The 57,671-nt window shown below is 35.9% G+C and carries 57 protein-coding genes (2 of these 57 only partly in view); 41 read left to right on the top strand and 16 right to left on the bottom strand.

Annotated elements, in window-relative coordinates:
* Positions 1–1,342, top strand: the 3' portion of a protein-coding gene (locus CQ022_RS04785; RefSeq protein WP_105682109.1) for a glycogen synthase. 65 nt of this gene lie to the left of the window's left edge; the window shows 1,342 of its 1,407 coding nt (coding positions 66–1,407); its start codon lies beyond the left edge, outside the window; its stop codon occupies positions 1,340–1,342.
* A 97-nt stretch (positions 1,343–1,439) separates the two neighbouring features.
* Positions 1,440–2,708, top strand: coding sequence for a glucose-1-phosphate adenylyltransferase (locus tag CQ022_RS04780; protein WP_105682110.1), 1,269 nt, complete (start codon positions 1,440–1,442; stop codon positions 2,706–2,708).
* Between the two features lie 106 nt (positions 2,709–2,814).
* On the opposite strand, the gene CQ022_RS04775 is transcribed toward CQ022_RS04780, so the two are convergent.
* The gene (locus CQ022_RS04775; protein ID WP_105682111.1) at positions 2,815–4,275 is read right to left on the bottom strand and encodes a S41 family peptidase; all 1,461 of its coding nucleotides are present in this window, start codon (positions 4,273–4,275) and stop codon (positions 2,815–2,817) included.
* Positions 4,276–4,432: 157 nt separating this feature from the next.
* On the opposite strand from CQ022_RS04775, the gene CQ022_RS04770 reads away from it, so the two are divergent.
* From CQ022_RS04770 to apaG, 4 genes are all read left to right on the top strand, one after another.
* The gene (locus CQ022_RS04770; RefSeq protein WP_105682112.1) at positions 4,433–5,473 is read left to right on the top strand and encodes an SRPBCC domain-containing protein; all 1,041 of its coding nucleotides are present in this window, start codon (positions 4,433–4,435) and stop codon (positions 5,471–5,473) included.
* A gap of 125 nt (positions 5,474–5,598) precedes the next feature.
* Positions 5,599–8,415 carry a 2-oxoglutarate dehydrogenase E1 component gene (locus CQ022_RS04765; RefSeq protein ID WP_105682113.1) on the top strand — a complete coding sequence of 939 codons (2,817 nt, stop codon included), beginning with the start codon at positions 5,599–5,601 and terminating at the stop codon, positions 8,413–8,415.
* Between the two features lie 40 nt (positions 8,416–8,455).
* On the top strand, positions 8,456–9,709 hold the full coding sequence (odhB, locus tag CQ022_RS04760; protein ID WP_105682114.1) for a 2-oxoglutarate dehydrogenase complex dihydrolipoyllysine-residue succinyltransferase: 1,254 nt from the start codon (positions 8,456–8,458) through the stop codon (positions 9,707–9,709).
* 80 nt (positions 9,710–9,789) lie between these two features.
* Positions 9,790–10,179, top strand: a complete 390-nt coding sequence (gene apaG / locus CQ022_RS04755; protein ID WP_034695467.1) for a Co2+/Mg2+ efflux protein ApaG — start codon at positions 9,790–9,792, stop codon at positions 10,177–10,179.
* 50 nt (positions 10,180–10,229) lie between these two features.
* Here apaG and CQ022_RS04750 read toward each other — a convergent pair whose 3' ends face one another.
* The 3 genes from CQ022_RS04750 to CQ022_RS04740 all read right to left on the bottom strand — a co-directional run bounded on the left by CQ022_RS04750 (position 10,230) and on the right by CQ022_RS04740 (position 12,873).
* Complete coding sequence (locus CQ022_RS04750) at positions 10,230–10,784, bottom strand: 3'-5' exonuclease (protein ID WP_105682115.1); 555 nt, start codon at positions 10,782–10,784, stop codon at positions 10,230–10,232.
* A gap of 220 nt (positions 10,785–11,004) precedes the next feature.
* Complete coding sequence (locus tag CQ022_RS04745; RefSeq protein ID WP_105682116.1) at positions 11,005–11,982, bottom strand: glycosyltransferase family 2 protein; 978 nt, start codon at positions 11,980–11,982, stop codon at positions 11,005–11,007.
* Between the two features lie 6 nt (positions 11,983–11,988).
* Complete coding sequence (locus tag CQ022_RS04740) at positions 11,989–12,873, bottom strand: lysophospholipid acyltransferase family protein (RefSeq protein ID WP_105682117.1); 885 nt, start codon at positions 12,871–12,873, stop codon at positions 11,989–11,991.
* Between the two features lie 81 nt (positions 12,874–12,954).
* On the opposite strand from CQ022_RS04740, the gene CQ022_RS04735 reads away from it, so the two are divergent.
* Positions 12,955–13,521 carry a thioredoxin family protein gene (locus CQ022_RS04735; RefSeq protein WP_105682118.1) on the top strand — a complete coding sequence of 189 codons (567 nt, stop codon included), beginning with the start codon at positions 12,955–12,957 and terminating at the stop codon, positions 13,519–13,521.
* A gap of 313 nt (positions 13,522–13,834) precedes the next feature.
* Here CQ022_RS04735 and CQ022_RS04730 read toward each other — a convergent pair whose 3' ends face one another.
* The 4 genes from CQ022_RS04730 to CQ022_RS04715 form a co-directional block, all read right to left on the bottom strand.
* Positions 13,835–15,196, bottom strand: coding sequence for an aldehyde dehydrogenase (locus CQ022_RS04730; RefSeq protein ID WP_105682119.1), 1,362 nt, complete (start codon positions 15,194–15,196; stop codon positions 13,835–13,837).
* 236 nt (positions 15,197–15,432) lie between these two features.
* The gene (locus tag CQ022_RS04725) at positions 15,433–16,995 is read right to left on the bottom strand and encodes a hypothetical protein (protein ID WP_105682120.1); all 1,563 of its coding nucleotides are present in this window, start codon (positions 16,993–16,995) and stop codon (positions 15,433–15,435) included.
* Between the two features lie 285 nt (positions 16,996–17,280).
* A complete protein-coding gene (locus CQ022_RS04720) occupies positions 17,281–18,327 on the bottom strand; it encodes an HlyD family secretion protein (RefSeq protein ID WP_105682121.1) in 1,047 nt (348 codons plus the stop codon).
* Positions 18,328–18,332: 5 nt separating this feature from the next.
* On the bottom strand, positions 18,333–19,589 hold the full coding sequence (locus CQ022_RS04715; RefSeq protein WP_105682122.1) for a TolC family protein: 1,257 nt from the start codon (positions 19,587–19,589) through the stop codon (positions 18,333–18,335).
* Between the two features lie 214 nt (positions 19,590–19,803).
* Here CQ022_RS04715 and CQ022_RS04710 point away from each other — a divergent pair, with 214 nt between their 5' ends.
* Positions 19,804–20,607: a helix-turn-helix domain-containing protein gene (locus tag CQ022_RS04710; protein WP_105682123.1), complete on the top strand. Its 804-nt coding sequence runs from the start codon at positions 19,804–19,806 to the stop codon at positions 20,605–20,607.
* A gap of 285 nt (positions 20,608–20,892) precedes the next feature.
* On the opposite strand, the gene rplI is transcribed toward CQ022_RS04710, so the two are convergent.
* The 7 genes from rplI to CQ022_RS04675 form a co-directional block, all read right to left on the bottom strand.
* Complete coding sequence (gene rplI, locus CQ022_RS04705; RefSeq protein ID WP_105682124.1) at positions 20,893–21,396, bottom strand: 50S ribosomal protein L9; 504 nt, start codon at positions 21,394–21,396, stop codon at positions 20,893–20,895.
* Positions 21,397–21,506: 110 nt separating this feature from the next.
* Complete coding sequence (gene rpsR / locus CQ022_RS04700) at positions 21,507–21,809, bottom strand: 30S ribosomal protein S18 (RefSeq protein ID WP_034706728.1); 303 nt, start codon at positions 21,807–21,809, stop codon at positions 21,507–21,509.
* 32 nt (positions 21,810–21,841) lie between these two features.
* Entirely contained in the window at positions 21,842–22,183 is a 342-nt protein-coding gene (rpsF, locus tag CQ022_RS04695; protein WP_105682125.1) for a 30S ribosomal protein S6, read from the bottom strand.
* A gap of 143 nt (positions 22,184–22,326) precedes the next feature.
* Positions 22,327–23,682: a chloride channel protein gene (locus CQ022_RS04690; protein WP_105682126.1), complete on the bottom strand. Its 1,356-nt coding sequence runs from the start codon at positions 23,680–23,682 to the stop codon at positions 22,327–22,329.
* 42 nt (positions 23,683–23,724) lie between these two features.
* Complete coding sequence (locus CQ022_RS04685; RefSeq protein WP_105682127.1) at positions 23,725–24,348, bottom strand: hypothetical protein; 624 nt, start codon at positions 24,346–24,348, stop codon at positions 23,725–23,727.
* A 258-nt stretch (positions 24,349–24,606) separates the two neighbouring features.
* Positions 24,607–25,914 carry a dihydrolipoamide acetyltransferase family protein gene (locus tag CQ022_RS04680; protein ID WP_105682128.1) on the bottom strand — a complete coding sequence of 436 codons (1,308 nt, stop codon included), beginning with the start codon at positions 25,912–25,914 and terminating at the stop codon, positions 24,607–24,609.
* Positions 25,915–25,977: 63 nt separating this feature from the next.
* Complete coding sequence (locus CQ022_RS04675; protein ID WP_105682129.1) at positions 25,978–26,805, bottom strand: S-adenosyl-l-methionine hydroxide adenosyltransferase family protein; 828 nt, start codon at positions 26,803–26,805, stop codon at positions 25,978–25,980.
* A 133-nt stretch (positions 26,806–26,938) separates the two neighbouring features.
* On the opposite strand from CQ022_RS04675, the gene CQ022_RS04670 reads away from it, so the two are divergent.
* The 6 genes from CQ022_RS04670 (at position 26,939) to CQ022_RS04645 (ending at position 31,920) form a co-directional block, all read left to right on the top strand.
* Entirely contained in the window at positions 26,939–27,898 is a 960-nt protein-coding gene (locus CQ022_RS04670) for a PhoH family protein (protein WP_105682130.1), read from the top strand.
* Positions 27,899–28,017: 119 nt separating this feature from the next.
* A complete protein-coding gene (locus CQ022_RS04665; protein ID WP_105682131.1) occupies positions 28,018–28,680 on the top strand; it encodes a porin family protein in 663 nt (220 codons plus the stop codon).
* Positions 28,681–28,826: 146 nt separating this feature from the next.
* Positions 28,827–29,327, top strand: a complete 501-nt coding sequence (locus CQ022_RS04660; protein WP_079241869.1) for a hypothetical protein — start codon at positions 28,827–28,829, stop codon at positions 29,325–29,327.
* A 461-nt stretch (positions 29,328–29,788) separates the two neighbouring features.
* Positions 29,789–30,445 carry an outer membrane beta-barrel protein gene (locus CQ022_RS04655; protein ID WP_105682132.1) on the top strand — a complete coding sequence of 219 codons (657 nt, stop codon included), beginning with the start codon at positions 29,789–29,791 and terminating at the stop codon, positions 30,443–30,445.
* A 71-nt stretch (positions 30,446–30,516) separates the two neighbouring features.
* Entirely contained in the window at positions 30,517–31,179 is a 663-nt protein-coding gene (locus CQ022_RS04650; RefSeq protein ID WP_105682133.1) for an outer membrane beta-barrel protein, read from the top strand.
* A 72-nt stretch (positions 31,180–31,251) separates the two neighbouring features.
* The gene (locus CQ022_RS04645) at positions 31,252–31,920 is read left to right on the top strand and encodes a porin family protein (RefSeq protein WP_105682134.1); all 669 of its coding nucleotides are present in this window, start codon (positions 31,252–31,254) and stop codon (positions 31,918–31,920) included.
* 71 nt (positions 31,921–31,991) lie between these two features.
* Here CQ022_RS04645 and ffh read toward each other — a convergent pair whose 3' ends face one another.
* Positions 31,992–33,353 (bottom strand): signal recognition particle protein, encoded by a 1,362-nt coding sequence (gene ffh / locus CQ022_RS04640; protein WP_105682135.1) that lies wholly within the window; start codon positions 33,351–33,353, stop codon positions 31,992–31,994.
* 176 nt (positions 33,354–33,529) lie between these two features.
* Between ffh and CQ022_RS04635 the strand changes: the two genes are divergently transcribed.
* The 27 genes from CQ022_RS04635 to CQ022_RS04505 form a co-directional block, all read left to right on the top strand.
* Positions 33,530–33,901, top strand: a complete 372-nt coding sequence (locus CQ022_RS04635; protein ID WP_034695426.1) for a hypothetical protein — start codon at positions 33,530–33,532, stop codon at positions 33,899–33,901.
* 59 nt (positions 33,902–33,960) lie between these two features.
* A complete protein-coding gene (atpB, locus tag CQ022_RS04630) occupies positions 33,961–35,058 on the top strand; it encodes a F0F1 ATP synthase subunit A (RefSeq protein WP_105682136.1) in 1,098 nt (365 codons plus the stop codon).
* Between the two features lie 47 nt (positions 35,059–35,105).
* Positions 35,106–35,300, top strand: a complete 195-nt coding sequence (atpE, locus tag CQ022_RS04625) for an ATP synthase F0 subunit C (RefSeq protein WP_002979108.1) — start codon at positions 35,106–35,108, stop codon at positions 35,298–35,300.
* 82 nt (positions 35,301–35,382) lie between these two features.
* Positions 35,383–35,880 carry a F0F1 ATP synthase subunit B gene (locus CQ022_RS04620; RefSeq protein ID WP_002979110.1) on the top strand — a complete coding sequence of 166 codons (498 nt, stop codon included), beginning with the start codon at positions 35,383–35,385 and terminating at the stop codon, positions 35,878–35,880.
* 2 nt (positions 35,881–35,882) lie between these two features.
* A complete protein-coding gene (gene atpH, locus CQ022_RS04615; protein ID WP_105682137.1) occupies positions 35,883–36,422 on the top strand; it encodes an ATP synthase F1 subunit delta in 540 nt (179 codons plus the stop codon).
* A 16-nt stretch (positions 36,423–36,438) separates the two neighbouring features.
* A complete protein-coding gene (gene atpA / locus CQ022_RS04610) occupies positions 36,439–38,016 on the top strand; it encodes a F0F1 ATP synthase subunit alpha (protein WP_105682138.1) in 1,578 nt (525 codons plus the stop codon).
* Between the two features lie 76 nt (positions 38,017–38,092).
* Complete coding sequence (gene atpG, locus CQ022_RS04605; RefSeq protein ID WP_105682139.1) at positions 38,093–38,956, top strand: ATP synthase F1 subunit gamma; 864 nt, start codon at positions 38,093–38,095, stop codon at positions 38,954–38,956.
* Between the two features lie 265 nt (positions 38,957–39,221).
* A complete protein-coding gene (locus CQ022_RS04600) occupies positions 39,222–40,580 on the top strand; it encodes a hemolysin family protein (protein ID WP_105682140.1) in 1,359 nt (452 codons plus the stop codon).
* Positions 40,581–40,590: 10 nt separating this feature from the next.
* Positions 40,591–40,896 (top strand): ATP-dependent Clp protease adaptor ClpS, encoded by a 306-nt coding sequence (locus CQ022_RS04595; protein ID WP_105682141.1) that lies wholly within the window; start codon positions 40,591–40,593, stop codon positions 40,894–40,896.
* Positions 40,897–41,104: 208 nt separating this feature from the next.
* A complete protein-coding gene (gene udk, locus CQ022_RS04590; RefSeq protein ID WP_034697618.1) occupies positions 41,105–41,719 on the top strand; it encodes a uridine kinase in 615 nt (204 codons plus the stop codon).
* A 3-nt stretch (positions 41,720–41,722) separates the two neighbouring features.
* The gene (locus tag CQ022_RS04585; protein ID WP_034697620.1) at positions 41,723–42,079 is read left to right on the top strand and encodes an FtsB family cell division protein; all 357 of its coding nucleotides are present in this window, start codon (positions 41,723–41,725) and stop codon (positions 42,077–42,079) included.
* Positions 42,080–42,164: 85 nt separating this feature from the next.
* Positions 42,165–43,328: a methylmalonyl-CoA mutase family protein gene (locus CQ022_RS04580; protein ID WP_105682142.1), complete on the top strand. Its 1,164-nt coding sequence runs from the start codon at positions 42,165–42,167 to the stop codon at positions 43,326–43,328.
* Between the two features lie 75 nt (positions 43,329–43,403).
* Positions 43,404–43,784 carry a GxxExxY protein gene (locus CQ022_RS04575; protein ID WP_105682143.1) on the top strand — a complete coding sequence of 127 codons (381 nt, stop codon included), beginning with the start codon at positions 43,404–43,406 and terminating at the stop codon, positions 43,782–43,784.
* 33 nt (positions 43,785–43,817) lie between these two features.
* Positions 43,818–44,966 carry a class I SAM-dependent methyltransferase gene (locus CQ022_RS04570; protein WP_228421610.1) on the top strand — a complete coding sequence of 383 codons (1,149 nt, stop codon included), beginning with the start codon at positions 43,818–43,820 and terminating at the stop codon, positions 44,964–44,966.
* A gap of 140 nt (positions 44,967–45,106) precedes the next feature.
* The gene (locus tag CQ022_RS04565) at positions 45,107–45,379 is read left to right on the top strand and encodes a hypothetical protein (RefSeq protein ID WP_105682145.1); all 273 of its coding nucleotides are present in this window, start codon (positions 45,107–45,109) and stop codon (positions 45,377–45,379) included.
* A gap of 157 nt (positions 45,380–45,536) precedes the next feature.
* Positions 45,537–46,916: a dipeptidase gene (locus tag CQ022_RS04560; RefSeq protein ID WP_105682146.1), complete on the top strand. Its 1,380-nt coding sequence runs from the start codon at positions 45,537–45,539 to the stop codon at positions 46,914–46,916.
* A 209-nt stretch (positions 46,917–47,125) separates the two neighbouring features.
* Entirely contained in the window at positions 47,126–48,046 is a 921-nt protein-coding gene (locus CQ022_RS04555; RefSeq protein WP_105682147.1) for a T9SS type A sorting domain-containing protein, read from the top strand.
* A 211-nt stretch (positions 48,047–48,257) separates the two neighbouring features.
* Complete coding sequence (locus tag CQ022_RS04550) at positions 48,258–49,181, top strand: T9SS type A sorting domain-containing protein (protein ID WP_105682148.1); 924 nt, start codon at positions 48,258–48,260, stop codon at positions 49,179–49,181.
* 79 nt (positions 49,182–49,260) lie between these two features.
* Positions 49,261–49,968 carry an SDR family oxidoreductase gene (locus tag CQ022_RS04545; protein WP_105682149.1) on the top strand — a complete coding sequence of 236 codons (708 nt, stop codon included), beginning with the start codon at positions 49,261–49,263 and terminating at the stop codon, positions 49,966–49,968.
* A 150-nt stretch (positions 49,969–50,118) separates the two neighbouring features.
* Positions 50,119–50,865, top strand: coding sequence for an electron transfer flavoprotein subunit beta/FixA family protein (locus CQ022_RS04540; protein ID WP_105682150.1), 747 nt, complete (start codon positions 50,119–50,121; stop codon positions 50,863–50,865).
* Positions 50,866–50,906: 41 nt separating this feature from the next.
* Positions 50,907–51,854, top strand: coding sequence for an electron transfer flavoprotein subunit alpha/FixB family protein (locus tag CQ022_RS04535; RefSeq protein ID WP_105682151.1), 948 nt, complete (start codon positions 50,907–50,909; stop codon positions 51,852–51,854).
* Between the two features lie 189 nt (positions 51,855–52,043).
* Positions 52,044–52,643 carry a bifunctional nuclease family protein gene (locus CQ022_RS04530; RefSeq protein ID WP_105682152.1) on the top strand — a complete coding sequence of 200 codons (600 nt, stop codon included), beginning with the start codon at positions 52,044–52,046 and terminating at the stop codon, positions 52,641–52,643.
* Positions 52,644–52,665: 22 nt separating this feature from the next.
* A complete protein-coding gene (locus tag CQ022_RS04525) occupies positions 52,666–54,048 on the top strand; it encodes a nucleoside permease (RefSeq protein ID WP_105682153.1) in 1,383 nt (460 codons plus the stop codon).
* Positions 54,049–54,346: 298 nt separating this feature from the next.
* Positions 54,347–54,751, top strand: coding sequence for a hypothetical protein (locus CQ022_RS04520; RefSeq protein WP_105682154.1), 405 nt, complete (start codon positions 54,347–54,349; stop codon positions 54,749–54,751).
* Positions 54,752–54,753: 2 nt separating this feature from the next.
* Positions 54,754–55,164, top strand: coding sequence for a hypothetical protein (locus CQ022_RS04515; RefSeq protein ID WP_123864380.1), 411 nt, complete (start codon positions 54,754–54,756; stop codon positions 55,162–55,164).
* Between the two features lie 59 nt (positions 55,165–55,223).
* The gene (locus CQ022_RS04510) at positions 55,224–56,402 is read left to right on the top strand and encodes an acetyl-CoA C-acyltransferase (protein ID WP_105682156.1); all 1,179 of its coding nucleotides are present in this window, start codon (positions 55,224–55,226) and stop codon (positions 56,400–56,402) included.
* A 378-nt stretch (positions 56,403–56,780) separates the two neighbouring features.
* Positions 56,781–57,671: the 5' portion of an MFS transporter gene (locus CQ022_RS04505; RefSeq protein WP_105682157.1), read on the top strand. The gene runs 600 nt beyond the window's last position; 891 of the gene's 1,491 nt are visible here — the first part of the coding sequence; it begins with the start codon at positions 56,781–56,783; its stop codon lies beyond the right edge, outside the window.

Genomic DNA, 57,671 nt, shown 5'->3' with positions numbered 1-57,671 from the left:
AGTCGGAGCATTACCAAAGTATCAGAATAAAATAAAAGGAATAGAGGCAAAAGTAGTGATGCCTTATTACAATAAACCCTTTGTTCATGATCACGAATTCGATGTGATTTTTGATGGGTTTATTCATCAGGGTACGAATATGCTGCAGGTTCAGGTGTTGAAAGAAAAGACCAATGTTTTGGGATTTGAACTGTATATGGTAAGAGTTCCCGGGTTATTAGACCGGGATAATCCTTACGGTTATCAGGATGAAAGCTTCCAGTTTATGGCTTTTCAGCATGGAGTGCTCCATTGGTTGTGTGCGATGGAGATTCGTCCGGATGTACTGCACTGTCATGATTATCATACAGGATTAGTGCCTTTTATGGTAGAAAACTGTTCAGAATTCAGATTCTTAAAAGGCGTAAAAACAATAGGAACCATTCATAACGGAGAATATCAGGGAATGATGAGCTGGGGAATGGCCAATTATATGCCTTCTTTTGATCATTACAAATGGGGACTGATGGATTGGAATGGATTCATGAATCCTCTGGCAAGTATGATTAAATGTGCCGATGCTTTTACCACCGTTTCCGAAGGCTATCTTGAAGAACTTTTCATCAGCTTCCGCGGACTGGAAAGTCTGGTTCGTCAGGAATTCGGAAAAGCATATGGAATTATCAACGGTATTGATACTGAAGTCTGGAATCCGGAAACCGATCCGATGTTGGATTTTAATTTTAACCGTAAAAACGCTGTTGCTCAGAAGAAAAAAAATAAAGAAAAACTTTGTAAGGAATATGGATTGAAACCCGAACTTCCTTTATTTGCTTTTATCGGAAGATTTGCCACAGAAAAAGGAGCAGACCTGCTGCCGGATGTCGTATGGCGAAGTATAAAACAGAGCTATGGAGCTTTAAATATAATGATCCTCGGCTCAGGAAATACGTATATTGAAAATAAACTGAAAGAATACGACTATACGTATACCAATTTTGCCCTGGATCTGGGATATAAAGAACATCTCTCCCATAAGATATATGCCTCGGCAGACTTTCTTCTGATACCTTCCAGAGTGGAACCTTGCGGGCTGAATCAAATGTATTCCATGAGATATGGAACCGTTCCTGTGGTAAGATATACAGGAGGACTCAGAGATACTGTGGAAGATATTTCAACGGGAGGAGCGGGACTTAATTTTACATATCCTGGTGTAGATGATGTTGTACATGCGATGAACAGGGCAATGGCGATTTATAATCAAAAAGGAGTCATGGAAGATCTTATTCATGCCAACATGAATTTTGATTTTGCATGGGAGAAATCTGCAGAAAAATACATAGCTTTATATAATAGCTGATGAGAATTCAAATATGAAAATACAGAATGCTTTAAAACAGTAATAAACACTAAGAACCGAACCGTAAACTTAATAAAATAAAAAACGCAAGATATTTATGAATCGAAATGTAATCTCCATTGTTTTAGGAGGAGGCAGAGGGACAAGACTATTCCCGTTAACGTATTCCAGATCAAAACCAGCTGTTCCCATCGCAGGAAAATACAGACTGGTTGATATTCCTATTTCAAACTGCCTGAATTCAGGACTGAATAAAATTCTGGTTTTAACGCAGTTTAATTCTGCTTCTCTCAATTCACATATCAAGAACTCTTATCATTTTGATATCTTCAGCAAAGGTTTCGTGGATATTCTCGCAGCCGAGCAGAACGTGGAAAATGAGAGCTGGTACCAGGGAACTGCAGATGCTGTACGCCAATCGATGAAACATCTTGAAAAATATGATTATGACTATATTCTTATTCTTTCAGGAGATCAGCTGTATCAGATGGATTTCAGGGAAATGCTTGACTTCCATATTGAAAATGGAGGCGATCTTACCATTGCGACCATTCCGGTGAATGCAAAAGATGCTACAGGTTTTGGAATCTTAAAATCCGACGATGAAGGAAATATTACCTCTTTCTATGAAAAACCGGATTATGATTTGCTGGCAGGCCTGAAATCTGAAGTTTCAGAAGAAAATAAACATACAGGAAAAGAGTTTCTGGCTTCCATGGGAATCTATATTTTCACCAAAAATATCCTTAAAAAGATGTTTGATGAAGGAGCTGGTGATGATTTTGGAAAAGATATCATCCCAAGTTCTATTGGAAAATATAAGACATTAAGCTATCAGTATGAAGGCTACTGGACGGATATCGGAACCATAGAGTCATTCTACGAGGCGAATCTTGATCTTTGTCTGGATCTGCCACAGTTTAACCTTTTTTCTTCTTCTCCTATTTATACCAGAGCAAGGATGCTTCCACCATCAAAAATCAACGGTTCCTATGTAAGTAAGGCTGTTTTTGGAGACGGTTGTATTATCATGGCAGATAAAATTGAAAATTCCGTGATCGGAAACAGAACAAGAATTGATAAAGGAAGTACTATTGTGAATTCCTATGTCATGGGAGCTGATTTCTACCAAAACACAACGGAAATTGTCCTGAATGACAGAGGCGGCCGCCCCAATATGGGAATTGGAAAATACTGTTACATAGAAAAAGCAATCCTTGATAAAAACTGTTACATTGGCGATAATGTCAAAATCATAGGCGGAAAACATATTCCGGACGGAGATTATGGTACTTATTCCGTACAGGATGGGATTGTCGTTGTAAAGAAAGGAGCTGTGATTGCTCCGGGAACACATATTGGATAAGAAAAGCAAAGAATCAGAGAGAGATTTTTTGATTAAGAGAATTTTTAACCAAAAAGAACAAAAAAAGAAACCAATTTAGGTTTCTTTTTTTTGTTTCTAAGTATTTCTATTTGGAAAACAAAGTCAATGAATATTCTAATTCAGGATCTTTTTGCTCTTTTAATGATTGTAAGAAAAAGCTGGTACTAACGGTGTGATCAGGAATTACACCTGTACACTTGGCAACATTCTCTTTATCATTACTGTTAAAGAAGATTTCCGTTCTTGGAATAGAAATCACAGATTTGGTATTAGGTAGTCTGTAGGTAAGAAACCATGCGGCTGTAGTGAAATTGCTGCAAGAGCCGGTTTCCTTTCCTATAATTTCCCCTCTTTTTTCACTTTTAAATAACGATGCAAAATAAGTAGCTGCAGAGAAAGTACGGTTATTGATCAGTAAAATAATTTTCCCGTCAAAAAATATTCCGTCTCTCGGATAACTTTTTATATAAGTATTATCAAGCCTTGAGTTTCCAAAATAATAATCTCCTTTTTCTGCTTTGTCAAATCGCTGCCTCATGAAATTATTCTGATCCGCAATATCTTTATCCGAATAATAACGGCTGGTCTGAGGATCTACCAGATAATCTTTATAATTGATGTCAACAACCTTAGTTCCGTACTGATATTCATTATTGAATGTTTTATCTTTAGCAATGAACGAATACAGCAACGGGACATTGCTGATCGCTCCACCCGAATTATTACGGATGTCTATGATGAGTTTTTTAGCTTTCAGATCCTTCATTTCCTGGAAAAATTTCTTTAGCCTTTCATATAAAAAGCTTTCATCATAAGAAAAAGATTTTACAGACAAATAGTACGTTTCAGAATCAATGGAATAACCATAAATTCCATAGCTTTCTGAAATCAGATCAACAGGCAATACAGAATGCCTGCTTTCATAATAGTATCTGGGATACTTAATACCTTTCACTTTTGCAGTTTTCTGTTCTCCTTTAAGTGTTTTGTATTTCAGGGTAAAATCATTGGTCTGGTTTTTTAAGACAAAAGGAATGTAAAAAGACATATCTACATCTTCCACTTTAATATTTCCGTCCGCAGCTTTAGGAACAGCCTTTAAAAGCGCTGAAGAACTTGTATTATTAATCTCAATAATCTCGCTTCCCACTTCAATAGCATAAGGATTGGATCCATTCACAAATAGTTGGCCATTCTGTACGTAAGTCTGCAGAGGAAAAAAATAAAGAGAACTTAGAATGTTTTCAAAATAATTGGAATCTGCACTGAAGGAACTGTGTCCGTCCCCAATGATTTTTGTAGGATTGTTCATAAGCAGGCTGATATAGCCTGGATCTTTTTTAACAATATTACGGAGAGAATCTATTTTTTTTGCAATAATTTCCTTGCTGTGGAATCTGTAAGGATTTGGATGCTGTTTCTGAATGATGTCAACTGTAATATCAAAGTCTTTCAGGTATCCATCCTGTGGGATTTCAGAAATTGAGTATTGGGAAAATACAACTGATGATAACACAACCAATGGAAATGTACATAACTTCTTCATAAAAATAAAATTAAGGCGTTCCAAAAAACAATATGCATACCATACATACCACAGATTATTTGATATTAATCATTAAATCAATATTTTTTAATGCATTATTTTTTTTCAAAACAATCTGCATATTGTTCACTCTTTTTATTTGTATTATTTTTGTGCGATGCGTATTTTTAAAATCTTAGCGGTAATTATTATTCTTTTGGGAGGAGCTTATGCTGCTTCCATGTATTATTTTGTGGATGAAAGTAAAAACTTTACCATTGAAAAAGAGATCGATTATCCGGTGGAGAAGGTTTTTGTTCAGTTTAATAACCTTCAGAATTTTACGAGATGGAATAATTTTTTTACCAGCTCTCCTTCTATAGATATCGATTATTATACGCCTTATGAAGGGCAGGGAAGTGCCATCAGTTATGTAGATCCTAAAAATAATACCGATGGAGAAATGTTCATCAGGTATGAAAACCTCAATAAAACATTGAAATATCAGCTGTTTGAGGATGAAAATGAAAATCCAACATTAGTTGATGTTAAATTTAAGCCTGTTTCTGCAGAAAAAACAAAAATCATCTGGTACGTACATACCCCGAAACTTTCTGTCTGGAAAAGAGTGGAAAATTTCTGGACTGAAGACCGTTTTGCTGAGAATATCAACAAAAGTATGGCGAATCTTAAAAACTCTTTAGGAAATAAAGTAGAAAAAGATAACCAGATGGCGGCCATTAAGTACGACAGTCTCATGGTAGAAAATGAAGAAGACAAACTGTTGCTGGGGATCAATGTAAGTACTTCGAATAAAAAAGATGCGCTTTACAAAAATATTGTGATGAATTATAACAAAGTATATAATTTCGTAACAATGGATCTTGGAAAAAGAGATGATGAATTCGGATATCCTATTCTGATTACAGACGCAGATAATTACAAAGACAAAGAGGTTTCTTATTTCCTCGGAATTCCACTTTCTAAGAAAATTGGAGTGTCTGACAATAATTTTAATTTTAGGTCTGTAAATCCGTCTCAAAATTACGTAATGTACTACAAAGGGAACTATGAGGGACGAATTCGGGCAATTCAGCAACTGATTCAGAAAGCCAAAAAAGATGAGATGCGCTTCGGAGATATCCGTCAGACCTTTATTGAACGTCCTATGGAAGGACAGGAGGTGAATGTTAAACTCTCATTATCAGTGTATAAGTAATTTTTTCTTAAGTTTTTTTTTCTTAAGTTTTTTTAACGGTTTCAGACTGTTCTAACTCGGTTTTTTTTATTAAATTTGAAGATTAATTCTACAAATAAATTTTAATAAATAGATAAACTGTAATAATGGACAGATTTTCATTCCTAAACGCAGCTCATTCTCAGTTAATTGAGGATTTATACCAACAGTACTTAAAATTCCCGGACTCTCTAGAACCATCATGGAAAGCTTTCTTTCAAGGCTTCGATTTTGCTTTGGAGAACTACGGAGATGACGATAACATCCAGTTTATTCAGGCTCCGGCCAACGCTGCTCCGGCAGTACAACAACAGATTTCTCAGGCAGTATCAAACGGAGAAGTTCCTGAACATATCAAGAAAGAATTTAAAGTAGTAAACCTTATTGAGGCTTACAGAACAAGAGGGCACCTTTTTACAAAGACTAACCCAGTTAGAGAAAGAAGACACTATACACCTACTTTAGATATCGAAAACTTCGGTCTTTCTAAAGAAGATTTAAATACAAAATTCAACTGTGCTGTAGAAACAGGAATGAAAGAACCTGCTACTTTAGCAGATTTGATCAAACATCTTGAAAGTATCTACTGTGATTCTATCGGAGTAGAATATATGCACATCAACAATGTTGAAGAAAAAGATTTCATTAAAAGATGGCTTCAGGTAAATGAAAACCACCCAAGCCTTTCTGCAAACGAAAAAACAGAAATCTTATTAAAATTAAACCAGGCGGTTGCATTTGAAAACTACCTTCACACAAAATTTGTAGGACAAAAAAGATTCTCATTAGAAGGTGGTGAAACCTTAATCCCGGCTTTAGATCAGCTGATCTCAAGATCTTCTCAGTTAGGAGTAGATGAAGTGGTATTAGGAATGGCTCACAGAGGTAGACTAAACGTACTGACGAATATCTTCGGAAAATCTTACAAGCAGATCTTCTCAGAATTTGAAGGAAAAGAATTTGAAGAAGATGTATTCTCAGGGGATGTTAAATATCACTTAGGATCATCTAAAAAAATCAAAACGGCTTCAGGAGAAGAAGTTTGCATCAACCTTACGCCAAACCCGTCTCACCTTGAAACAGTAGCTGCCCTTGTAGAAGGTATCTGCCGTGCAAAAGTAGATGACAAATACAAAGATTACTCTAAAGTATTGCCAATCATCATCCACGGTGATGGTGCTATTGCTGGACAAGGTATCGCTTATGAAGTGGCTCAGATGATGACATTGGAAGGATACAGAACAGGAGGTACTGTTCATATCGTTGTAAACAACCAGGTTTCATTTACTACGAACTACATGGATGCAAGATCTTCAACGTACTGTACAGACATTGCAAAAGTTACAGAATCTCCTGTAATGCACGTAAATGCTGACGATGCTGAAGCGGTTGTTCATGCCATCCACTTTGCTGCTGATTTCAGAGCAAAATTCGGAAAAGATGTGTATATCGATCTTTTAGGATATAGAAAATATGGTCACAACGAAGGTGATGAACCAAGATTCACTCAGCCTAATCTATATAAGAGTATTTCAAAACACCCGAATCCAAGAGAAATCTATAAAGATAAATTGCTTAAAGACAGCATTACTTCAAACGATGTAATTGCTAAAATGGAAACGGAATTCAAAGCACTCTTAGATAAAGATTTTGATGCTTCTAAAGAGATTGAGAAAAACGTAATGGATGTGTTCATGGCTGAAGATTGGGTAAATTATCCAATTGGTAAGAGAGGAGCAGTTCAGTTACCGGTAGATACAAAATATGACATAGCGAAGCTGAAAGAATTGGCGCTTAAAATGTCAACACTTCCAGCGGATAAAAAGTTCATCAATAAAATTACAAGACTTTTCGATAACCGTATCAAAGCTATTGATGGAAACTCATTAGACTGGGCGCTAGGAGAGTGGTTAGCTTATGCAACACTTCTTGTAGAAGGTCACAATGTAAGAATCTCAGGGGAAGATGTAGAAAGAGGGACATTCTCTCACAGACATGCTGTGGTAAAAACTGAAGATACAGAAGAAGAATATATCCCATTAAGACACGTTTCTGAAAGCAGATTTGATGTGTTCAACTCTCACCTTTCAGAATATGGTGTTCTAGGTTTTGATTACGGATATGCAATGGCTTCTCCAAATACATTGACCATCTGGGAAGCTCAGTTCGGAGATTTCGTGAACGGTGCTCAGATTATCGTTGACCAGTACTTAGCTGCGGCAGAAGAAAAATGGAAAATCCAGGACGGATTGGTAATGTTATTGCCTCACGGTTCAGAAGGACAGGGTGCAGAGCACTCTTCAGCAAGATTGGAGAGATTCCTTACCCTTTGTGCTAACGAAAACATGGTGGTAGCGAATATTACTTCACCTGCCAACTACTTCCATTTATTGAGAAGACAGTTGAAATGGGCATTTAGAAAACCATTGATCGTAATGAGTCCTAAATCTCTATTGAGACATCCTAAAGTAGTTTCTCCACTTGAAGATTTTGCAAACGGTGCATTCCAGCCAGTATTGGACGATCCAACAGCAGATCCTAAAAAAGTAGAAAAAGTAGTTCTTTGTTCAGGTAAACTGTATTTCGAATTATTAGCGAAGAAAGAAGAACTGAACTGTGAAAACATTGCATTAGTAAGATTTGAGCAGTTATATCCGCTACAGGCAGATGCTATTGAAGCGATCTTCAACAAATACGAAAACAGAAAACAATTAGTATGGGCTCAGGAAGAACCTGAAAACATGGGGGCTTGGTCTTATATCCTGAGAAACTTCAGAGATACAGGAATCCAGGTAGTTGCTCCGGTACCAAGCGGTGCTCCGGCTCCAGGTAGCCACAAAATGTTTGAGAAAAACCAAAATGCAGTGATCAACAGAGTTTTCGATAGAGATGATGCTCCTGTAAAAAGACCTGTAACAGCTTAATTTAAATAATAATTCAATTAAAAAATAAAAAATACTCGATATGTCAGTTTTAGAAATGAAAGTTCCTTCACCGGGCGAATCAATTACAGAAGTTGAAATTGCAACTTGGCTTGTAAAAGATGGTGATTATGTAGAAAAAGATCAACCTATCGCCGAAGTGGATTCAGATAAAGCAACTCTTGAATTGCCTGCAGAACAAAGTGGTATTATCACTTTAAAAGCAGAAGAAGGTGATGTAGTACAAGTAGGTCAGGTAGTTTGTTTAATTGATATGGATGCTGCAAGACCAGAAGGTGCTGCACCTGCTGCTGAAGCTCCAAAACAGGAAGAAGCTCCAAAAGCTGCTGAACCTGCTAAACAAGAAGCTCCGAAAGCTGCTGCTCCGGTAGCGGCACCACAAACTTATGCAACAGGAGCTCCATCTCCGGCTGCTAAGAAAATCCTTGACGAAAAAGGAATGGATGCTGCTCAGGTTTCAGGAACAGGAAGAGACGGAAGAATCACTAAAACTGATGCTGAATTAGCAGCGGTTCCTGCATTAGGAGGAAGCCCTATGACAGCTACAGGTGCAAGAACTACCACTACTACTAAACTTTCAGTTTTAAGAAGAAAAATCGCTCAAAGACTGGTTTCTGTAAAAAATGAAACGGCAATGTTGACGACTTTCAACGAAGTGGATATGTCTGAAATCTTCAGATTAAGAAAACAATATAAAGAAGAATTTGCTCAAAAACACGGAGTAGGACTTGGTTTCATGTCTTTCTTTACAAAAGCAGTGACAAGAGCATTACAAATGTATCCGGATGTAAACGCATCTATCGACGGAGACTTCAAAGTAAACTACGACTTCTGCGATATCTCAATTGCAGTTTCAGGTCCTAAAGGATTAATGGTTCCGGTATTGAGAAATGCTGAAAATATGTCTTTTGCAGGTGTTGAAGCAAACATCAAAGATCTTGCTGTAAAAGTAAGAGACGGTAAAATTACTGTTGATGAAATGACTGGTGGTACTTTCACAATTACCAATGGTGGTACTTTCGGATCTATGATGTCTACTCCAATCATCAACCCTCCACAATCTGCAATCTTAGGAATGCACAACATCATCCAGAGACCAGTAGCTGTTGATGGACAGGTAGTAATCAGACCAATGATGTATGTAGCAATGTCTTATGACCACAGAATTATCGATGGTAAAGAATCTGTAGGATTCCTTGTAGCGGTAAAAGAAGGTATCGACAATCCTGTTGAAATACTAATGGGAGGTGACGAAAGAAAAGGCCTTGGATTATAGTTTTTAATGAAATTATAACATAATATATAATCTCGCCTCAAAAAAGGCGAGATTTTTGTATTTATTAAGAAAATGCTACAATGATGTTTTCAAAAATGACTTCCAATATCAAAGTTTCAGTTATACCTGAATATGATAGTAAAAACAGTTATCCATCCGAAAACCGTTACGTTTTTAAATACAATATTACGATAGAAAATGACGGAAGCTTTCCTATCAAAGTATTAAAAAGAAAATGGCTGATCTTCGATGTCGGATTCGGATACACAGAAATTATAGGCGATGGGGTAATCGGATTGACCCCTGAGATAGGAACAGGCGAAAATTTCGCTTACTTCTCTAATGTAATGCTTCGTTCCGGAGTAGGAAATATGAGCGGAAAATACCTGGTTAAAAACATGGAAACACAGGAGACTTTTGAGATTGATATTCCAAAATTCAATCTACTGTCTGAAGTGTTGAGTAATTAATGATTGATATAGATTGCAGACCAAGAACCCGGGTTCAATAGTCTGCGCTATTAAAGCTTTTTAATTTTTGCTTTCATATAATCGTTAACTTCATCATTACTGGTGAGGAAGAGTTTCTCAAATGCCAGTAAAGAAATCTTGGCACATACTTCAGCATCAGCCCCCGCTCTGTGGTGGGTGAAATTAATTTTATGATATTCAGCTAATGGTTTCAGTCCGTATTTCGGAAGATAATTCCATGATTTCTTAGCAAGCTGAATACTGCACAAATAATTTAATTTGGGGGTGAACATCCCGTAATGCTCCAGACATCCTCTTAAAACAGAAGCATCAAAACCTGCATTATGAGCGATCATAAGGCTACCATACATCATTTCCTGAGCTTCATACCATATTTCATCAAAAGTAGGGGCATCTTTCACATCTTCAGGATGAATCCCATGCACTGCAATATTGAATTTACTGAAATAAGGAAAACTCGGAGGTTTTATCAGCCAGGTTTTTGTTTCAACAATTTTAGAATCCTGTACCATACAAATTCCCATCTCACAAGCTGAACTTTTCTCGTGAGTGGCCGTTTCAAAATCTATTGCACAGAAATCCATTGTTTTAAATTATAAGTTGTTTTTTGTTGCTGGTTACTGGTTCTCTTGTTTAGAGTTGGATGTTCAAGGTTTTGGGTTTAAAGTTTAAGGTGAATTGAAGTTATGAAATTTTACTCTAATGCGTCTTAGTTCAAAATAGGTATAGAAAGTGGCAATTTTCCCTAATCCCTAATCCCTAATCCCTAATCCCTACAACCTATTACCCATCATCTGCCACCGATCATCTTCCACCCAAAAAGTGTTTAAAAATCAACCATTTTGATTGGTAGAAGTCATTCTTCTGGTGTTTCTGACGAAGTTTCAAAGTTCCTGGAAGCTGAGCATAAAATCCAAAATGAGCTCTTACAACAGCCCAAAGATGTGGGAAACCATGCTTTAATCCAAAATAAATTCCGGCAACACCATCCAGGCATAACCTGAAAAAGATGAGCCAGATCAGTTGAGGAAAAGGAAGGTTTTTAAGCATCATAGAAAGATTATTTCTGATGTTTAGATAAGTCTTTTGGGCACTCTGTTTATTGAGTGTTCCACCACCTACATGATAAACACTTGATTTTCCGGTATAATAAATCTTCTTCCCAGCGTTGATAAGCCTCCAGCACAGATCAATTTCTTCCTGATGGGCAAAAAATCTCGCATCAAAACCATTCTGGTCCCAAAAATCTTTTGAACGGATAAAAAAACAGCATCCTGAAGCCCAGAAAATCTCTGTTTCATCATTATACTGACCTTTATCTTCTTCCAGATCATCAAAAACTCTTCCTCTGCAATACGGATATCCAAGGTTGTCTATCAATCCGCCGGCAGCTCCCGCAAATTCGAAATAGTTTCTGTTATGATAAGATAAAACTTTAGGCTGTACGGCTGAAATGGAAGAGTTGTTTTCCAATAATTCCAATACAGGTGCCGTCCAGTTCTCTGTAACTTCTACATCAGAGTTGAGAAGACAGTAATATTCATTTTTGATGGATTTTAATCCTTCATTATAGCCGCCTGCAAACCCATGGTTTTCATCATTTTTAATAATATTTACCGTTGGGAAATTCTTTTCTAGAAACTCAATGGAATCATCTGTAGAAAGATTGTCTATCACATAGATATCGGCATTCTGAGAAAATTGAACCACACCAGGAAGAAATTTCTCAAGCCAGTTTCTGCCGTTCCAGTTTAAGATGGCAACTGCCAGTTTTTTCTGCATGTCAATCTATTTTTTTTCAGAATCAAAATTTTTGATAGAGTTCTGATATTTCCATTTTCTGTGTGACCAAAGGTAGTTGTCAGGATGTTTGTGCAGCGTATTTTCCAATAATTTATGAAATTTTCTCACGACCTCATTTTCTGTGAATTTTTCATTATCCGGATATATTCTATGATAATTAACCTGATAATAACCGCGTTTCACCTTTTTCATCTCACAATAGATAAAAACAAGATCCATTCTTGTTGCCAGTTTATCATATCCTATAAAAGCAGGAGTTCGCTGATTCAAAAATTCTAATCCGTAGGTAACATGGGCGTGGTGAGGAGTTTGGTCTGCTACAAACATATAAGCAGAATCTCCGTTATTTTTAGATCTGAAAATATTCAGAATAACTTCATTGGCTTCCAATGCTTCATTTCCGAATTTGTTTCGGACCTGCTTCATCTGATTTTCCCAAAAATCGTTATTTACCTTTCTGTATACGGGATGGCAGTGAGCCTGGGGAACAATCTTTGCCAATGCATTGATCCATTCCCAATTAAACACATGCCCTGCCAGTAAGATAATATTTTTACCTTCCTTTTTGGCGTCATGAAACAGATCCTGGTTGATATGCTGCATTCTCACCCGGGCCTCTGTCTCCGAAATGCTGAAAGATTTTATAGTCTCTACCAGATAATCTGAAAAATTAAGGTAGAACTTTTTTCTTATTTCTTTAATCTCTTCTTCAGATTTCTCTGGAAATGAGTTTCTCAGGTTCTGGGTAATGACCTCTTTTCTATATCCTACGAGATAATAGTTTAGGAAAAAGATAACGTCCGAAAAAACATAGAGTATTTTCAGCGGAAGCTTGGAGATCAGATATAATATTTTGATTAGAAAATTCATAAAACACGCAAATTTAGTGATAATAAAATTATGGTTCTATTTTTGCAGAAGGATATGTGTTATTTTTTTTACTTTTATATTATGAAAAGATTGATAATATTCGCTTTCCTGGGATTAAGTACTTTCGCTTTTTCGCAAGATGTAAAGAATTCCCCTGATAAAGGAAAACAAAAAACAGCTCTTATAGTTCCTGCAGAGAAGGCTAAATTAGAGGCTCAGAAAAAGGCAGCTGAAGAAAAGGCGAAGCTTCCAAAGCCATATGATCCAAAAGCGGATGCTCAGGCTGATATTAATAAACTAGTCGCTCAGGCTAAGAAAGAAGGTAAAAATATTATGATCCAGGCTGGTGGTAACTGGTGTATCTGGTGTCTTCGTTTTAATAATTTTGTACAGACGACCCCTGAACTGAAGGAAATTGTTGACAAAAATTATTTGTATTATCACCTGAATTATTCTCCGGACAATAAGAATGAGAAAGTTTTTGCTCAATATATCAATGTTAAGGAGCAGCAATTTTATCCTTTCTTCATCATTTTAGATAAAGATGGTAAAAAGATCCATGTTCAGCAGAGTGAAGTCTTAGAATCAGGAAAAGGCTATAGCAAAGAAAAAGTAAAAGAATTTTTGGAAAAAGGAAAGGTTCTTTAAAAATAAACCCCGCTCATTAAGAACGGGGTTTTGTTTTTTAATATTTTAAGAACCAGCACAGAACTCCATGCGTATTGCGCCTTTTCCATTAGCGTCATAGCAAGCTGCGGCGCCTGAATACTCAATACACGAAGTACAAGAACTGATATATACCATACTTCCATCCGAGCAAGATGTAGCGCATGATACTCCTCCTTTTAACTTACTTAATTTTTCTCGTGATAATTTTTTCAAATTTTTCATGGGTATTGATTTTAGTTTTAGGGCATAAATATATTATTTTTTTCAATTAAAATCCCTTATCAGGGAGAAATTATAATAATTTTTTTATCCAGCTTAATTTTTTTTCCGAATAAGGAGGGTATTTGATATCAGGTTCACCCCATGTTGCTTTTTCAAGAACTGCTTTCTGGTGTGAAAAAGCTTCAAAACCATATTTTCCGTGATAATTTCCTATTCCTGAGTTTCCCACACCTCCAAACGGGAGATGATCATTGCTTAAATGCATTATGGTATCATTGATACAGCCTCCTCCGAAAGAAAGTTTCCGTGTAAAGTTTTCTTTCTCTTCGGAGTCATTGGTAAAAAGATAAGCCGCTAAAGGTTTTTCAAGTTCTATAATGGCGTTTAGAGCAGCATTATAATTTTGAAAGTTAATAATCGGCAGAAGAGGACCGAAAATTTCTTCCTGCATAATTTCATCATTCCAGTCGATAGAGTTGAGAATGGTAGGCTCAATGTATAGCTTTTCTTCATCGAAATGTCCTCCGGAATAAATTTTTTCTTTATTTATAAGACGTATAAGGCGTTGGAAATTTCTTTGATTAATAATTCTTGTATACTGCTCAGAATCCACCTCATATTTGAATTGTTTGATGTATTTCCTGAGCATTTCCAGGAATTGCTCCTGAATGGTTTCTTCTACCAAAAGATAATCGGGAGCTACACAGGTTTGTCCAGCATTGAGGAATTTTCCCCAGACAATTCTTTTGGCTGCCATTTCAAGATTCGCATGTTGGGTGACGATTGCCGGAGATTTTCCTCCCAGCTCAAGGGTTACAGGGGTAAGATGTTCTGCTGCTGCTTTGTAAACGATCTTTCCAACTTTTGTGCTTCCTGTAAAAAATATTTTGTCAAATTTTAATGTTAAAAGAGCGGTCGTTTCATCAATACCGCCTTCGTATCCATAAAGATATTCAGGGGGGAAATTTTCATTGATGATAGAAACCATAGCTTTCATGGTATTTGAAGCTATTTCGCTAGGCTTTAGAATACAGCAGTTTCCGGCCGCCATTGCCGCAATAATAGGGGAAAGGGATAACTGATAAGGATAATTCCAGGCCCCGATTACCAGTATACATCCCAGTGGATCAGCATAAATTTTACTGTTTCCCAGCTGATTAACAAGATTAGTACTTACTTTTTTAGGTTTTGATAGCGTTTTTAAATTCTTGATATAATAATTAATATCATTCAGAATAAAGGATAATTCTGTCGTGAAAGTATCAAATTCTGATTTCCCGAAATCTTTGTTAATTGCTTCATAGAGCATATTCTCATTAGAAATAATGAGACTTTTAAGCTTTTCGAGATACATTTTCCGGAAAGCAAGACTTTTGGTTTGCTGTGTTTTAAAAAAATCCCTTTGGCTCTGTAAAATTTTTTCAATTTCCATGGGTAAGCTTTTGTATTAAACGTAATGCCCTGTGCAATATTGCGAGCAAAAATACGAACAATAAACCGGCCAAAGTGGATGGAGCCGGAAGATGGGAAGGAGAAGTTAATCTTAGCTGTTTGGATACAAAGAGCCATTATGAGAAAAGCTATTAATCGTTTTGGTAACGATCAAAGTGAACTTTAATTGGTATTGTTGTCTTCAAGTGCTTCGATCTTCCAGCCTCCAGCTTCTTTTTACATAATATTTCTCACCGCTATTTTTACCGGATGATAAAGTAATAAACAGATGGCAGTAATTAACGCCAGCCAGAACAATCCTGTAAAAATTTCCATATTGGAAAGAAGGATAGATTGTGCTGTAATTTTAGCCTTAAAAGCTCCTGTTGTAACAGAGAGAGAATCATTGACAGAAAGTCTGGACATCGTACTGCCAAAAAGTTGGTTCCACTGAGTGTAAAAAACGGGATTGGTATCTGTAAGATTCGCACTGAGTGTATCAGAATGTTTTAAGGTTAAAAAAAGCATCAGGTTCTGCATCAAAGCATATCCGATAGCGGTTGTCCAGAAACGGGTTGTCGTTCCCAAAGCTGTTGCGTTGGAAACATATTCTTCAGGAGTTCCTGAAATTAAAAAGAATACAAGCGGAGTAAACAATAATCCCTGAGCAACACCCTGCAGAAATAAAGGTGGACAGATCGTGGAAAGGGTAGTGTCTGGATAAAAAGTATAAGTAAACCATGCACAATCAATGGCAAGTAGCAGAAATCCTGTAAAGAAAACAATCCTTGAAGAGACTCCGCGAACAAGGCAGATCCCTGATAATAATATCCCCAAAAGAGTTCCTGCCACATTCCAGTACTGGATGTTCACTATATAATCCCATGGCCATTTCCATACTGTAGCCATGATGCTGTATACATTATTCAATCCCGAACGAATCAGATAAAAAATGAAAAACAGAATCATTCCTGCAATCACATTTTTGGAACTGAAAACTTCAAAATGAAATAATGGCCTTTTTGAATTTCTTTGTTTAAGCATAAATAACCCTCCTGAAAGAAGGAATATAAACAGACACATGATAATGGTATCAGATTCAAACCACATCAGTCTTTTACCATAGATGATGGCATAGCCGCCAGCCTGCAGACATACCCAGAGTAAAAACCAGCTGGTGATATCTAATTGGTACAAAGGTTTTTTAGGAAAGAATCTGTTTTTGTTGAATAACGCAATACCAATGATCAGTACAAATACATGAAAATACACCATCATCAGGATCATATGCTGGAAATTGTAATCTTCAATACTGGATTTTAAAAGGGATGTGGTTATTGTTCCTCCGGTCAGCATAATGGTATACATAAAGAGATAAGCCAAAACCTTGGCGTGTCTTGTTTTTAATTCTGCAATAATCAGAGGAAGAAAAATAGCGCCTTCCAGTAACCCGAAAATCCCTTCCAAAAAACGGATTACCAATATTACATGATAATCATGGGTGACGGATAAAACATAAAGAATAATTACAGAAATAGAGGCCATCAGCAATACATAATATTTAACACTGAAGTAGGCCATAAACCGCTGTAAAACTAAAAGGGTAACCACAAATGTCCCATACATCAAAATCATTAAATACTGGATGTCGTCTGAATCAACATCCATAAAAGAAGATGTGAAGGCGCTGTTCGAATGTAAAAGCGACAACAACATCAGGTGGGGAAACAATGCCAATATCAGAAGAGGCAGCTTCAGCCATTGTGGTACCCATTTATGATAAACTGTATTGTGCTGCATAATTTTTTGAGAGTGAAAAAGCGAAAAGACAAAAGGCAAAGGTGTTAAACAAGTAAAAGGTAAAATGGCAAATATGCTTAAGAAAAAATTTGCAGATTCGCTATTTCGCAGTTTGTCTTTTCGCTAAAAAAATAATTTAATGGTAAAGTCTGAAAGGTGTTGACTGGAAGGCAATTTTCAATTGAATAATTTTGTACTCTAGTACTCTAGTACTCTAGTACTCTAGTACTCTAGTACTCTAATACTCTAATACTCTAATACTCTAATATTCTCCGACACTCAAACTCATATCTTCTTCGCACTGACCAGAACATTCATTCCGGAAAGTAGTTTTTCGTTGTCTTTATTTTGATCAAGAATGATTTTTACTGGAAATCTCTGTTCAATTTTTACAAAGTTTCCGGTTGCATTATCCGGTTTTACTAATGAAAACTGTGATCCTGATGCAGGAGAAACGGAAAGTATTTTTCCTTTAAACTCAACATTGGGATAGGCATCTGCAGTAATAATTACTTCCTGGCTCTGATCTATCTGTCCAAGTTGCGTTTCTTTGTAATTGGCAATAATCCATTTTTCTTTGCTGACCATCTGTACCAGAGCCTGGCCTTCTTTGATCAGTTGTCCTTCCTGAATGGTCTTTTTTCCTACCCATCCATCATAAGGAGCGGTGATTACCGTATAAGAAAGATAAAGTTGAGCATTATTAAGGCTTGCAGAGCTCTGCTGGATTTGGCTCTTCACAGGGGCAACTTTAGTCTGTTGTTCATTTGCTCCGGCTCTTACTGCAATTTTTTGCTGCTCCAATGCTAAAAGATTAGCCTTTGATTGTTCATAAGAAGCTTTCACATTCTCAAACTCCTGTTCTGTTGCTGCATCTTCTGTTAAAAGGTTTTTGTATCTTTTATAATCCTGTTCCGTTTTCCAGATGTCAATTTTTGCGGAAGCAATTTTAGCATCAATGATTTTGGTATCACTTTCTTTAGTGCTGACACCACTTTCGATAGTGCTGATTGTTGCCGTATTGGCATGAAGGTTGGCTTCTGCCATGTGTACCTGATTTACAAACTCTCTGTTGTCTATGACAATTAATGTATCTCCTTTATGGACAAACTGATTTTCATTGAATCGTATTGTTTTGATAAATCCTGAAACCTTACTGGATACAGGCGTGATATATTGTTCAATCTGTGCATCATTCGTAGTCACATTTTTTCTCGAAAAAAGATAGAAACTTACCATTCCTGTGATTCCGCTTATAATCAGGATCCAGGCCAGTAAAGTAATAGACTTGTTGATTCTTTTTTCCTTTTGTGTCAATTGTTTCTGTGCCATAGTTTTTATAAGTTTCCAATCGTATATTGGAGTTGATAATATTTAAGTTGTCTGTTAATTTTTACGGAAATAAGATTAGATTCAGCTTCCAGATAGGTATTGTCTGCATCAATCAATTCGGTGATAAGGCTCAGCTTATTGGCATATTTTGTTCTTACAATACGGTAGTTTTCTTTAGCCTGGTTAATGGCTTCTTCAGCAATGGTAACCTTCTGGTCTGTTTCCTCAAACTTTTTGTAAGCTTCATATACATTGTGTCTGATCTTTTCTTCATTTTCCTCTATCTGAAGCTTTGCCAGATCAATATTTTCCTTTCCTTCCTGCATTTTGTATTTATTTTTATACAGATTTTCAATAGGATAGGTAAGGTTTACTCCAACCATTCCCAATCGGTAAGCATACGGCTCAGGTGGAAAAAACATCATATTCGGATACTTTAAGAAATATTCTCCACCCGCTGTAATTTTGGGCAAATAATTGGCTTTAATAATTTTTTGATCCAGTTCCTTCAATGAGAGATTTTTATGCGTGATTTCTACAGATTCATTCTTGTTTAAAGCTGTTTCTGTAAGTTCATCTACATAAGGGATTGCTGCATTATCCGAGATAAGATCCTCCGTATTCACATGCATTTCCTGATTTTCCGGAAGGGAAAGAATTGTTTTCAGTTTGTGTTCTGCAATCTGAATATCGTTATCCAGTTCCGTCCAGCTCATTTTGTGATTAGAAAGCTGCAGTGAAGTTCTTAACACTTCATTTACCGTTACAACACCATTCGCTTTCAGAGCTTTTACCTGTTTGATATTGACAGAGTCCTCTTTCATCTTATCATTGATGAGACTTTGTTGCTCTTTTAAATGATGGATCTGCAGAAAAGCGGTAATGATTTCCATTTTAAGTTGTCTCTCATCCAGATGAGTTTTTAAAGCTGAAATTTCAGTATCAATAGCTGCTTTTTTCTCTGTATTTTTTATTTTGCCACCCATGTATACCGGAATGGAAGCGGATAATGTAAAATCATACATTCCATTGATGGCATCATACTTTGTAGCTTTATTAAATACCCCGTTCTGATGTTGAAACAAGTTGGTTACCTGGGTGTAGCTTGTATGAAACTCAATGTCCGGAAGTTTTTCCATTTTGAGATCTTTCTCTTTGGTAGCTGACATTTCCTGTTTTAGATGACTTATCTGTATGCTTTTGTTGTTTTTCAGACCAATCTCTACAGCTTGCTGTAAGCCAAGATGTTGGTAGTCTATCATCTGTGAATGTGAAAAGTTGCTCAATAATAAGCACAACGCAATGCACAGATATCGGCATGCGTTAAATATGATATTCATAAATTAATTAAAGGATTTTTGCTAAAATGATTTTGATGCAGCAAAGTTACGATGAGTAGGAACAGACTCTATTTGTGAAAACAGAAAAAGATTTGCTCATTTACGCCATTTTGAAAATTCTTCTTACCTTTATGGGATGAACAACAGCCATTTTAAAGAAGTAGAAGAAGATGATACTGAATTTTACGTTTATCATGTCCTTACCGGAAATGTAACTACGGAGATTCATTATCACAGTTCTGCACAATTAGTATACGCAGAAGGTGGTATTGTACATGTCTTTACAGATCAGAAGCACTGGTATCTGCCTGCAAGATGCTTTATGTGGATTCCCGCAGGAACACCTCATTATATTTTTTCTACCAGTCCAAAGGTTGATTTGTATAATTTTTATTTCAGGAAAGAAGAAAATGAAAGTGTCTTTTTTGATGAAGTCAACATTTATTCTGTGAATAATTTGCTTCGGGAGATGATTTTGTACACTAAAGAATGGGATGGGAAAATCACAAAAAATGATACGTCTAAATATTTTTTCCTCAAAGCACTTAAAGGCGTTTTACAAGAAAAAAAACATAAACATCTGGCGTTTCCCATACAGCATCCTTTTCCTAAAGATGAAACATTATTAAAGATTGCACGATACATTCATGCTAACCTTGAAAAGCCTCTTACCATCGAATCTACGGCCAAAGAATTCGGAATGAGTACAAGAACCCTTTCAAGGAAATTTAAAGAAATTCTGGGCATGAATTACATTCGGTTTCTGAGAGCTTTGAGAATTACCCGCTCTCTTGAACTGATGCTGGAAGGAAAATATAATATGTACGAAATCGCCATGATGGTAGGCTACAACAGCCTGTCGTCTTTCAGCAATATTTTCAAAAAAGTAATCGGTATTGCCCCTACGGAATATCAGCATAAACTGAGAGGAGATAAGTAGTGAGTAGGAGTATTTTAGACTTTGAGGGTGTTGAGAGTTGGGTTAAAGGGTGCTTGTTACGAGGTAACGGGTTTTATAATGTAGGGTAAGTTTTCTCGGCTGTTCTCTTACATGTAAGGTTGTGAAAAAGCTAATTTAACGAGTAATATCAGTTAAGATTACCTACATTCCCCTTCCCTGAAGGGGTGGATTTTTGCTTAGCAAAAAGACGGGGTAGTTCAATAAAAAAACCACCTCAATAAATTGAAGTGGTTTTGTATTGTGAGAAAATCTCAGTTGCTTAGATTAAGCTTCTTCAGATTTAACTTCTTCTTTTTTAGCAGCTGGTGCAGCTACAACTGGAGCGTCAGATACGATATCGAATTCGAAATTGTACTCAACGTTTCTGTGTAGTCTGATGTTTGCAGTTACTTTACCAGTTCTCTTAATAGTGTTCCCTGGGATTTTGATATATTTCTTCTCTACAGAAACTCCAGCTTTCTCAAGAGCAGCAGAAAGATCTGCATTGTTGATAGATCCGAATAATTTGTCACCAGAACCTACTTTTGCAGGAATAGTGATAGAAGTTTTCTTCAATTGCTCAACTACAGCGTTAGCAGCAGCGATTAATTTAGCTTCTTCTTCTTTTCTAGCTTCTAAAGTAGCCTCTAGAGCAGCTTTGTTTTTAGGTGTAGCTAAAAGAGCAATTCCTTGAGGAATTAAGAAGTTTCTAGCATAACCTGGCTTTACGCTTACTGTATCAAACTCAAGTCCTAAGTTTTCTACGTCTTGTTTTAGGATGATATCCATTGTTGTTGTCCTTTTTTAAGATTTTAGAATGTTCTAAAATCAAGTTAGAATTAATTATTTATTCAGCAACAAAAGAAGAGATTGCTCTCTTCTTTTATTTATTTTTTGTCTTATTTCAATAAGTCAGCTACGTAAGGTAGTAAAGAAAGGTGTCTTGCTCTTTTGATAGCAGCAGAAACTTTTCTTTGGTATTTTAAAGAAGTTCCAGTGTATCTTCTTGGTAAGATTTTACCTTGCTCGTTTACAAATTGTAATAAGAAATCAGCATCTTTGTAGTCAACGTGCTTAATTCCGTATTTTTTGAATCTACAATATTTCTTTTCAGATTTTGTATTGATATCAAGTGGAGTAAGGAATTTTACTTCTGATTCTCCTCCTGCAGAGGCTTGTTTAGCCATTTCATCTATTGCCATGTCTTGTCTTTTTTAAAAAATAGGGTTAATAATTAAGCTTTAGCTGCTTTTACTTTAGCTCTTCTTGTTACAGCGTACTCAATAGCATGCTTGTCAAGTTTTGTAGTAAGGTAACGGATTACTCTCTCGTCACGTTTGAATGCTAATTCTAAGTCAGCTACTACAGTACCTTCTCCTTTAAATTCGATTAAAGTATAGAACCCATTCTTTTTCAATTGGATTGGGTAAGCTAATTTTTTTAATCCCCAGTTTTCTTTAGCAACGATTTCGCAGTTCTTTTCTTTGATAAGATCTACATACTTGTTCACTGCTTCCTCTACCTGCGACTCAGATAGAACGGGAGTTAAAATGAAAACAGTTTCGTAATTGTTCATAATGTTAAATGAATTTGTTAATTATTTCGAGGTGCAAAAGTAGAAAATATATTTCTTATATGCAAGAGTACTGGCGAAAATTGAGCGAAAATATATTCTCATTCCACAATTGATACGGATGCTTTTTAAGACAGATGGTCTTATTATGAATCTTTTCCTCTTAATTCTGTTAAAAAATTCACCTTCAATACATCATACAGAGAATGTCTGCTCACCAGAATAGAAGCAATAGAAGATACCATTCCTGCAAGCATCAGATGGAAAATTAATGAATGCCTGTCCGTCATTTCCAGAACAATAATTGCTGAAGTAAAAGGGGCTCTGGTAATTCCGGTAAGAAAGGCCACCATTCCGGCCAGAACGACAACATTCGTTTCGTTAGGAGTTAAATGAATTGCTCCCGAAATAACAGAACCTATACTGGCACCCGCAGAAAGAGCCGGAGCGAAAATTCCGCCAGCACCTCCTGAAGTGAATGAAAGGGCAGGGCCAAGCATTCTTAAGATAGGGACGTACCAGTCTTCATGCTTGTCTTTGGTAAAAAGAACCCGTTCCATGATTTCTTTTCCCGAACCCAAAATTTCCCTGTTGATGAAATAAGCGATTGAAGCAATAATCAATGCGCAAATAATCAGGAATATCACATTCGATTTATCGGTTTTCAGTTTTTTCTTTTTCCAGCTATTGAGTTTAAGCATAACCACGGAGAGCTGACTGGCAAGGATGCCAGCAGTGGCTGCCACAAGTATAATGGGAAGCATAACCATTAAAGAAACATCATTGGTTTTAGGATATCCCAGATATAAATAAGATCCCGCCAAGGTTTGTGCGGTAAGGCCGGCAATAATTACAGCCGTAAATAAAGCTGTTTTAAAATAATTGATATGGGTTTTTGACAGTTCTTCCACAGCGAAAACAATTCCACCAAGCGGAGTATTGAACGCAGCTGCAAGCCCGGCTGCTGCTCCTGTCATAATCATATTTTTCTTGGAAATTTTCGGCCACCATTCCGGAAGATATTCATTGACTTTTCTGAAAACAGAGCCTGCAATCTGAATGGTAGGTCCTTCACGCCCCACAGCGCCTCCACCGATGACCAGAATGACAGAAGAAAGGATTTTAAAAAAAATGATTTTAATGCTTAAAAGATTTCTGATTTTACGGTGTTCTTTCGGATTAGCAAGTTCTACAGCGGCCATCACCTGTGGAATACCACTTCCTTTAGCATTGGGTGCAAATTCTTTCACCAGCCACCAGGAGAGTACAAATCCGACAGGAGCAATAATGAAAATCATCCATGCATGCCAGTCAAAAATAAAATTCATCAAATGTTCACCCCAGGCAAATACCTGTGCATACATAACGGCAAAAAAACCTGTAATCACAGATCCTATCCAAAAAGGAATAGCCTGAAGGAGATTGTGCTTCAGCTGCTCATTCCTGATATTGTCGAAGGAATTTTTAAGGGATTTCTTTATAAGGATGAAAATTTTCAGCATTTGTTAATTTAGAGAGGTAAAAATACGTGTTTTTTGCAGATTTTATATTTTTTCTAAAAACTTTGAGATCATTTCAGTGTTTTCAACGGTAAGGGATTCCGGGATTCCGAAACTCAAAATAGCATTTCTGACTTCAAGTTTAAAATCTTCATTCGGAAAAATTTTTATTGTTTCTTTTCTCTTTGGAGTTAAAAAATTCATGATTTTAAATTTATCATTTCCCACTACATAAAAATCATTAAACTCACGATCTGTAAAATTGATAGTAAAACTGCTGAAGATTCCCGCAACTTTATCCATTAGTTTCTTTTTATTGATAGAGATATATCCAAAATCATCCTCCAGATTTTTGAGTCCCCAAAGTTGTAGGGTATCATATTTACGGGCTAAATGTCCGCCTTTGGAATTTATTCCCACCTTACTGACGATAAAAAGATAGAAAGAACTGTTTTGATCCTGTCCTTGTACTAAATAACAAATTTGTGGGATAAATAACGGATACATATCATGAGAACTGAATGTTTCATAGGGAGAATCTTTACTATCCACCACTGAAACAGAATATGACTCAGAAAGCCGATCATATACGCTGGTAATTAATTTTTCATCTTCCTCTGTGAAATCAAAAAATCTTGTGATATCGTATTTTCTGTAGTCAGGATCCATTATTGTGTATTATTTGTTTAAAAATAATGCTAATAAATAGAACTTCCAAAAAAGTTTTGATAATAAAGTATTGGGTTTATTTAATTAAAGATTTGATAATTAATTTGTGTTTTTATTGTGTAATTTAAATTTATTTCATGTGATGTTTGTGCTTTTGAAATTTTGTAAAATTTAAAGAATAAAAAATAAAAAACCTCCGAAAATCGGAGGTTTAGTATGTAAAATCGGCAAAATTACTTATTGCTGATTGCTCATTACTTATATTTCTGTGTTCAGATCCCAGTTTTCAAGGTAGTCGTGAACATGCTTCAGCATCATTCCACCCAGAGAACCATCTACCACTCTGTGGTCATAAGAGTGAGACATGAACATTAAGTTTCTGATGGCGATTACATCACCATCCGCTGTTTCAAGAACTGCAGGCTTCTTAACGATAGCTCCGATCGCTAAAATAGCTACCTGAGGCTGAGGAATGATTGGGGTACCCATAAGGTTTCCAAAACTTCCAACGTTAGAAATTGTATAGGTCGCTCCCTGAGTATCTTCAGGTCTTAATTTTTTGTTTCTTGCTCTGTAAGCTAAATCGTTGATGGCTTTTGCAAGACCAGAAAGTGATAACTGATCAGCATTTTTAATTACAGGAACAATAAGGTTTCCATCCGGAAGGGCAGTAGCCATACCGATGTTGATGTTTTTCTTTTTGATGATGTTTTCACCATTTACAGAAACATTGATCATTGGGAAATCCTGGATTGCTTTCACAACAGCTTTTACGAAAATCGGCATGAAAGTCAGTTTTTCACCTTCACGTTTTTCGAATACTGCTTTGTTTTTATTTCTCCATTTTACAACATTGGTAACGTCTGTTTCAATGAAAGAAGTAACGTGTGGAGCAATTTGTTTTGCTTTTACCATGTTTTCAGCGATGATCTTTCTCATTCTGTCCATTGGAATGATCTCATCACCTGCACTTACCGGAATTGTAGCTGCTGGTGCAGATACTGCTGGTTTTGGAGTAGAAGCTGCTTGTACAGGTGCCGCCTGCTGAGCCGGCTGACTTCCTCTGTTAGCAACATAAGCTAATATATCTTCTTTGGTAATTCTTCCTTCTAAACCGCTTCCTTTGATAGATTTTAGTTCAGTTTCAGAAATTTTTTCCTGTTGTGCGATAGATTTTACAAGTGGAGATAAATAAAGATCTCCTGAGAATTCTACGTTTGAAGCAGCCACTGTTTGTAAAGGCTCTTCAATCGCTTTTAAAGTGTCAGCATCCGGAGTAGCCGCCGGAGTTTCAGTTTTTACTTCTTCTGAAGCTGTGCCTTCTCCTTCAATTTCTAAAATAGCAATGGCTTCACCTACTTTTGCAACTTCATCTTTTTGCTTTAAAATTTTTACAATTTTCCCCGAAACTGGTGTCGGTACGTCTGAATCTACTTTATCTGTTGCAATTTCTACTACGGAGTCATCCTCCTTTACGTTATCACCTTCATTGAATAACCAAGTGATAATTGTCGCTTCCATAACACCTTCTCCCATGGAAGGAAGCAATAATTTGTATTCTGCCATTTTTGATTTTTAGATTTTGACAAATATATAAAAAAAATCGGTTTTTTTAAGAAATATATAATCTTAGCTGAATTCGATATAAATATTTTCACCTACATTCAATCCAAACAGGCTTTTAGCACCGTTTTTCTTGCTTCCTTTATAGATGGTAAGCTCTAATAACTGACTATCATTGAAGATTGCCGCAGACTGCCCATGGAATTCTGTCTCCCTTTCCCAGTCTGAAACCACTTCTGTATGGCTTGAAAATACTCGTGAAAGGCTTAGATTTCTGAATTTTATGGTAAAACCGGTATAGCCTTTACTGATATTTTCAAAAAAATCTTTGTTGATATTTGATATTATATTTCCGAAATTATCAATATAAGTGACTTCTCCAATGATCATTCCTTCTGATTCGTTATAAACCGCTCTTGGGAACATCAATTGTTTTGCTGATTGTATTTTTCGTCCTATCACCTCAGGAAGTCCGCCGTTGGCAAGATGCACTGCAGCAGGAACAAAAATGTCTGTAGAAGTAAAGTCGATGATATCATCAAAACGGTTGTTCAATGTAAGCTCATAGATTGCCTCAGGCTTAATATCAAAAAATATCAGGCTTAAAAGGCCGTTGTCTGCAGCAAGGAAGTAGGATCCGTCAGCTTTATAAATGATATTCTTTCTGGATTTGTTATAAAAACTGTCTACAGAAAGAATGTGAATGCTTCCTTTAGGAAAATATTTATAGGCATTTCTTACAATATACGAAGTCTGTATAAGGTTGAATGCCTGGATGTCGTGGGTTATATCAATAATATTAACCTCAGGGTTTAGAGACAGAATTTTGCCTTTCACAGCGGCAACTCTGTAATCTAAATTTCCGAAATCCGAAGTAAGGGTAATAATTGACATGAGCAATTTATAGAATAGTGTAGTATTGCAAAGTTATTTAAAATAAAAAGAAAGCCCGAAAGATTGTTGAAAAGAATTTGATATAAATTTGAAAAAAAGCTTTAATTTTAAAATCTAAAAATAAAAATACTGCATGTTTGAATTAACATATGATTTGGAAGATATCGATGCGAAAATCTTCTATGGAGTTAATAACCAATATTTCAACTTAATAAAATCAAGCTTTCCCACCATTAAAATTACAGGAAGAGATCATTTCGTCTTTGCCATGGGGAATCAGGAAGCTTTAGACATACTGAAACAAAAACTGGATGATATTGTCAGTTTTATCTCTAAAAACAATTCAATAGGACTGAAAGACGTTGAAAATATATTGAATATTAAAGACGAAAATGAGAAACAACTGGTATTTGACCAGGATATTATTGTAAAAGGTGTCAATGGAAAGGTAATTAAGGCCAAGACGACCAATCTTAAAAAGCTGGTAAAGGAAACAGAGAAAAAGGACATGGTTTTTGCTATTGGCCCTGCCGGAACCGGAAAAACATATACCAGTGTAGCATTGGCTGCAAGAGCTTTGAGGGATAAGGAAGTAAAAAGAATTATCCTGACAAGACCAGCTGTAGAAGCAGGGGAGAGTTTGGGATTCCTGCCGGGTGACCTTAAAGAAAAGCTGGATCCATATTTACAGCCTTTATACGATGCACTTCGTGATATGATTCCGCATGAAAAACTGGAAGGTTTCATGGAGAAAAAAGTAATTGAGGTAGCACCATTGGCTTTCATGAGAGGACGTACGCTTGATGATGCTTTTGTGATTCTTGATGAAGCACAAAATACAACCCATGCGCAAATGAAAATGTTTCTTACCAGAATGGGGATGAATGCTAAATTTATTATCACAGGAGATCCGAGCCAGGTTGATTTACCGCCAAAACAACAATCCGGGCTGAAAGAAGCAATGAGGATTTTACATGGAGTGAAGGAGATCGGGTTTGTGCATCTTACAGAAGAGGATGTAGTAAGACACCCGGTGGTAAGAAAAATTATTCTTGCTTATAATGATGAAGATAAAAGATTGAGGAACGACTAGTTGAAAATAAGTGAAAGTTTCTATTAACCTTTTATTAACCTTAAATTGGTTAGTTAAAATTTGTTAATTTGAAAAAAATAATTAGTTTTGCAGACCTTAAATGTAAAAACTAATTAAACATGAAAAAACTTTTACTTATGGCAGCAGTCGCTGTTATGGGAATTTCCGCAAATGCACAGGAATTTCGATTTGGTCCAAAAGCTGGTTTCGCAATGTCAACTATTAAACTGGATGATAAGCAAGACGATCTTGACGGAAGAAAAATGTCTGCTAAATATACCTTCTATATCGGTGGAATGGCTGAGTACAAATTCAATGATAACTTTGCTGTTCAGGGAGAGGTTTTATACTCACCACTTGGAGCTAAAGAAAAAATTGATGGAGTAAATGCCGGAGGAATGTATTTTGGTGAGTCGACTAAGATTACTTTTGGAACGCTTTTAATTCCTGTTTCTGCAAAATATTTCATTACAGAAGGTTTCTCGGTAGCGGCAGGTGTTAACGTAGGTCTTATCCTTACTGCTAAGCAAAAGACGGTAATCGGATCAGATTTCCTTGATGTAGAAATGGAAGGCGAAGGTGGCGACGTAGATATTAAAAAAGATATCAAATCCCTTAACCTTGCTCCTTTCTTAGGGGTGGAATATATGTTGGAAAACGGACTTTTCTTTGATGCAAGATACAGTTTAGGAGTATCCAACCTATCTAACGACAACAGCGGAGGATCTGTGAAAAACAGCTTTGCTCAGGTGGGAGTAGGTTTCAAATTCGGAGGAAACTAATTCTGAAAATTTTATAAAGAAATAATAATAAAATCAGGGCAATTTTTGTCCTGATTTTTTGTTGTACCATGGCTCATTCATCTAAACTCTCTTTATGATGAAAAATAATTAGTATTTTTGCAGGGTAATTCAAAGCTACTAAAAAAATGAAAAAACTATTATTACTAGGTGCTTTTGCACTTTTAGGAGGTGCTGCCCAAGCGCAGGAAGGTTTTAAAATCGGTGGACACATTGGTGTTCCTGTATCTGATGCAAGTGATGTATCTTCGTTTACATTAGGAGTGGATGCAGCTTATATGTGGAATATTGCTAAAGGTCTTGACCTTGGGGTAACCACAGGATATTCTCATTTCTTCGGAAAAGATCACTTTGATGATTTTGGATTTGTTCCTGTAGCTGTTTCAGGGAAATATAGATTTAAAGGAGCTCCTATCTTTGTAGGATTAGACCTTGGATATGGTATTTCTACAAAAGATGGTGTAGATGGTGGTTTCTATGCACAGCCTAAATTTGGATATCAAATGTCTAAAGGAGAGTTGTACATCGGGTATCAATCTATCAGCAATAAGCGTGACCTTCCAGGATGGGGAAGCTATAGCTGGAATGTAGGAGCTGTTAACATTGGTTATAATTTCTTTTTGAAATAAGAAAAGCAATTGCATATGAAAACTCCGGCCGAAGGCCGGAGTTTTTTTTGATAGCTTATAAAAACGCTGTACGAATCCTTTGTCAGAAATCTTTGATATAGAGAATCTACAGCGATTAGAAAAATACAAAAAGTAATTTAAATAATAAACATTTGTTTAAATTTTAAGAGTTAATAACTTTAAAATTAATAGTTTAGGTTAATTTATTTTAGCATTTTTCCAGAATTCATGGGGTTTTGCAAAAAAACACAAAATTTAAAAAATTAAATATATTTGTCTCTTGTTGAAAAAAAGTGATTTTTTTATTCATAATCTTGTGAAAAACTTAATAACCTCTCTGGATTAGGATTTATTTTTACAAAACTCTAAATTTTAACAATGATATTAATCACATTAACAAATTTTAATATTAGTGGGGACCACTGTAAATTTGCCCTCAGAAAGTATTAAAATTTTTTAAAATGAAAAAAATATTATTAGCGGGTGCTGTTGCACTTTTCGGTTTATCAAACGCACAGATTGCTAAAGGAACTACATATTTATCAGGATCTGTTGGTTATTCTCAAGAAGAATCTAACAACGGTAATCTTAAAAAAGAAAACTTCAACGTATTACCTACAGTTGGATATTTCGTAAACACTAACTTAGCAGTTGGATTAGGAATTGGTTACCAAACTGAAAAAAATACAGCAACTACTACTGCAACTTTAGGAAACACTACAGTTGTGAACGAAAGCATCGTTAAAACTCCAGCTTTTGTTGTTGCTCCATTCGTAAGAAAATACTGGACTTTATCTGACAAGTTATATTTCTTCGGACAATTAGCAGTGCCAATGCAGTTTGGAAAAACTGAAACTGAAACTAACTCTGTAGCTACTTCTGGAAATACAGTTGTTACAAACTCTACTTCTACTGAAGCTAAATACACTAAAATCGGTGTTACTGTGAAGCCAGGTTTAGATTATTTCTTAAACAAAAACTGGTCTATCGAAGCTACTATCGGTGAGTTCGGTTATAGCAACTACAAGCCAAAAGATGGTGATGCTACAAACAACTATAACTTCGGATTGAATTTATCTTCTGTAACTTTCGGAGTTAAATATGTATTTGCAAAATAATAAACAAAGCATATAGCAAGAAAGCCCTGAGAAACTCTTAGGGCTTTTTTTTATAGAAAACTAATATAATCATGAAAAGAATCGTATTGATGGGCGCTGTTGCGCTTTTCGGTTTGTCAAATGCACAGATTGCAAAAGGAACTTCTTATCTTTCAGGTCAGGTAGGATATTATCACAGTGAGAAAAATGAATTTGAAACCAAGAGAAAGGATGATGTGATCAGAATCCTTCCTACAGTGGGTTATTTCGTTAATAACAACTTAGCAGTAGGACTTGGTATAGGCTATAAAAATGCCGTTACAAAATATAAAGTAAGTAGTCCTGGATTTCTTAATACCGTTGAGATTAAAGATACTGATAATGCATTTGTTGTTGCTCCATTCGTGAGAAAATACTGGACTTTATCCGATAAATTATACATCTTTGGACAATTACAGGTTCCGTTGGAATTTGGAAAGGAAAAAGTAGATTTTAACAGTGAAGGTGACGGTGGAGATCCTATACTTTCCGCTCCGTTTACACAAAAAAATAACTATACCAATATTGGAGTGAATATCAAGCCGGGTCTGGATTATTTCGTGACGAAGAACTGGTCAATTGAAGCTACAATAGGAGAGTTCGGGTACAATACTTACAAAAGAGATATTGACGGAGCAAGAAGAGCTGATGATTACAAATTCGGGATCAGTTTAACTTCCGTGACTTTTGGAGTTAAATATGTATTTGCAAAATAATAAATAAAATAGATGAATTAGTCCTGAGATTGTTATCTTAGGACTTCTTTACTATAAAACTATTTAATAATCATGAAAAAAATTTTATTAGCGTCTGCAATCGCTTTATTTGCAGGTTTAAATGCGCAAACTACATTCGGTTTAAAAGCTGGTTATGCATTATCAAAATTGAATTCCAGTGAGGGTGATTTTGAATTTGGTGGATTCGAAGCAAGTTTAAAATCCAAGTCAGGGTTTTATATCGGAGGCTTGGTTGAGCATAAATTCAATAATAAGTTTGCTGTTCAGGGAGAGGTAGAATATGCCAATCTTGGCGGAAAAGCTGAAGTTGGAATACCGGGTACAGGTATTACCTTAACTGAAAAGATGAACCTTAACAGAATTGTTATTCCTGTATCTGCAAGATATTATGCAACTCCGGAACTGGGAATTTATGCAGGTCCATATGTGAGCTTTAAAACGAATAATAAAGCAAAATTTGAAGTAAGTGGTCCTAATGCTGGTATGGTAGATCCTTCCGGACTTAAAGAAGGAGAACGCTATTTGGAAAGAGAGCTGAATAATGGTTTAAAATCTACAGATTTTGGTTTATTCCTAGGAGCTGATTACAATATTCATAAAGGATTATTCGTAGATGCACGCTACAGCTTTGGCTTAACGAATATGATTAAAAATCCTGTAGATGGAGAGACTTTAAAAATGAATTTCTTCCAATTAGGAATAGGGTACAAGTTTAAATAAACAAATATTCTTATAAAAACAAAAAACTCTCAGAATTCCTGAGAGTTTTTTTATGAATGATTTTTTCTTTCTTATTTTCCAAACATTCCACCCATTCCAGGCATATTCGGCATTTTGCTCATCATCTGCATCATTTGCTTTCCTTGTGGTCCCTGCATCATCTTCATCATTTTACCCATCTGCTCGAATTGTTTCATCAGTTGATTCACATCTTCCACTTTTCTTCCGGCACCTTTAGCAATTCTGCCTTTTCTCTGAGTATTGATGATAGAAGGTCTTCTTCTTTCTTCAGGAGTCATAGAATAAATGATGGCTTCAATGTGTTTGAATGCATCATCACTGATTTCTACATCTTTGATGGCTTTTCCTACTCCCGGAATCATTCCCATCAAATCCTTCATATTACCCATCTTCTTGATCTGGTTGATCTGCTTAAGGAAATCATCAAAACCGAATTCGTTTTTAGCGATTTTCTTGTGAAGTTTTTTAGCTTCCTCTTCGTCAAACTGCTCCTGAGCTCTTTCTACTAGGGAAACAACGTCTCCCATTCCCAGGATTCTGTCTGCCATCCTTTCCGGGTAGAAAAGATCTAAAGCTTCCATTTTTTCTCCTGTAGAGATAAATTTGATTGGCTTTTCAACAACAGAACGGATTGTCAATGCAGCTCCTCCTCTTGTATCACCATCTAATTTTGTTAAAACAACTCCGTCAAAGTTCAAAGCATCGTTGAATGCTTTTGCAGTATTCACCGCATCCTGACCAGTCATAGAGTCAACAACGAATAGTGTTTCATCTGGTTTAATGAAGTAATGAACAGATTTAATCTCGTTCATCATCTGCTCATCAATTGCTAAACGACCTGCCGTATCCACAATCACAACATCATGACCGTTTGATTTTGCAAAATTGATTGCGTTTTCAGCAATCGTAGAAGGATTTGTAGAACCTTCTTCCGTGAAAACAGGAACATTAATCTGTCCTCCCAACACTTTCAGCTGGTCAATCGCTGCAGGACGGTAAACGTCACATGCTACCAATAAAGGTTTTTTATTTCTTTTTGTCTGTAAATAATTAGCAAGCTTTCCTGAGAAAGTAGTCTTACCAGAACCCTGAAGACCCGCAATAAGGATTACAGTGGGTTTTCCTGAAAGGTTAATTCCTTCCTGAGAACCTCCCATCAGGTCTACCAATTCATCATGAACAATTTTTGTCATCAATTGTCCCGGAGTAAGGGAAGTAAGAACGTTTTCTCCTAATGCTTTATCCTGAACTCTTTTTGTAAGATCTTTTGCAACTTTATAGTTAACGTCGGCATCTACCAATGCTCTACGGATCTCCTTAACGGTTTCCGCTACATTGATTTCAGTAATTTTTCCTCTACCGGAAATATTATGTAATGCCTTGTCTAATTTATCCTGTAAACTATTAAACATATTTATTGTAAATTATAGGTTTGCAAAAATAAGGAATTTTTAGGACATCCAAAGTGTTTGATCACGTAATATTATATATATACGTAATATTATTATAGACAAGAAAAATGATAAATATCAAATCATAGTATAATCCGATAGAAAAAGTCTATTTTTGCGATCAATTAAAATATAGAATGAAAATCAATCCCAATATTCTTGTTGTCATTTTATTCTTTCTGACATTCCTGGTGCATTTTTCTCTTTGGAAATTTGTTTTTCACCTGGATGAAATTGTGATCATAAAATTTTACCTTTTTCTAAGCGTCATGTTTATGATGATGATCACCCTTATTATCTTAATCAATAGAGTAGCACCGGAATTTTTAGGATTGTCTGTTATTGGTTTGATCCTTTTAAAATTCGGTTTAATGTACTTAATCAGAAAAAAACTGAACTTTGAAGTGATTCCTGGCTATAAATTTCATTTTATTATGCCTTATTTTGTCCTGACAGCACTGCTTACATACTATGCGATCAAGCTGATTAATCATGATAAAAAACAGTAAAATAATTTATTGAAACTAGAAAAAATATCATATTTTTGCACAACGAAAAAAACCTATCAATGTTTAAGAAATTCGCAGTTTTATTCTACAGTATTTTTGTATTAAACTTAGTGTCTGCACAGCACGGTGAGGCTACTGCTGGCGCAGCTCCTGCTCAAGAGCTTTCAGAGAAAGACAAAGTAAGCAAAGAAAACAAAGAGTTCATCGATCATCACTTGTTGGATGCACATGATTTCACATTGATGGTTGATAAAGAAGGTCACCACATCGGTTTCCCTCTTCCTGTTATTATCTATGATAACGGTTTCCACTCTTTCATGAGTAACAAAGAAGGGTTCATGCACGGAGAGCCTACTGAAGTAGACGGTTCTTTTTATGTATTGCACCACGAGAAAATCTATAAGACTGATGCAGCTGGAACTTTAACACTTGGTGAAGATGGTCATCCAACTAACGTGAAGCCTTTAGATCTTTCTATTACAAAAAGTGTATTGATCATTTTATTAGTGTCAATCTTTATGTTTGTATTATTTGTTGGAATGGCTAAATCTTATAAGAAATCAGCAGTTCCTACAGGTGTAGCAAGATTCTTAGAGCCCCTAATCATCTTTGTAAGAGACGAGGTTGCTATTCCGAACATCGGGCATAAGTATAAGAGATTTATGGGTTATTTATTAACCGTGTTCTTCTTTATTCTTTTCCTTAACGTTCTTGGATTAATGCCTTTCGGAATCAATGTTACAGGTAATATTACCATGACATTCTTCCTTGCTATCCTTACGTATTTGATTACAACGTTCTCAGCAAATAAAGATTACTGGAAACATATCTTCTGGATGCCGGGAGTACCAGTTCCAATGAAGTTGATTATGCTTCCTATTGAATTGTTAGGAACAATCACTAAGCCATTCGCTTTGATGATCCGACTTTTTGCCAACATGACGGCAGGTCACATCGTAGTAATGAGTTTGATCGGATTGATCTATGTATTTAAGAATTTTATCGCAGGGGTTGCATTCCCGTTCCTTACATTGGTAATTTATTTACTAGAAGTATTGGTAGCATTCCTACAGGCTTATATCTTTACGATGTTATCAGCTCTGTTTATCGGAATGGCAGTAGAAGAGCACGAGCACGAACATCATGCTGCTCACTAATTGAAATTATAAATTAAAGTAAAACAAATTTTTTAAAATTATATATTATGGAAATCCCTAAAATTGTAGGTGCTGGTATCGTAGTACTAGGTGTAGGTATCGGTCTTGGTAAAATCGGAGCTGCTGCTCTTGAAGCTATCGCTAGACAACCTGAGCAATCTGGAAAAATCCAAACAGCTATGCTTATCGCAGCTGCACTTGTAGAAGGTGTTGCGTTTGCTGCTCTATTCGCGGTAAACTAATTAAAATCAGACCATTATCTGTGACGGTTGGTTACAGATAATGGTTCTTTAAAAAAGTAATAATTATTTATACATTTATATAATGGAATTAATTCATCAGTTTTCATCAGGATTATTTATTATCCAGTCTGTTATTTTTCTAGCATTATTATTTTTGTTAGGTAAATTCGCTTGGAAACCTATTTTAAAGTCTATCAATGACAGAGAAACATCTATTGTTGACGCTCTTAATCAAGCTAAATTAGCAAGAAAAGAAATGGAAACTTTAAAAGAGGATAACGAAAGAATCATTCGTGAAGCTAAAATCGAAAGAGATGCTATCCTTAAAGAAGCTAGAGAGATTAAAGACAGAATCGTAGGAGAAGCTAAAGATGTTGCTAAAGCTGAAGGAGACAAAATGATCGAAGCTGCTAAACAGACTATCAATGCTGAGAAGAATGCTGCTATGGCAGACATCAAAACTCAAATTGGTACTTTATCTGTAAACATTGCTGAGTCTATTTTGAAACAAAAATTAGACAACAGCGAAGCTCAAAACGAATTAGTTCAAAATTATTTAAACAAATCAAACCTTAACTAAGAATGCTTACATCTAAAGTAGCTAAAAGATACGCACAAGGTTTACTTGATTTTACCAATGAATCAGGTCAAACGGCTACTGTATTTTCTGAAATGAAAGATGTAGTGAAGATCATGAAAGAGTCTGCGGACTTAAATAAATTTTTCATGACTCCTTACATTGATTCAAAAAAGAAAATAGAAGTAGCAAACGAAATTTTCAAAGGTTTATCTGTTTCTTCTCAAAATCTGATCAGATTGGTGATTAAACACGGACGTGAAACCCAATTGAAAAATATCGCTCAGGAATTCATCAACAAAGTTGAAGACCTTAGTGGTGTACAGAGAGTAACACTTACTACAGCAACTCCGCTTTCAAAAGAGAACCTTGACCAGATTTTAAGATCTACAAATCTTGTAAATGCTGATTCAAACTTTGATCTGAAAGTAAATGTGAAGCCTGAAATTCTTGGAGGATATGTTCTAAGAGTAGGTGACCAGCAGGTAGACGCGTCTGTGAAGACAAAATTGAACCAAGTTAAAAAAGATTTCCAATTAAATTAAGAAAAACAACCATACAATGGCAGAAATAAATCCGGCAGAAGTATCTGCGATCTTAAAACAGCAATTGGCCAACTTCGATACTCAATCAAACGTTGAGGAAGTAGGTACAGTTTTAACCATCGGTGATGGTATTGCTCGTGTATACGGGTTAGAAAACGTACAATACGGAGAGTTGGTGAAATTTTCTAGTGATGTAGAAGGTATTGTACTTAACCTTGAAGAAGACAACGTGGGTGTTGCTCTACTTGGTGAAAGTAAATTAGTAAAAGAAGGTGATACAGTAAGAAGAACAAACAGAATCTCTTCTATCAAAGTAGGAGAAGGAATGTTAGGAAGAGTAGTTGATACTCTTGGTAACCCTATCGATGGTAAAGGTCCTATTACTGGGGATTTATACGAAATGCCATTGGAAAGAAAAGCTCCTGGAGTTATCTTCAGACAGCCTGTAACTGAGCCTTTACAATCTGGTATCGTTGCAATTGATGCGATGATTCCTGTAGGAAGAGGTCAGAGAGAGCTTATCATTGGTGACAGACAGACAGGTAAAACTACTGTTGCGATTGATACGATCATCAACCAAAGAGAATTTTTTGATGCAGGTAACCCTGTATATTGTATATATGTTGCAATCGGTCAGAAAGCATCTACCGTTGCACAAATCGTTAAAACGCTTTCTGATAAAGGAGCTTTAGCTTATACGGTAATCGTTGCAGCTAACGCATCAGATCCAGTTCCAATGCAGGTATATTCTGCAATGGCAGGAGCTTCTATCGGTGAGTTCTTCAGAGATACTGGTAGACCAGCGCTTATCGTTTATGATGATTTATCTAAACAAGCTGTTGCTTACCGTGAGCTTTCTCTACTATTGAGAAGACCACCGGGCCGTGAAGCTTACCCTGGAGACGTTTTCTATCTTCACTCAAGACTATTGGAAAGAGCAGCAAAAGTAATCGCTGATGATAACATTGCTAAGCAAATGAACGATTTGCCAGAGTCTCTTAAACCAATCGTGAAAGGAGGTGGTTCATTAACTGCCCTTCCAATCATTGAAACTCAGGCGGGTGACGTTTCTGCATATATCCCTACAAACGTAATCTCTATTACAGACGGACAGATCTTCTTGGAGTCTGATCTATTCAACTCAGGGGTTCGTCCTGCGATCAACGTAGGTATCTCTGTATCGAGAGTAGGAGGTAATGCTCAGATCAAATCAATGAAAAAAGTTTCTGGTACTCTTAAATTAGACCAGGCTCAATATAAAGAACTAGAAGCGTTTGCTAAATTCGGTTCTGACCTTGATGCTTCTACTTTAGCAGTTATCTCTAAAGGAGAAAGAAACGTAGAAATCCTTAAGCAGCCGGTAAATGCACCACTTCCTGTAGACAGTCAGGTAGCGATCGTATATGCTGGAACAGAAAACTTAATGAGAAACGTTCCTATCAGAAAAATCAAAGAATTCCAAAACGAATATATCGAGTTCCTAAGATCTAAGCACCCTGATACAATGGCTGCTATTAAGGCTGGAAAAATCGATAACGATATTACAAGTGTTCTTAAGCAGGCTGCTAATGATTTAGCTTCTAAATACAACTAAAAAATTCAATGTTTAAGGTTTAAAATATAATGTTTTAAGCCTTAAACTTTAGACCTTAAACTTTGAACCCAAATTAATGGCAAACTTAAAAGAAATACGAGGCAGAATTACGTCAATTTCATCTACGATGCAGATTACCCGTGCTATGAAAATGGTTTCCGCTGCGAAACTTAAAAAAGCACAGGATGCAATTGTAATGCTAAGACCATATTCTGAAAAATTACAGGAACTTATCCAGAATGTAAATTCTAGTTCAGATCCTGATCAGATTTCTGTATATGCTCAGAAAAGAGAGGTTAAAAGAATACTTTTCATCGCTGTTACTTCAAACAGAGGTCTTGCGGGAGCTTTTAACTCTTCAATTGTAAAAGAGCTTAATCTTCAGTTCCAGAACAAGTCTCAATATGAGATCGAAGTTCTTCCTGTAGGTAAAAAAGCATTTGATGCTGTAAGAAGAAACCGTTCAGTATATGCTAATGGAAGTTCTGTTTATGATAATCTGAACTTTGATGCTGTTGCTCATATCACTGAAGGAGTAATGACAAGTTTCAGAGAAGGTAAATTTGACGAAGTATATGTTATTTATAATAAATTCGTTAATGCAGCGACTCAGGAAGTAACAACAGAACAACTTCTTCCCATCTCAATGCCTGAGAATACAGAGCCACAGGTAGAAACAGATTATATCTTTGAACCGAACAGGGCTGAGATTTTGGATAACTTGATTCCAAAGTCAATCAAAACGCAGGTTTTCAAATCAATCCTTGATTCAGTAGCATCTGAGCACGGAGCGAGAATGACAGCAATGCACAAAGCAACAGATAATGCAGAAGCTTTGAGAAATGATCTTAAGATTTTCTATAACAAAGCAAGACAGGCAGCAATTACCAACGAAATCCTGGAAATTGTTTCTGGAGCAGAAGCTTTGAAAAATTCATAAAGAATTATTTTAACATACCATTAAAGCACCGAATTTATCGGTGCTTTTTATTTATATAAGGATAAAACCGCTGTTCGTTACCCAAAACTCTCTTTTGTATAGAGATTTGAGAATACCCTTCGATTAATTTTTTTTATTCAAAAATAGCCGTGTCTTATCCCTTCATTTTTTTCTTTGAAAAAATCCTCCATTGAAATAATCTATCCCGATTCAGGTTATTTTTATTTTGCCTATCTTTGTAGCTAATAAAATTTACAACTTCTAAATGGACTCGGACATAGTCAGGCTTTTGCTGGCCTTATTTCTTGTTTTACTAAATGGCTTTTTCGTAGCCGCAGAATTTTCAATTGTTAAAGTTCGTTACTCACAAATTCAGTTAAAAGCCGCAGAAGGAAACTCTATGGCTAAACAGGCAGAACATATCATCAAACATCTTGATGAATATCTTTCCGCTACACAGTTAGGAATTACATTGGCATCCCTTGCCCTTGGTTGGGTAGGAGAAAGTGCCCTGCATCATATTGTTGAAAATATTTTCACCTCTTTGAGCATTGATTTGACTCAGACAACCATTACCACAATTTCGGTGGTTACAAGCTTTGTGCTGATTACCATTATGCATATTGTATTTGGTGAGCTTATTCCAAAATCAATCGCAATCAGAAAATCTGAAGCAACTACAATGGCAACAGCAGTTCCGTTGAGAGTTTTTTACACGGTTTTCAAACCATTTATCTGGTTGATGAACTCAATGTCAAACGGATTCTTGAGATTGGTTAAAATTCACCCGGCTTCAGAGCAGGAAATTCACTCTACGGAAGAACTTCAGCTTTTGGTAAAACAAAGTGCTGATAGTGGAGAAATTGAAGAGGAAAACTATGAGATCATCAAAAATGCATTTGATTTTACCGATCACTCTGCCAAGCAGATCATGGTTCCAAGACAAAATATTACTTCCATAGACTTTGAAGAAGATGTTAACGATATCATCAATAAAATTATGGACAGCGGTTATTCCCGTATTCCTGTTTATATTGATTCTATTGACAACGTGATCGGAATTTTCTACACAAAGGAAATTATAAGAGAATTTGTGAAGAGAAAAGGAGATCTGGATCATGAAGACCTTAAAGATCTAATGCGTGATGCCTTTTTCGTAGTAGAAAGTAAAAAAGTTTCAGACTTACTGAAAACGTTCCAGCTGAAAAAACAACATATCGCCATCGTTATTGACGAATTTGGAGGAACAGAAGGAATTATTACCCTGGAAGATATTCTTGAAGAACTGGTAGGAGAAATTCAGGATGAAGAAGATGATGAAGAGAAAATCGTTGATAAAATAGCAGATAATACCTATTGGGTACAGGCTACACAGCCACTGGACGAAATCAATGAGTTCTTACCTAAAAAACTTCCTCTTTCCGAAGAAAGTGAGTACAACTCATTAGCCGGATTTATCCTTTATGAACTGGAAGAAATCCCTGAAGAAAACCAGGAGTTTGATCTTGAGGACTATCACTTCAAAATTCTGAAAATGAATAATAAAAGTGTAGAATTGGTAGAGCTAGTTTATCAGGAACCTAATGCAATTGATCATTTAGCAGATAAAATCGGAGAAGTTTAAAAGAGTTAAAATGAATTTTTACAACAGCATAAAAGACTACGAAAATCCAAAACGTCAGTACGAAGAAGAAGTCCTCGTTCTGGATGATACGGATGATGTATATAAACTGGTACTGCATAATGATGATATTCATACATTTGATTATGTAATAGACTGCCTGATCGAAATCTGTAAACATAGCCTTGAACAGGCAGAGCAATGTACAATACTTGTTCACTACAAAGGTAAATGTACCGTAAAAACGGGCTCAATGGATGTGTTGAAGCCTATGCATGAAAAATTAATTTCGCGCGAATTAACAAGCGAAATCGTATAAAATAAAATCCGACAATAATTTGTCGGATTTTTTTATTAAATCCGGAGGTGAAAATCGAGTAATAACAATAGATCACAAAGAACCGTCACATTCCGGGAAATCTTTTAATCTTTAAATGCTTTAATCTTTTAATTTCTCAATATTCTTACATTGTCATATTTTATCTAAAATAGTATATTTGTACCAACTATAAAGAAACAAAAAAACAATGCTTGTAATAGGAATTGCCGGTGGTACAGGATCCGGCAAAACTACAGTTGTTGATAAGATACTTCAGCAGCTTGATATTGAGGGAATGAATATCCTCTCTCAGGATAATTATTATCACGACAACCAGGGTCTTACATTGACGGAAAGAGAAGCTCTAAACTATGACCATCCGAAATCTATAGACTTTGACTTACTGATAAAACATGTAAAAGCTTTAAAAAACAATGAGTCTATTGAACAGCCGATTTATAGCTTTGTTACGCATTCCAGAACAGGAGATCATGTCACTGTAGAACCTAAAAATGTATTGGTAGTAGAAGGAATTCTTGTTCTTACCAACAAAGAATTGCTGAAAGAATTTGATCTGAAAGTATTTGTTCATGCAGATTCTGATGAAAGACTGATCAGGAGGATCAGGAGAGATACTCAGGAAAGAGGAAGAGATCTGAGCGAAGTATTACACCGTTATCAGACCACATTGAAACCAATGCACCAGGAATTCATTGAACCTTCTAAAAATGATGCGGATCTTATTATTCCCAACATGAAGCAGAATTCCGTAGCGATTGATTTTTTAACTACTGTTATTAAAAATTCGTTGAAAAAACATTAAAAAATGGAAGAAAACAACCTTATCAAAGACATTCAGCCGAAATCTGAAACATTCAAACTTATCCAGAAATATGTTTTGAATAAGTATACCATTACGATCTGTCTGTTTTTGGTATGGATGATTTTTTTCGATAAAACCTCATTTCTTGTAATTAATGAACTGAATGGTGAGATTCATAAATATGAAGACCAGCTGGATTATTATAAAAAAGAATATGAGAAAAATGATGCTTTTTATAAAAAACTGATGAACAACAAATCAGAGAAAGAAAAGTATGCAAGAGAAAATTATTTTATGAAAAAACCGAATGAAGAGATCTTCATTCTGGTAGTAGACAGTACAAAAGTCGCTAAAAAGTAATAAAGTTGAATAGAATGGTGTCAATGATGAAATGTATTTTGAGTATTTAAAAATTCACATTGACCATTCACAAATAAAAAAACTAATGTCAAATACAGATATACTTTCAAACTGGGAAAATCTAGTCAAAAAACAGCTTAAAACAGAGGATATTTACCCCGTTTTAGAAAAACAGAATCTGGAAGGAGTAGAGGTGAAGCCTTTTTATACGGAGGTTCAGAAGCCTTTGGTAAACCTGCCCAGAGTGGAAGAAAGTACCCATTTGGTAGCAAGATACCATGAAAGTTTAGAAGATGAAGTATTTGCATTTATTCTGGATCAGAATGTAGAAAACCTTGATCAGAAAACTCTTTTTGTTAATAATAAAGATCTTGCAGGACACATCAGTCCTAAAGAAGAAGATCAGTATTTTTCATTGATTGATGTTTTTAATGAAAAAGAAGGAAATATTGATGATCAGCTGGTTAAAGAATTACTGTCAAAAGACTTTAAAAGAAACATCTGTGTTGATATTTCTCTGCATCAGAATGCCGGAGCTGCTATCTATCAGCAGCTTGGTATTGCCCTGGCAAAAGCTAAGGAATTAGTGGAAGCTTACGGAGCTGAAATTTTAAATAAACTGATCTTCAGAATAGCAGTAGGAGGAAGCTATTTCTTTGAAATGGCTAAACTGAGAGCTTTTAAAATCATTTTTAATCAATTTTCAAAAGAGTACGGACTGGATGAAGTTCCTTATATCTTCGCGGAGACTTCGCTGCGAAATAAAGCCATTTCTGATAATGAAAACAACCTGATCCGCTCTACACTGGAGCTTGCTTCTGCAATGATCGGTGGGGCAGACGCTGTTTTCTCCAATAATTATCTTGTAGCCAGAAGTACGGATAACTCGGAGGAAATCTCTTTCAAGCAACAGATTGTTTTAGCTTACGAAAGTATTATCAATGTATTTGAAGATGCTTCTAATGGAAGTTATTATGTTGAAGATATTACCCAGCAGTTTGCTGAAAAAGCATGGGCTTTATTTGTTGAAATAGAAGAAGCAGGAGGCTATCTTGAGCTATTGAAACAGGGAGTTGTTCAGAAAAAGATTTATGATCACGCCATTGAAGAACAGCAATGGATTGAAGAAGGGAAAATAAAGCTTATCGGAGTGAATCTGTACCCTAAATTAGACGTTAAAAAGTCTATCGGAGATCTTTACAACGAAAAAGAAATAAAAGCCGTTCGCTGGGCTGAAATGTTTGAATAAACTGTATTGTTCCCGCAGATTTCTCAGATGACACAGATTTTTACAGGTGAACTGTAGAAACTAAATTATACACAAATGAATGAAAATGAGATAAGTTTTTATATCAGGAAATCTATTTTTTCTGTATATAATGAGTTGGGACCAGGTTTATTGGAAAAAGTTTATGAGAAAGTCTTGGCACTTGAATTAAAAAATAACGGTTTATGCGTTAAAACCCAAGTTCCAATACCCATAACATTTAAAGGAGTTTCTATTGACTCAAGCTTTATTGCGGATATCATTGTTGAAGACAAAGTGATCATCGAAATAAAATCAATTCCTGAAATAATTAATGTTCATCACAAGCAACTGTTAACTTATTTAAAATTAACCAAACTGAAATTAGGAATACTGGTTAATTTCAATACTGATTATATTGATAAAAGTATTATTCGAAAAATAAACGGAAACATTTAATAAGCATCATAATCTGTGCAATTTGTGAAATCTGTGGGAAATAAACTATCAAATAAAGAAATTCAAAACTACATCAATGCAAATCTGAATACAGATTTACATACATTACTGTTGAAAAAATCTCCATTTCCAGAGGTTTCCATGCATGAAATTGTACAGCAGATCAAAGGAAAACAAGTCGCAGAAAGAAAATTTCCATTTCTTTTAAAAGAAGGCATCCTTTTTCCGCCACAGCTTAATCTGGAGCAGTCGTCATCTGAAAAAACAGCCCTTTACAAATCCGGAATTTTAAAAGGAAATACATTCATTGACCTGACAAGCGGTTTTGGTATTGATGCCTATTATCTATCTCAAAACTTTAACGATGTTACATTAATAGAGCAAAATACAGAGCTTCTGGAGATTGTTACCCATAATTGGAATACTTTGGGTCGCCAGGCAAGATTCATTAACAAAAAACTTGAAGATTTTCTGGAGGAAAATCAGGAACATTTTGATGTTATCTATCTGGATCCGGCAAGAAGAGACCAGCAAAAAAATAAAGTATTTCTGTTAGAAGATTTGTCTCCGGACGTTCTTGAGATTCAGACGAAATTAAGGTCTATTTCCGATCAGGTAGTGATTAAGCTATCTCCGCTTATTGATCTTAAATATCTGGTTTCAGTATTAGATGGGATTTCAAGGATTGATATTATTGCTCTGAAAAATGATGTTAAAGAAGTCGTAGTATTTCTTTCCAACGAAAATACAGAGAAGATTATTTGTCACTGTGTGAATCTTGAGCACAGTGAATCTGTCTTTAGCTTTACTTTTGGGGAAGAAGAAACTGCCCAATCTGAATATTCTGAGCCTGAAAAATATATTTATATTCCCAATCATTCCATTTTGAAGGCTGGGGTTTTTAATTTGATTTCACAGAAATTCGGGGTAAAAAAGCTGCATCCCAACAGTCATCTTTACACTTCTAATGAAAGAATCGGGAACTTTCCCGGGAGAATTATTGAAATGGAACTTGTTGATTCTAAAAGCATTAAAAAGAAAGATCAGTTTAATATTATTTCAAAAAATTACCCTCTAAAACCTGAAGAAATCAAAAAGAAATATGGTTTAAAAGACGGAGGCGACCAGTATCTTATTTTTACCCAATCCAAAAAAGGGAAAATAATATTAAAATCAGTATAAAAATGTTGCCGAAAAAAGCAGGATTTCTTACTTTTGGGCAATCAAAAATTTAAGCATGAAATCGCTTACTGTTTGGATGATCGGAATAGACTAAAAATAGGGCGGCTTCATATTACCTTTTAAAAAAAATAATTTTACATATGAAAAAATTAGTTATATGTTTAGCGATTGCAACGGTTGCGGTAAGCTGTAAGAAAGTTCCGCAAGGAGGAAACAAAGGTACTTTGAAACTTGAAGAAGGAGTAGAAAGATATTCTGATGATTCTCAGGGAGAAGCTCACGGACATGAAGCTGCTGCTACAGAGCACAAGGAAGAAGCTCACGCAAAACCAGAAGCTGCTGCTCCAAAAACAGACAGTACTGCGGCGGCAAAACCTGCTGAAGCTGAAAAGGCTCCAAAAGCTGAACACTAATTAGAAGTACAAAATATATAAGTGCCCTGTTTCTGCAGGGCATTTTTTATTAAAACAGATCGCTATAGGGCTCATTAGCATAACATTGGGAAAATCCTTTCTTTTTGTTTGCCCCTGCCAGGCATTTTTTTTAATTTTAACAAAATAAATTTTTACAATGCAAGAGACATTAAATTACATTAACGAAAACAAACAGCGTTTCGTGGATGAATTATTTGAGTTATTGAGAATTCCTTCTATTTCTGCAGATCCCGCGTATAAAGAAGACGTTTTGAAATGTGCAGATGTAGTGGCAGCACACCTTAAAAATGCAGGCGCTGATAATGTTGAAGTTTGCCAGACCAAAGGATATCCAATTGTTTTCGGGGAGAAAATTTTAGATAAAAGCTTACCTACAGTATTGGTATATGGACACTATGATGTTCAGCCGGCAGATCCGTTGGAATTATGGACAAAGCCACCTTTTGAGCCTTATATTGAGAAAACGGAACTTCATCCTGAAGGAGCAATCTTCGCAAGAGGGTCTGCTGATGATAAAGGACAGTTTTTCATGCACCTGAAGGCTTTTGAAGCCATGATGAAAACCAATGCTCTTCCTTGCAATGTTAAATTTATCTTAGAAGGAGAAGAAGAAGTAGGATCTGTAAGCTTAGGAGACTGGGTAAATGAAAATAAAGAGAAATTAGCTTGTGACTGTATCTTAATTTCTGATACTCATATCTACAGCAACGAACAACCTACTGTTACAACAGGATTAAGAGGTTTAAGTTATGTAGAAGTAGAGGTGGAGGGTCCAAACAGAGATCTGCACTCAGGGCTTTATGGGGGAGCTGTGCCGAACCCTATTCACGTTCTTTCAAGAATGATCGCAAATCTGATTGACGAAAACGGTCATATTACCATTGACGGATTCTATGATAATGTAGAAACCGTTTCTGATGCAGACAGAGCAGACATGAACAAATTGAAAGACAATCCTGAAGAATTCAAAAAATCAATCGGATTAAGCAATATCGAAGGTGAAAAAGGATATACAACTTTAGAGAGAACCTCTATTCGTCCTACATTAGACTGCAACGGAATCTGGGGTGGTTATACAGGAGAAGGGGCTAAAACGGTAATTCCTTCAAAGGCGTTTGCTAAAATTTCAATGCGTTTGGTTCCTTACCAGACTCCTCAGGAGATCACAGAAAAATTCACGAAATATTTTGAAAAGATCGCTCCGGATACAGTAAAAATTAAAGTTACCCCTCACCACGGAGGTATGCCTTATGTTTTACCAACAGATACAAAAGAATTTGCTGCAGCAAAACAGGCAATGGAATCAGCATTTGGAAAAGAAGTTCTTCCATACAGAGGAGGAGGAAGTATTCCTATTACAGCTATGTTTGAGCAGGTTTTAGGAGCTAAGTCAGTATTGATGGGCTTCGGGTTGGATTCTGATGCAATCCACTCTCCAAACGAGCATTACGGATTGTTCAATTTCTATAAAGGAATTGAGAGTATCCCTATGTTTTTTGAAAATTATTCAAAATAATTCAACGAAAATAATAGACAATAAGGTATTTCTGCAAAAGAGATACCTTATTTTTTTGTTTTATATCGTACCATTGTCCTTTTTCAGAAGGATTTTTTAATGATTTTAAAATTAAATTCACTGAAAATAAAAGTGTTATTTTTTATTTGCAATAAATTATTTCACCATTCATGGAAAGTTTATATTTTTAATACAAAACTTGATTTACCATGAAAAAATACTACTCAATTGCATTTTTACTATTATCAATGTGTGTTTTTGCCCAGCAAGCCATCTCTTTTGAATCCGCCGAAGGATTCAGTGTTGGAGATATCAATGGACAAGCGGGGTGGATCAGTACTCCTACAGGTGGATTTCCTGAAAATGTAACCCATCAGATGATCAGTACAGATAAAGCCAGTGATGGAAGCAGTTCCCTGAAAATTGTAAAAGAAAATACTTACGGAACCCAGACTGCCCCTGTTATCGGAGGATTTTATAACCTGTCAGCACCACTGGCCAACACTAATTTCTCTGTATCATTCGACATCAATATATCACAGCTCAACGGCTCTGATTTTGGTTTTCAGGGAATAAACAGTATTGATGATCAGTTTGTTGTGAGACTGGATTTTGAAAAAACCGGATTAGTGAAGATTCTTAACTTAGCCTCTGGTATACAGGAACTTATTTCTACACCTTCCGCCTGGCTGCCCAATACCTGGTATCGGTTAAAAGTAGTAGGTAGCGCCACAGATATCAGATATTACCTCAATAATGTGCTGATTTATACAGGAACAGCAGCAAGTTCTCTGAATATAAATCAGCTTCGTTTCGTACATAATAATTCATTGGGATCAGCTTACATCGATAATATTAAAATTAATAGCGAGCTATGGGTAATGAGTGTTAAAGATTCCAAAGCAGCTTCTAGAGAAATATCGCTTTATCCTAATCCTGCTACTGATTTCCTTACTGTTAATTCTAATACCAAAGTAAAAAGTATACAGCTCTATGATGAGACAGGAAAGCTCATAAGGACAGAGGTAAACAATAATAAAATAGAGGTAAAAGGTTTGTCTGCAGGAGTATATATGGTCAATATAAAAACGGAAGCAAGAAATTTTACTGAAAAAGTGATCATCAGATAAATTATTTTATTCATGGTAAAACTTGTGTTTTTTTTAGTCTGCTGTTGTAGGTAAGGATGAATTTTTGGAAATACTGCTTTTCTATAGATTTAATATCTTTATTTGATTTGGTTAAAATATATTATGTTAATTTGTTAATATGTGTAAAATATTCATTCATTTTGCTTTTTAGGTTTAAAACGTATATATTTGCTCAAAACTAAAAAATATCATGAAGAAACTTTACATTTTCGCAATTTCGTTGATTTCCCTATCGTCTTTTGCTCAGCAGACCATTTCTTTTGAAGCCAGCGAAGGATTTACAGCAGGAAATATTAATAGCCAGCAGGGCTGGGTTACTACTAATGATGGGGGAGTACCGCCGGTATATTTGACAAGCCAGGTGGTATCAGCTGAATTTGCAACCCAAGGTTCAAATAGTTTTAAAATAACACCAGATGCGGATTTTGGTCCACAGCAAAGTCCTGTAATGGGTGGTTTTTATACTTTTGCTGCACCATTAACCTATAATAGCTTTACAAAGTCATTTGATGTAAGACTTACACAAAAAAGTACATCAAGCTCAGATTTCGTTTTTAGAACTGTAAGTACTACAGGAGCTGGAGGGATTGTTACGTATATCGATTTTTCTTACACCGGGAAAATTTTAATTGCAAACGCTGGTTCTGCTAATTTAGTAGATACTAACCAAACCTGGAATGCTAACACATGGTACAGAGTGAAAATAGTTTCTACGGCTACAGGAATACAGTATTTCGTAAATGATGCTCTTATCTATACAGGACAGCCTTACAGCAATAACAATATCAACAGGATGGATTTTGTACACGATAATTATGGAGGTTCTGCCTATATCGATAATATCAAAATCAATAATGAAGCGGCATTATCTACAAAAGATGCGGTAAAGAATGATGTGAAGCTATCTATTTATCCAAACCCGGCTACCGAAGTGATAAAAATCACAACGCCTAACAAAATCAAACATATTGAAGTGTATGATATGTCAGGAAAAAGAGTAGATGCAACCCTGAACGGAGATCAGGTAAATGTAAGAAACCTATCTTCCGGAGCTTATTTACTGAATGTGGAAACAGAAGGAAGAAACTTTACAGAGAAGTTTATTAAAAAATAAATCCTGATAAATCTTAGGATCAGCAAAACGCTCCAATTGGAGCGTTTTTGTTATTTTAGAGCATTAAAATTTCAATCATATGTCAAATCATAAAACCGCTTATATAACAGGAGGAACCAAAGGGATAGGTTTCGGAATTGCGAAAATTTTACTAGAGAATGGGATTTCTGTAGCATTTTCTGGAAGAAAGAGAGACGATGTCATAAAGGCAGAAGCAGAGCTTAAACAATATTCAGAAAACGTATTGGGAATTGTTTCCGATGTAAGAAACCTGGAAAGCGAACAAGAAGCGATAAAATATACCGTTGAAAAGTTCGGAAGATTAGATTATATCATTGCGAATGCAGGATTAGGGATTTTTAAGCCTGTAGATGAACTTACGGCAGAAGAATGGAATGATATGATAGAAACAAATCTGACAGGTGTTTTTTATACCTTAAAAGCCTCCGTAGAAGAACTGAAAAAGACGGAAGGTTATTATATTACAATTTCCAGCCTGGCAGGAGCTAATTTCTTTGAAAACGGAACAGGCTACAACGCTTCCAAATTTGGAGTGGTAGGTTTCACACAGGCTGCCATGATTGATTTAAGAAAATACAATATCAAGTCTACAGTGATTATGCCTGGATCGGTGGCCACTCATTTTAATGGAAATCTTCCATCCGAAAAAGACAGCTGGAAGATTCAGCCTGAAGATATGGGGAATCTTATATTGGATATTTTAAAGATGAATCCAAGAGTTTTACCAAGTAAAATAGAGTTTAGGGCAACGAAACCAGCTAAGTAACTACATCTAATGTATTGAATAATAATTTAATAAGTATTATGCATGCATAATATATTTTTTATTTATATTAGCAAAAATTAATTCAAACAAAATCTCTGCATAAACTGTCATGATTTTATGCATTAAAAGGGAAAAAATAAAATAGTACACATGAAAATATTAGTTTGTATTAGTAGTGTTCCGGATACTACTTCCAAAATTAACTTTACAGCAGATAAATCTGCTTTCGACAAGAACGGAATTCAGTGGGTAATCAACCCTCTAGACGAATTTGCGTTGACAAAAGCGGTTAAACTTCAGGAATCTCAGGGAGCAACAGTTACAGTAATCAACGTAGGTGATGCTGCTACAGAACCTGTAATCAGAAAAGCTTTAGCTATTGGTGCTAACGATGCAGTAAGAGTAAATCTTGATCCGAAAGACAGCTATGCTACAGCAAAAGAAATTGCAGCAGTAGCTCAAAACGGAGGATATGATCTTATCCTTTGTGGAAAAGAATCTATTGATTATAACGGAGGTTCAGTTCCGGGAATGGTGGCTCAGTTATTGAACCAGCCTTTCGTAAACGCTTCAGTAGGATTAGACGTGAGCGGAAGCGAAGCTACTGCAGTAAGAGAAATTGAAGGAGGTAAAGAAACTATTTCTGTAAAATTACCGGCAGTTATTGCAGGTCAGAAAGGATTAGTAGATGAAAAAGACCTTATCATCCCGAATATGAGAGGAATTATGTCTGCAAGAACAAAACCTCTTCAGGTAGTAGAGCCTTCTTCTTCAGAAGTAAAAGTTCAGGGAGTATCTTATGACAGCGTTCCTCCAAGAGCTGCTGTGAAAATGGTTTCTCCTGACAACCTGGATGAATTGGTAAGATTACTTCACGAAGAAGCTAAAGTAATCTAATCTTTAAATTTTTCAATCTTTTAATTTTTAAATTTAAAACAATGGCAGTATTCGTATACGCAGAAAATATAAACGGAGTTTACAAAAAAGCAGCTTTCGAAGCAGTTTCTTATGCTAAAGCTATCGCTGATAAAGCGGGAGATACCGTTACGGCAATCTCTGTAAACCCAACAGATTCTTCAGATTTATTATACAAATATGGAGCATCAAACGTTATCAATATCAAAGACGAAGGTCTTAAAAACTTCTCTGCAAAAGCATTTGCTCAGGCTGTAAATGAAGTAGCAGACGGAAATACTATTGTTTTCCCTCACACTACTGATGCTTCTTCAATTGCTCCTATGCTTGCTGTGATGAAGAACTACTCTTTAATTACAAACGCATTGGAAGCTCCTGAAAGCCTTTCTCCTTTCCAGGTAAAAAGAAGAGCATTCTCAGGAAAAGGTTTCATGCATGCAAAAGCTGAAGGAAACGGAGTAATTGTTACGGTTTCTCAAAACGCTTTTGGTGTTAAAGAAAATGCAGTATCAGGTTCAGAAGAAGTGAAAAATTTATCGGTTGCGAATGAAGATACTAAAGTGATTTCTCACGAGCAAAGTTCAGGTAAATTAGACCTTAAAGAAGCTGAAGTTGTTGTTTCTGCTGGTAGAGGGATGAAAGGTCCTGAAAACTGGGGAATGATTGAAGATTTAGCAAACGTTTTAGGAGCTGCTACAGCATGTTCTAAACCGGTTTCTGACATCGGATGGAGACCTCACACAGAGCACGTAGGACAAACGGGTAAAGCAATTGCACCCAACCTTTACATTGCTGTAGGGATTTCAGGAGCAATTCAGCACCTTGCTGGAGTAAACTCTTCAAAAACGATTGTTGTTATCAACAGTGATCCTGAAGCACCATTCTTCAAGTCTGCTGATTACGGAGTAGTAGGAGATGCTTTCCAGATTATTCCTGCATTAACAGAGAAAATTAAAGCAATAAAAGGATAAGAAAGTGAATTGTGAATAGTCAATTCGCTTTACTCGTCAATTTTTAAGTAAATAATTCACTTGCGAAGCAAAATTCACTATTAACGTTTGACAATCATCAACAATACAGATAAAAGCTCGGCTTTCCGGGCTTTTATTTTTGCGTAAAAAAGTGAAAACACAATAAAAAATTAATCTATATTTGTAGCTATGGATTATAAACAGCTAATTATTCGCGGAATATCGTACAGCCAGACTCAATCAGGGGCGTACGCATTGTTACTGGAGCATGAAGAAACACATATAAAATTACCTGTTGTTATAGGAAATTTCGAAGCCCAGTCTATCTCTCTTGGGCTGGAAAAAGATATTCATCCACCGCGTCCTCTTACTCATGATTTATTTACTAAATTTATAGTTTCTGCCAATTATGAGCTGATTTCTGTCATTATCTATCAGATTGTAGACGGAGTTTTCTTTTCAAATATCAACTTTAAAAATAAAGTAACGGAAGAAGAACTGATCCTTGATGCCAGAACTTCCGATGCTGTTGCAATGGCCGTACGATTTGACGCGCCTATATTTACAACACAACAGGTTTTGAATGAAGCCGGGATTTTATTGGAACTGGAAGATGTTGCCAAAGAAGATCAATCTTTCTCAGAAACTGTACAGACAGAAGATAACTTGAAATCTCTTTCTATGGAAGAGCTTCAGAAATTATTAGATGAAGCCGTTAAAGAAGAAGACTATGATACCGCCCTTGAAATCCAGGAAGAAATCAAGAGGAGGAAAAAGAAAATTGATTAAAGAGATACTTTTTATATAAACTATGAATTTAAAATTACGACTGACCATCCTCAGTTTTCTCCAGTTTTTTGTTTGGGGTGCATGGCTGATTACGATGGCAAACTTCTGGTTTGGCACAAAACATTGGGAAGGAACTCAGTTTGGAGCTGTGTTCGGAACAATGGGAATTGCTTCTATCTTTATGCCAACCATTACTGGAATTATTGCTGACCGCTGGGTAAATGCGGAACGTATATTTTCAGTATTACACATTCTTTATGGGGTTATTCTTTTCATATTACCTCATTCTGCAGATCCAAATTCCTTCTTTTCGGTAATGCTTGTGGCCATGTGTTTCTACATGCCTACTATTGCACTTGCTAATTCAATTTCTTATACAATCCTGAAAAATAATAATCTGGATGTGGTGAAAGACTTTCCACCGATTCGTGTATGGGGAACTATTGGTTTTATTGTTGCCATGTGGATCACAAATCTTAGTGGGAACAAAGAAACAGAAGGACAGTTTTATATCGGAGGTGTTGTAGCAATTTTCTTAGGAATTTATGCCCTTACACTTCCAAAATGTCCACCACAAAAACTAATAGACAAGAATTCACCATTATCTGAACAATTAGGCTTGAATGCATTCAAACTGTTCGGAAACTATAAAATGGCATTATTCTTTCTATTCTCAATGCTTTTGGGAGCTGCACTTCAGCTTACCAATGCATACGGAGATGTTTTCTTAAGTGAATTTGCTCATTTTCCTAAATACGCAGACTCATTTGTAGTAAAGAGATCTACCATCATTATGTCAATTTCTCAGGTTTCAGAAACCCTGTTTATTTTGGCAATTCCTTTCTTCCTGAAGAAATTTGGAATTAAAAAAGTAATGTTGATATCAATGCTGGCTTGGGTTTTAAGATTTGGGTTCTTTGCGTATGGTGTGCCGGACGGATTCGGACTTTCGTTAATCATTCTTTCATGTATCGTGTATGGAATGGCTTTCGATTTCTTTAATATCTCAGGGTCACTTTTCGTGGAAACGACTACCGACAAGAAAATACGTTCTTCGGCTCAGGGATTATTCATGATGATGACTAACGGGTTTGGAGCGGTTTTCGGAAGTTATGCCGCAGGATGGGCTATTGATAAGTTCTTTACCCATAAGTTTACAACGGTTTCAGATCTGTCTGCTTATCTGCAAACAACACCTGATAATCCTACTTTCCTGAAGATTTTAAAGAAGAGTTTTAATGCTGCTGTTAATTCAGATGGAACTCTTTCCTCTATAGTGATGGTAAAAGACTGGCAGCAGATATGGCTTTCTTTTGCAATCTATGCATTAATACTGGCGATTTTCTTTGCCGTTTTGTTTAAACATAAACACAACCCGGAAGATGTTTCATCAGTTAAACATTAATTAAAACTAACATTCTTAAGATATTAAATTGCATTTTTGAAAAAAGATGCAATTTTTTATTTTTCAGATATCCTTTTATAAAATAAAGGTTGACTGAAGAAAAATTTGGACTTCAGATCGGTATAGAAATAGTAAATACTCATTTTTAATTTGATAATAAATTCCTTTTTTCTTTGTGTAATAATTAAAAATATCGAATCTTTTTTATAACTAACAAGTGTTCGGGTGCGGAATTTCTATTTTTAAAACACACTATTTAAAAGTGTGTTTTTTTTTGTATTTTGGCACTTTAGTAAATATGAAAAATATTCAGTTATTAGGATTACTGTTAGTCATTGTAGGCAGCTTTTTACCCTTGGTACATGTGCCTGTCATCGGGAACTGGAACTATTGGAAGCTTGATCATTATCTGGCTATTGCCTGCTGGATTTTTTCCGCATGTGCCGTTTTTGGAATTGTGAATAACAGTGTCAGAATCGTTAGGTTTTTTGGTATCCTGCTTATTCTTTTATTCGGATTTACCTTAGTTGCTGTGAAAATGCAGTCGCTGCAATATTTTAGCTTTTTACCATTCAAATCATGGCAGGAAACTTTTGCAGGAATCGTCAAATTGAAATGGGGCTGGGCTGTAGAATTTTTAGGCGCTTTTCTAATGGTAATTGCAGGAGGAAACAAAAAAGTAAACAATAGAACACAGATATAAAAATGAACTCCTTAAAAATATTTTCAGTAGGAATTTTGTTGATGGCAGCCACGCAGGTTCATGCCCAGGCAACAGAACAGAAAAAACCGGATAATCCGCCGAAATGTGCTAATATAAAAGAAGGGAAGTTCGTAAGGCCCAATTACCCGGAAGAAATATGGTACATGACCATTAAAGATAATGTTCAGACTGAATATTTTAATAATGGAAAAGATTATATCAAATCCACATTGGTTTTTATTGATGATTGTAATTATAAAGCAATCGTCATGGAGAAATCCGATAAAAATGCTCCCGCACAAATAGGGGATGTCTTCAACAATAAAATAGTAGCTACTCAGGATAATCTTCTGAAAGTAAATACTAAAATTGAGGGAACCCAATTTGATATGGTATACGTAAAAGTGAAATAAATTCTAACTATAAAAAAGGAACATTTGTTCCGTTTTAGCTTAAAATAAAAATTATATACATGAAAGAAGTATTCATTGTTTCCGCAGTAAGAACACCAATGGGAAGTTTTATGGGAAGCTTATCAACAGTTCCAGCTACAAAATTGGGAGCAACTGCTGTAAAAGGTGCATTAGATAAAATCGGTATGGATCCTAATAATGTTCAGGAAATCTATATGGGAAATGTTCTTCAGGCAGGAGAAGGCCAGGCGCCGGCTCGTCAGGTTGCTTTAGGAGCAGGTCTTTCAATCAATACACCATCTACTACCGTAAATAAAGTTTGTGCTTCAGGAATGAAGGCTGTAACAATGGCGGCTCAGGCAATCAAAGCTGGTGATGCAGAAGTAATTGTGGCAGGAGGTATGGAGAATATGTCTTTAGTTCCTCATTATTACAATGCAAGAGTAGCTACAAAATTAGGTGACATCAAAATGCTTGACGGTATGGTGCTTGACGGTCTTACAGACGTATACAACAAAGTACATATGGGAGTATGCGCAGAAAAATGTGCCGTAGATTATAACATCACAAGAGAAGATCAGGATAACTTCGCTGTAGAATCTTACAAAAGATCAGCAAAAGCTTGGAGCGAAGGTAAATTCAGTGAAGAAATTGTACCGGTTTCTATTCCTCAGAGAAAAGGAGAGCCTGTAATCTTTGCTGAAGATGAAGAATACAAAGCAGTAAACTTTGACAGAATTTCAACACTTCCTACCGTTTTCAAAAAAGAAGAAGGTACAGTAACAGCAGCAAACGCTTCTACACTGAACGATGGTGCTTCTGCATTGATCCTTGTTTCTAAAGAAAAAATGGAAGAATTGGGATTAAAACCTCTTGCTAAAATTGTTTCTTATGCTGATGCAGCTCATGAGCCTGAAAACTTTACAACAGCTCCGGCAAAAGCTTTACCTATCGCTCTTAAAAAAGCAGGATTAGAGATTTCTGATATCGATTTCTTCGAATTCAACGAAGCTTTCTCAGTAGTAGGATTGGCAAACAATAAAATCTTAGGATTAGATGCTGCTAAAGTAAACGTAAACGGAGGTGCTGTAGCATTAGGACACCCACTGGGAAGTTCTGGTTCAAGAATCATTGTTACATTAATTAACGTATTGAAGCAAAATAATGCAAAATATGGGGCTGCTGCTATCTGTAACGGTGGTGGTGGAGCTTCTGCAATTGTAATTGAAAACTTATAATTGACATATACAGCCATATTTTATGGTTTCAGATATAAAAATCGGGGTTCAAGAACCCCGATTTTTTGGTTATAAAATAGAACGTTGCTGTCTTCCAACGATGCCTTCAGGTTGATGATATAAAATTTCCGGTCATATATCTCTTATAGCAGAGAAGCTTTTCCTGATCATGAATGTTGTCCAAAAAGAGAGTCTATTGAAAAAAAATAATACAGAATCTGGTTATTGGAGGTTTTTGTTCAGTGTAATTAGACGGAATAAGAGGAAAACTTTGCTGAATTATTTCAATGGCTTACAATTATTATTTTCAAAATAAAATTAAAAACCGCCGAATATTCCGTAGTTTTTCTATTTTTGTGCTACTAATATATATTTGAAATGTCTGAAACTGAGAATCGACAGCCTAAAAACATAAAGAATAATCCTAAGATTATGAAAGCCTGGGCTGTATATGACTGGGCAAACTCCGTTTATTCCCTGGTTATTACCTCTACCATTTTTCCCATTTATTACTCCATCCTAACCACTGCTTACGAGAAAAAAGAATATGTGGCGGAAACAAAAACATGGATAGATGTTCCGGTAAGACATATGATCAAAATTTTCGGAGAAGAATATCAGCCGGATGCTGTATATGGATATTCACTTACCATATCATTCTTTATTGTAGTATTACTGTCACCGTTTTTATCTTCTTTGGCTGATACCATCGGAAACAAAAAATCTTTCCTGCAGTTCTTCTGCTATCTCGGTGCAACATCATGTATGGGATTAGCAATGTTTACAGGGATGCATAACGTATTTCTGGGGCTATTATTCAGTATTACGGCCAGCGTAGGTTTTTGGGGAAGTCTGGTATTTTATAATTCTTTCCTTCCTGATATTGCCACACCGGACAGGCAGGATGCGCTCTCTGCAAGAGGATATGTGTACGGATATATTGGTTCCGTAGTTTTAGTGGTAATCTGTTTGGTTTTAATTCAGGTTTTTGCCAAAGGAGCAGCCCAGCAGCTATTGTTTACAAGAATCAGTTTCCTGTTAACGGGAGCATGGTGGTTTGGGTTCTCTCAATACACATTCAAACACCTTCCTCAATTTGGGGATGTGAAAGATAAACTTCCTAAAGACTTAGTATTGCTTAATTATAAGAATATTTTCAAAAAACATGAAGAGCAGGGAGGTTTCTTTGAGGTGTTTAAAGATAATCTGAGCTTCTATAAAGATATTGCAAAAGAAAGTTTTCATGAACTGTTTAAAGTAGGAGGAGAG

It is taken from the genome of Chryseobacterium culicis, from assembly GCF_002979755.1.
Taxonomy (GTDB): Bacteria; Bacteroidota; Bacteroidia; order Flavobacteriales; family Weeksellaceae; genus Chryseobacterium; species Chryseobacterium culicis_A.
The sequence above is the reverse complement of the archived record's forward strand: the minus strand, read 5'-3'. Positions and strand labels throughout refer to the sequence as shown.

Bases quoted from the DNA above. Each gene is read 5' to 3' on its own strand.
- CQ022_RS04670 (WP_105682130.1), top strand. From the start codon at position 26,939: ATGTTTGAATTAACATATGATTTGGAAGATATCGATGCGAAAATCTTC.
- atpA (WP_105682138.1), top strand. From the start codon at position 36,439: ATGGCAGAAATAAATCCGGCAGAAGTATCTGCGATCTTAAAACAGCAA.
- CQ022_RS04585 (WP_034697620.1), top strand. From the start codon at position 41,723: ATGGAAGAAAACAACCTTATCAAAGACATTCAGCCGAAATCTGAAACA.
- CQ022_RS04600 (WP_105682140.1), top strand. From the start codon at position 39,222: ATGGACTCGGACATAGTCAGGCTTTTGCTGGCCTTATTTCTTGTTTTA.
- CQ022_RS04725 (WP_105682120.1), bottom strand. From the start codon at position 16,995: ATGCAGCACAATACAGTTTATCATAAATGGGTACCACAATGGCTGAAG.
- CQ022_RS04690 (WP_105682126.1), bottom strand. From the start codon at position 23,682: ATGCTGAAAATTTTCATCCTTATAAAGAAATCCCTTAAAAATTCCTTC.
- CQ022_RS04770 (WP_105682112.1), top strand. From the start codon at position 4,433: ATGCGTATTTTTAAAATCTTAGCGGTAATTATTATTCTTTTGGGAGGA.
- atpG (WP_105682139.1), top strand. From the start codon at position 38,093: ATGGCAAACTTAAAAGAAATACGAGGCAGAATTACGTCAATTTCATCT.
- ffh (WP_105682135.1), bottom strand. From the start codon at position 33,353: ATGTTTAATAGTTTACAGGATAAATTAGACAAGGCATTACATAATATT.
- atpH (WP_105682137.1), top strand. From the start codon at position 35,883: ATGCTTACATCTAAAGTAGCTAAAAGATACGCACAAGGTTTACTTGAT.
- udk (WP_034697618.1), top strand. From the start codon at position 41,105: ATGCTTGTAATAGGAATTGCCGGTGGTACAGGATCCGGCAAAACTACA.
- CQ022_RS04740 (WP_105682117.1), bottom strand. From the start codon at position 12,873: ATGAATTTTCTAATCAAAATATTATATCTGATCTCCAAGCTTCCGCTG.
- atpB (WP_105682136.1), top strand. From the start codon at position 33,961: ATGTTTAAGAAATTCGCAGTTTTATTCTACAGTATTTTTGTATTAAAC.
- CQ022_RS04665 (WP_105682131.1), top strand. From the start codon at position 28,018: ATGAAAAAACTTTTACTTATGGCAGCAGTCGCTGTTATGGGAATTTCC.
- CQ022_RS04635 (WP_034695426.1), top strand. From the start codon at position 33,530: ATGAAAATCAATCCCAATATTCTTGTTGTCATTTTATTCTTTCTGACA.
- CQ022_RS04550 (WP_105682148.1), top strand. From the start codon at position 48,258: ATGAAGAAACTTTACATTTTCGCAATTTCGTTGATTTCCCTATCGTCT.
- CQ022_RS04710 (WP_105682123.1), top strand. From the start codon at position 19,804: ATGAACAACAGCCATTTTAAAGAAGTAGAAGAAGATGATACTGAATTT.
- CQ022_RS04650 (WP_105682133.1), top strand. From the start codon at position 30,517: ATGAAAAGAATCGTATTGATGGGCGCTGTTGCGCTTTTCGGTTTGTCA.
- CQ022_RS04555 (WP_105682147.1), top strand. From the start codon at position 47,126: ATGAAAAAATACTACTCAATTGCATTTTTACTATTATCAATGTGTGTT.
- CQ022_RS04685 (WP_105682127.1), bottom strand. From the start codon at position 24,348: ATGGATCCTGACTACAGAAAATACGATATCACAAGATTTTTTGATTTC.
- atpE (WP_002979108.1), top strand. From the start codon at position 35,106: ATGGAAATCCCTAAAATTGTAGGTGCTGGTATCGTAGTACTAGGTGTA.
- CQ022_RS04540 (WP_105682150.1), top strand. From the start codon at position 50,119: ATGAAAATATTAGTTTGTATTAGTAGTGTTCCGGATACTACTTCCAAA.
- CQ022_RS04515 (WP_123864380.1), top strand. From the start codon at position 54,754: ATGAACTCCTTAAAAATATTTTCAGTAGGAATTTTGTTGATGGCAGCC.
- odhB (WP_105682114.1), top strand. From the start codon at position 8,456: ATGTCAGTTTTAGAAATGAAAGTTCCTTCACCGGGCGAATCAATTACA.
- CQ022_RS04660 (WP_079241869.1), top strand. From the start codon at position 28,827: ATGAAAAAACTATTATTACTAGGTGCTTTTGCACTTTTAGGAGGTGCT.
- CQ022_RS04575 (WP_105682143.1), top strand. From the start codon at position 43,404: ATGAATGAAAATGAGATAAGTTTTTATATCAGGAAATCTATTTTTTCT.
- CQ022_RS04720 (WP_105682121.1), bottom strand. From the start codon at position 18,327: ATGGCACAGAAACAATTGACACAAAAGGAAAAAAGAATCAACAAGTCT.
- rpsF (WP_105682125.1), bottom strand. From the start codon at position 22,183: ATGAACAATTACGAAACTGTTTTCATTTTAACTCCCGTTCTATCTGAG.
- CQ022_RS04595 (WP_105682141.1), top strand. From the start codon at position 40,591: ATGAATTTTTACAACAGCATAAAAGACTACGAAAATCCAAAACGTCAG.
- CQ022_RS04560 (WP_105682146.1), top strand. From the start codon at position 45,537: ATGCAAGAGACATTAAATTACATTAACGAAAACAAACAGCGTTTCGTG.
- CQ022_RS04735 (WP_105682118.1), top strand. From the start codon at position 12,955: ATGAAAAGATTGATAATATTCGCTTTCCTGGGATTAAGTACTTTCGCT.
- CQ022_RS04775 (WP_105682111.1), bottom strand. From the start codon at position 4,275: ATGAAGAAGTTATGTACATTTCCATTGGTTGTGTTATCATCAGTTGTA.
- rplI (WP_105682124.1), bottom strand. From the start codon at position 21,396: ATGGATATCATCCTAAAACAAGACGTAGAAAACTTAGGACTTGAGTTT.
- CQ022_RS04745 (WP_105682116.1), bottom strand. From the start codon at position 11,982: ATGCAGAAAAAACTGGCAGTTGCCATCTTAAACTGGAACGGCAGAAAC.
- CQ022_RS04715 (WP_105682122.1), bottom strand. From the start codon at position 19,589: ATGATAGACTACCAACATCTTGGCTTACAGCAAGCTGTAGAGATTGGT.
- CQ022_RS04645 (WP_105682134.1), top strand. From the start codon at position 31,252: ATGAAAAAAATTTTATTAGCGTCTGCAATCGCTTTATTTGCAGGTTTA.
- CQ022_RS04545 (WP_105682149.1), top strand. From the start codon at position 49,261: ATGTCAAATCATAAAACCGCTTATATAACAGGAGGAACCAAAGGGATA.
- CQ022_RS04580 (WP_105682142.1), top strand. From the start codon at position 42,165: ATGTCAAATACAGATATACTTTCAAACTGGGAAAATCTAGTCAAAAAA.
- CQ022_RS04730 (WP_105682119.1), bottom strand. From the start codon at position 15,196: ATGGAAATTGAAAAAATTTTACAGAGCCAAAGGGATTTTTTTAAAACA.
- CQ022_RS04520 (WP_105682154.1), top strand. From the start codon at position 54,347: ATGAAAAATATTCAGTTATTAGGATTACTGTTAGTCATTGTAGGCAGC.
- CQ022_RS04750 (WP_105682115.1), bottom strand. From the start codon at position 10,784: ATGGATTTCTGTGCAATAGATTTTGAAACGGCCACTCACGAGAAAAGT.
- CQ022_RS04780 (WP_105682110.1), top strand. From the start codon at position 1,440: ATGAATCGAAATGTAATCTCCATTGTTTTAGGAGGAGGCAGAGGGACA.
- CQ022_RS04565 (WP_105682145.1), top strand. From the start codon at position 45,107: ATGAAAAAATTAGTTATATGTTTAGCGATTGCAACGGTTGCGGTAAGC.
- CQ022_RS04620 (WP_002979110.1), top strand. From the start codon at position 35,383: ATGGAATTAATTCATCAGTTTTCATCAGGATTATTTATTATCCAGTCT.
- CQ022_RS04765 (WP_105682113.1), top strand. From the start codon at position 5,599: ATGGACAGATTTTCATTCCTAAACGCAGCTCATTCTCAGTTAATTGAG.
- apaG (WP_034695467.1), top strand. From the start codon at position 9,790: ATGATGTTTTCAAAAATGACTTCCAATATCAAAGTTTCAGTTATACCT.
- CQ022_RS04510 (WP_105682156.1), top strand. From the start codon at position 55,224: ATGAAAGAAGTATTCATTGTTTCCGCAGTAAGAACACCAATGGGAAGT.
- CQ022_RS04530 (WP_105682152.1), top strand. From the start codon at position 52,044: ATGGATTATAAACAGCTAATTATTCGCGGAATATCGTACAGCCAGACT.
- CQ022_RS04655 (WP_105682132.1), top strand. From the start codon at position 29,789: ATGAAAAAAATATTATTAGCGGGTGCTGTTGCACTTTTCGGTTTATCA.
- CQ022_RS04675 (WP_105682129.1), bottom strand. From the start codon at position 26,805: ATGTCAATTATTACCCTTACTTCGGATTTCGGAAATTTAGATTACAGA.
- CQ022_RS04525 (WP_105682153.1), top strand. From the start codon at position 52,666: ATGAATTTAAAATTACGACTGACCATCCTCAGTTTTCTCCAGTTTTTT.
- CQ022_RS04535 (WP_105682151.1), top strand. From the start codon at position 50,907: ATGGCAGTATTCGTATACGCAGAAAATATAAACGGAGTTTACAAAAAA.
- rpsR (WP_034706728.1), bottom strand. From the start codon at position 21,809: ATGGCAATAGATGAAATGGCTAAACAAGCCTCTGCAGGAGGAGAATCA.
- CQ022_RS04680 (WP_105682128.1), bottom strand. From the start codon at position 25,914: ATGGCAGAATACAAATTATTGCTTCCTTCCATGGGAGAAGGTGTTATG.